The organism is Pseudoalteromonas sp. GB56 (assembly GCF_054923835.1).
Genome location: NZ_JBPCHK010000001.1, coordinates 2,193,700 through 2,251,370 on the forward strand (window position 1 = coordinate 2,193,700; position 57,671 = coordinate 2,251,370).

Sequence of the window (57,671 nt, forward strand, 5' to 3'; positions counted from 1 at the left end):
ATGAAACGCACAACATTGTTAAGTTCAGCTGCCATCCTTATGTTAGGTTCTTTATCAGTACCTGCATCAGCACAAACCGAGTTTGTGGCGACAAACAATTCAATTGGTACACAACTCTGTATGGCTGTGAGCACCAACAACCGCCATGAACTGTCAAAAGTCATGAATGAAAACGGCATAAGCGCAAAAGTCTTTCAACGTAAACTACAGTGTAATTCGTTGAGCGTGAGAGAATTTGCAAGCCTGTACGGTTTCGATCGCAGCTTACAAACTCTGCGAATGACCCCCCTAACTCAAACCTCAATTCATGACCTCGCGATGGTTCATGGAACAAAGTTGACGACGGTAACAGGGTCATAACTATTGTACATCCAAACAAAGAGCCCGCGCATGCGGGCTTTTTATTAAATAAAGTGTGCTAAAGCTCCAAATACCCCACCGAAAATGCCCCCCCAAACTACAAGCCAGCCTAAGTGCTTTCTGATCATGGTTTGGATGATTTCCTTTACTAATTTCGGTGTCAGTTCCGCTAATCGCTCATCAACAAGGGATAGCACCTGCTCCTGTAGAGATTCGCTTTGGCTTAGATGTTGAGCTAGCAAAGTTTGCGTATGTTCATTGGCGATAATGTCGTTCATGGCTAGACGCATTTTATGCGCAAAGGGTTCACGCATCGGCTCAAGTGCTGCGGAGCCACCAAACATTGCGAGCATCGAACCAAATTGAGACTGCTCGATGACATCGACTAAACGGTCAAATGCAGGCGACATGTCTAGTTGATCAATAACAGGCTCAAAATTGATATGCGCTTGGGCATTCCCTACTCTCGCTAAATTTTCCGGTGTTAAAAACTGACTCGTAATTAACTCCTTTATACCGTGTTTGAATGCTTCAAATTTTAACTGCACCACACCAGAACCATATAAAAAAGGTACCTTCTCAAATAACATATGGATGGCCAGCCAGTTCGTTAACGCACCTGAGAGCGCAAACAAACCCACGCTTGTAAGTAGAGGAAATTGTAAAAACCAGCCCACTAAGGTGCACACCATAGCTAAACTAGACGTAATACCACTCATATTCACTATGTAAAACTCCAGCTTTTCAATTAACTAAGCACATATTTTAGCGCTAATACCTGCTGCGACAATCAATATTTTGCAGTGATAAATAACTTTGCCATACTTGTTGTACCTATGAGTTATCTATGTATTGTTGTTATGTGGAATATCGTCGCACAATCTTTGAGCAATGCTCTCAATACGCCTTTCGAGATTAAAGATAAGCAACAACTCAGTAATTCATCCGCGGATCATCTCTTTAAGATATCTGACGGAGTGCAAAATTTCTTTGTCAAAGTTTCACCTATCGCCGCTTTAGAAAGGCTCGAATGTGAGGCGCACGATCTCGCATTGCTTACTAAAGAAAGCCTATTTATGGTGCCGGACTGCATATTAACGGGCACAACTTTGGACTACAGTTTCAATGTCTTGGAGTGGCTAGAGTTCGATGATAACGCTGAGAATGATTGGGCGAAGATGGGAGAGTACCTTGCTTTTATGCATCTTAAACATGAACAAGGCATGTTCGGAAACGAGCAAGATAACTTTATAGGGCTGACTGCACAACCCAATCAATGGCATAAAAAATGGGATGTATTTTTCAGTGAAGACAGGATTGGTTGGCAACTCCAACTTTTGCACGAAAAAGGATTTCATTTGTGCGATATTGATGCGTGTGTCGAGTTCGTTAAAGAAGCTTTACATCACCACCACTTAAAACCGAGCCTATTACATGGTGACTTATGGCGCGGTAATCTGGGATTTCATCAAGGCGTTCCCTGTGTATATGACCCGGCCTGTTATTATGGTGACCGTGAAGCTGACATCGCTATGACCAAACTCTTTGGCGCCCTTCCAACGCGGTTCTATGAAGCTTATGAAGCTCATTATCCTCTGCAGCATGGTTATGAAATTCGCGAATCAATCTATAATCTCTACCATGTTTTGAATCATGCCAACATTTTCGCTGGTCACTATCTTACCCAAGCGAAGGAGTCGATAGACATCATGATGCGTGAAATAGCTTAATTGCGTTGGCAGAGCCGTGACGAAATTTCACGCCCAAAAGAACCTAAAACAGAAACAAATTAATCGCTGAATCAGTTAAACGTAACTATACTCTAAGGGATGTCATTTGATTGTCATACGAGGTAGTTATGAAAGACTACAGTCTACAAAGAATTCTTTGCCCTCACTGCGGCCACCATACATTTGTTGATGTTGATACAAGTTCAGGCGACCAAGATTATTATGAGGACTGCTCAGCGTGTTGTAATCCTATCCACGTCAATATGCATATCGACCGAGCACTTAACACTGTACAATTGCGAATTGACGCAGACGACGAACAGATTTTTTAAACACGGCCATTTTGCTGCATGTAACGTTGTACAGTTTGCACTATGGTGTAGGTTTGTTGGTCTACTTCAATATTGAATTGAGAACCTAACTGAGCTTGTCCTATGTTCGTAATTGATAGGGTTTCTGGGATCAGGTGTAACCAAAACCCTTGTTCGGTCAACTCCCCAACAGTCAAACTGGCACCATTTACGCTCACAAAACCTTTGTACAAAACATAGTCTCGCCATTTTTCTGGTAAGCTTAGATGAATCCGACAATTGTCTTGTTCGTCAATTCGTTGCAACACTTGGCTCACGCAATGAATATGTCCAGAAACGATATGCCCCCCAATTCAGTACCAAAGGTAACTGAACGTTCAAAATTGACCGCATGACCGGCCTCTAACTGACCCAAATTGGTCAGGGCTAACGTTTCGTCGATTACATCAAAATGCACTTGCCCAACCACATCACTAACTGAACTCTCGACTTTCACAACAGTGAGACAACAGCCATTAATTGCAATGCTCGCTCCTAAGTCCAAATGCTGTAAATAGTCTTTGTTCACGGAGATAACCAAACGCTTGACCCCCTCAACCATTTTCATCGCCACCACATGCGCCTGACATTGGACAATACCTGTAAACATCGCATTTCCTTTTTATGTTGGAACCAACAAGATAGAATAGCTGTTTATCTTATCTGATGTTTTAGAGCATATGAAGTTTTGTTCTTGGGAAGCGAGTCGCCTTTTGCGTTTGGCTGCGCCCGTATTTTTTGCGCAAGTCACACTGGTATTGATGTCCGTTGTTGACACTATCATGGCTGGGCAAGTAAGCGCTGTCGATTTAGCCGCATTGTCTATCGCAACTGGCCTATGGAATCCAGTGGTGTTTGCATTACTCGGTATTCTCACAGCCGTCACCTCATTAGTTGCGCACAGTTTTGGCGCAAAACAAGAGCATGAAATTCGCAGCCACTTTCAACAAGGCTGCTACCTCGCTTTAATTCTATTGACCGCTGGATTTGTCCTGGCACAATTTGCGGACGTTGTAATTGATTATTTAGACACAACCAAACACGTCAAATCACTTGCCCTGGACTACATTGGATATGTCCAGTTTGGTCTTCCTGGCTTTATCATTTACACCCTACTGCGTAATGTCGCGGAGGGTAAAGCCTACACGACTCCCGCACTGTATATATCAGTGATAGGTTTATTAGTTAACATCCCTGCGAACTATATTTTCATTTACGGAAAGTTTGGCGTAGAACCTTTAGGTGGTGCCGGTTGTGGTGTTGCTACAGCATTAGTTATGAGCGCAATGGGGCTGTCACTGTTCATCTATAGTTGGTTTAGCAAGCGTTTAAATGGTAAAGACTTATTTAGCCGCTTTTCGCACCCACAAGTCAAAGCAATTGGGGTACAAATAAGACTCGGTGTGCCTATTTCATTGGCGATATTTTTTGAGGTTACCTTATTTGCCTGTATCCCGTTGTTTATCGCAACGCTCGGGCCCATAGCTGTTGCCGGGCACCAGGTAGCCGCTTCAGTGACCACGGTATTATTTATGTTGCCCTATAGCCTTTCAATGGCCGTAGCGATTCGCTTTGGTAATTTGTACGGGCAACAAGATTTTATCGCCTTGCGACGTTGCTTAGGTACCAGCTTCGTGCTTGCCATTGCAATTGCTGTGTTCGTCGCGATAATTACCTATTTATTTAGGTATCAAATAAGTGGCTTATACAGTGATAACCCAGAAGTTATCGCCCTCGCGACCAGTATTATGGTACTCGCATGTTTCTATCAATTACCTGATGCCTTGCAAGTAGTAAGCAGCGGCATGTTACGTGGCATAAAACATACGGCTCCTATTTCTTATATTACCTTTATCTCATACTGGCTTATTGGCTTTGCTTTGGGCTACGTTTTGGGCAGAACCAATCTCATAGTCGAGCCTATGGGCCCTCAGGGTTTTTGGCTTGGTATCATAGTTGGACTATCCTGTGCAGCAGTGATGTTAATTTTCACGCTACGGAGAAGACTTGCTCAAGCCCCTTTTAATTTTTAGCCTTGTGACTTTTGCAGTAGGTTGCGCTGAGCAACCTGCTGAGGTTCATCACGAGTATCGCTATAGACTGGCAAAATTTTTAGCTATCAATACATCTTCAAACATTCAACTCGAGCCTTGGCCGCAATTTGAATACGGAGAAATAGCGCCGGCGAGTACAATTAACCTTATTCAACTTGGCCAGCTCAATCACTGCCAACTCGCTGGACACATTGCATCGCATAACAACCAACTCGGTAAAGTAGCGACACCCAGTGAGCTATTTAAATATCAGATTCGCTTTATCCAACTTGTAGAGCCCTGTCTACAGCATCCAAAAACTCGCCATTTAAATGATGAATTAAAGCGCACTTTGTCCGCTGCAAAAAAGCAAAAAATGCGTATGGCACAGCATTATTTTAACAATATGCTTGCGCGCGAGGCTGAACTGGCAAGATTGACTACGCTCTCTGCAATTCAGTTAAATTTTGAAGATCAAACTGGAAAAGTACAAAGCAAAGAAGGACTAGCCACTTTAGCAAACATTGCTCAAGCTATCAGCGAACAAAGATTTAATGACATTAACCCCAGTGTAGTGACTGATGCCTTGTCTTTACTAAACAACAACGACTATGTGCGTAAATTAATCACCTCAAGTAGAGTCCAGATCGCGCTAAACAATGCGTTAACCAATGAATTAGACACAATAAATATTGGCGAGCAAATTTGTCCTCCGAAACGGGCCAGTAGTGAGACGACCATACTGCATAACATTTTTAATATGTTTTATATTGAACAGCTGCAACCTTATCAGGCCCATTTGGCTGGTGATTTACAAGAATTCACTCCGCTATTTGCTAAGATATGGCAATTTATGCCTGACTCGAATAATCCGAAAAGCTACTTGATTGGCACAGGCCATCATATGGCCCTGTTAGCGCAGTTGAAAGTCGCTAGCAAAAGCCACGTGCTTTGGTGGCAAAATTTCTACAAACAGTGCGATATAAAACCTGTGTGAGTAAAAAAAAAGCAAACAATCATGAAATTAGCTAATTGGGCTTGCTAAGGGTTTAGTCTCACTATATATTACACGGCGTTGTTAAGGAGCAATTTGCGCCTTGATAATTCAGTACGACCGTAGCTCAGTTGGTTAGAGCACCACCTTGACATGGTGGGGGTCGGTGGTTCGAATCCACTCGGTCGTACCAATTCTTAAAAATACATCTCGTATTCTGTACGACCGTAGCTCAGTTGGGCGAGGTTGAACCGAAGCAACGCTTCGCAGTCTACCGAGGTGGAGGCAGGACGCCGACAGGATATTGCTTCATGGATGAATTTAAGAAAAAGAAAAACTCAGTACGACCGTAGCTCAGTTGGTTAGAGCACCACCTTGACATGGTGGGGGTCGGTGGTTCGAATCCACTCGGTCGTACCAAACTTCTCCCAATAAAAAGGGCCCTTAGCGAGCCCGTATTAGTCTTTTAATATAGAAATTACTCTTCTTTTCTTCTTCGCATAAACATAAACATTGCGAGTAATAACGCAATGGCACCAGCGATACCCGCATAGTGGATATTCGATGCAGTTTTAGGCAAAGCAGGCTCTTCTTCCACTTCAACAATCGCAATCTCAACAACTTCTTCTGGCTCTTCAACACTCACAAAAGCCCAGCGATCGCTTGGAATATACACCGAAATATCTTGGTAAGGCGCCAATTCATTCCACGAAATTGTGTCACCACTGTTGGTTTTGACTGATAAATTGTCGCCGCCTTTAACATGGTGGATTGGCCCCAAACTGTCATCGCTCATACGCAATTGAAGGCGTACTGAATCAAGGGTGTCTTTTTTACCTATACGAGCAACAACTTCTGTATAGTACATCCCATTACGTTCAACAACAGCGCGACAGGCATCAGCAATTTCAGGGAAATTGTCTGTCACAGCTTCAGCGTAAACTACATCACTACAACCTTGCTCTGCTGCGTACGCAGCCCCTTGAGACATCAAAATCGCTGCGCCAAGCGCTGCGGCTTTCATATATTTTCTCATCTTACTCTCCTTGAGTATTAACTATGGTTTTTACGTGCGGTTACTACAAATCTGTATGGTGCATTACCCACAAAGTAAAATGGGTAACACGTAATGAGTGTCAGTTGCTTATCTCTGCTGTGTGCCAAAACTGAAGTGTCTTGTGGCTCAACGACTTGCATATTGGTTACGGTATATTGTTCAAGACCTGAGTTAGTAGTGACAGATACGATGTCACCCTTGCGGATATCTTTAAGCGGTCTAAACCATGAGTCTCGATGCGCTGCAATCGCGATATTCCCATTCGGGTCGGTGACTTCAGCAGTCGATGGTAACCAACCCGCGCCGATGTCTAACTGAGCTTCCGATGTACCAGTAAACACCGGCACCTCCAGTTGTAGTCTGGGGACTGCTATGAGCGCGAGAGGAATTTGTGTTTTTTCGGCGTTGTTGTAATCAGCCAATGCTTCTTTTGACCACAAAGTGACGGTGGATGGTAGCTCAGGAGTATATTCAATTTGTGCTGTTAATGAGTTAGCCTGAGACGTGATATTGCGTTGCTCAAATGACTTAATCGCGTTGTCTGCTCTAACGTTGTTAGCCCACAATGTCGATGAGTAATACAACAAACTAGAAACGGCGAAGAACCATAATAACCCCTCAATTAATGCATACGCATGCTTCTTCACGCTTGTCCTCGAAATAGTTAAAGTTTCTGATTTATATCCAGATTTAAATTTAGTACCAATGTAGGGAAAGTCAAACTAAACGAGGGGGTAATAAAATACATGGGAAATTGAGAAATAAGCCCCTCATATAGAGGGGCTGTAGGACTAAAGTTTGAACTGGCTCACCGTCGCATTCAGTGATGTTGCCAACGCGTTCAGATCGCTGGCTTCTTTAGCAAGCACATCTGCGTGATTGGCTGTGCTATTGACCAATTCATTGATTGCGTTAAGGCTGGTATTAATGTCCTCAGCAACAATGCTTTGTTGTTCTGTGCTAGTAGCAATTTGGTGACTTTGGTCAAGTACATTGGTCACTGAATCGCTGATCTGCTGCAATGATTCCATTACCGCTTCAGTTTGAGTTACTGAACTTTGAGCCTGCGATTGACCTTGCTGCATCATGTCTGATGCTTGCTCCGCAATTCTTTGCAGATTATCGATCATGGTGCGAATATCGTCTGTGGATTCTTGTGTTCTGCTTGCAAGCGACCTCACTTCATCGGCTACGACAGCAAATCCGCGGCCTTGCTCACCTGCCCTTGCAGCTTCAATTGCTGCATTGAGCGCCAATAAATTTGTTTGCTCAGCAATGCCATTAATTACATCAATTACCGCACCTATATTGTTTGTTTCTTGAGCCAACCCTGTTACTACCTGCGCCGCTTCACCGATATGTGCAGCAAGCTCACCCATCACGATTTGTGATTCGCTCGATTGCATCCTGCCCTGTTCACTGATTGTTTGTACAGAGCCTGCGGCATCATTGGTATGCTGTGCATTTCGTGAGATTTCAGTGACCGTTGAGGCCATTTCCGTAACGGCGGTGCTGACGCTATCAACTTGCATTTTTTCCTTTTGAATTTCGCTGTTCGTCTCGCTCGAAACTTGTTGTAAGTAACTCGCAGCTTCGCTTAATTGTTTCGCTTGTTCTGCAGTTTTCAACATCAAAGTGCGCAGCTTTTCGATAAAGGTATTAACGTGCTGGGCAAGCTGGCCGACTTCATCATTACTGTGAATCTCAATTCTGCGAGTCAAATCACCTTCACCAGAAGCAATGTCTCGCATTATATGCGTCAACGATGTGATAGGTTTGGCAACTAGATGCGTAACCCAAAAAATCATTGCAACAATAATGGCGAGAATAAGGATTACAGCCAAAGACGCACTCATCACAGCATCATTGACTGGTTGTTCAATTAGACTCACGGGAATGAGTACACCTAAGTGCCAGTCAATCATCGGTTTGTCTAAGTTAAGCGCATTGAATACCACATAGTAATCCTGGCCTTTTAAAGTCACTTTACTAATGCCTTCGGCCTGACTCGAGATAGCCTGATTTAATTCGCCAAATCCGGCAGTATCTTTGAACTGTTGTTCCAATGCACTGAGGTTATCTTTACCACCGCCTTCATCGGTAATAGATAAAGTATGACCAGTGGACTTAGATAGGTGGACAACATTCAAATCACTGTCAAGCAAAAAGCCGTAACCTTGGCCTTGGAAGGTAATATTCTCCACCATGTCCTTTATGGCGTTAATTTGTAGGTCTACGCCGCCAACACCGACAAGTTGGCGCTGGTCGTTGTACACTGGTTGCTGTACCACCGCAGAGACATCGCCTGTGCTGATATCAACTGAAATCGCACCAACATAAAGCTGACCTTTAGTCATGGCATCTTGCCACCAAGGACGCTCGTACGCGTAATATGGCTTGCCGTCAGCATAGGTAGATGTTCGTTCATTTTCTTTGAAATATTCACCGGTTTTAGCCGACGCAAAAAATGCCGACAAAATATTACTGTCTTTGGAACTGATGCGCTCAAAGTCTTTATTAATTAACCCGTAATCTGCTTGTGCGCTTAAGTTGGTGCCACGTTGGTCATAGTTTTCAAAGAAGGCAATGAGTGATGGGTTAGTAATGTATGTTTCGACCACGCGACCATATTGAGAAAAGAAAGATTGCATAGACAATCGTTCAGCTTCCAAATAGTTTTGCGCTTCTCTCTCTATACTGTTTCGAGATAAGTCTGCGATATTATTTATGAAAAATGCCGCTACTACGACCATTAAAAGACTAAGGGTACCGCCGATGAGAAGCAGTATCTTCTTACGTAAAGAGAGATTATTAAACATATTCAACCCATTGTTATTATTTTAACTTGTATCAAAACACATCCAAAACGCGGGTGCTACCGTTATGAGATACAAAACTGAACAAGCGAACACTATTTGAGCAAATATTTAGCAATGCGTTCACTAAGGGTTAATTGCCTTTTCGTACAATATGGCAAATCTTCTCCGCTAACCCTTAATGTTGTAATGAAAAGGCTTGTTTTCCTCACAGTATTAGCCGGTATTGCCGCTTGTCATACCCTTCCTGAACAACCAGAAAATCTGGTGATACAGGAGACAGCGGCAGCAATCGGTGACACTTGTTCAATCGCTTCACTCACTGAAATAGATAGGCAAGTATCAAGCCAAGATTCTCACGGTCATGGCCCAGATATAGGTTCTAGTGAGTGGGCATCCAGTATTGAACACCGACTTGGCATCAACGAACTCAATAACAAACCACCCATGCTCTCTTCGCAATGGTGTAATTTTATTGCCCAGCAACAAATCCATGCCCCTAGCTTTGCGTGTGTTGAACCGCTAAGCCAAGTTGAGTCAGCAATCTGCGCATCTCCTGAACTGGCAGCACTGGACAATCAATTAAACGATATTTATAAACGCGCATTAGAGCGTGTTGTTGACACTGACGCAGCAACGCTTAAAGCCGTCCAACGAGGGTGGGCAAAAGGGCGTGACGAGTGTTGGAAAGCCAGTAACTTAATGGCATGTACGCGAGACAGTTATCAGCAACGAATTGATGAAATCCAACTTGAATATTCCCTATTGAGCCCGACTTCGACTCAGACCTACCAATGCGGCGAAGACAGAGTCGACGTGCAGTTTTTCAGCACAACACCAGAAAAAATCCTGGTCAAAAAAGGTTCTCTACGCTGGTTGATGCACCGACTTGAGTCAGCAAGTGGTGCAAAATACCAAGGACGCAATGAAATGTTTTGGCTTAAAGGCAACACTGCGCTTGCTCAATGGCAATTTGAAGGCGAAACGGTATCTTGTACTCAGCGTTAACAATAGTTATTTGGATGGTCGGTTATTTATCCGACCAAACCGCGAATTCATTGCCACTGGGTTCGATAAAGTGAAAGCGACGCCCCCCAGGAAATGAAAATATAGCCTTGTTGATGACCCCACCACTTTGTTCGACCTTGTCTAATGTCTGTTCTAAGGTTTCGCTGTAAAACACCAACAAGGCCCCACCTTGCTCGGCAACACTGGCTTTATCATTGTAATAAAAACCTCCATCAAGCCCTACACCGCTAAAGGCTGTGTATTGGGGTCCATAGTCAGTGAATTTCCACGAAAAAGCCTTTTCGAAAAACGCTTTAGTGGAGGTAAGATCCTGTGCTGAAAACTCAACGTAATTGAGTTTGTTATGATGTTCATGCATGGCCATATTCCTATATTATTTTTATTGTTATAACCTAGCACAAAAAAAAAGAGCATCACTAGGATGCTCTTCATAAATAAAGTCAATTCAAGGATTAATCCTGATTTTCAATCTTCGCCCATGAATCACGAAGACCTACTGTTTGGTTGAATACCAAGTGCTCGAAATGGTCATCGCGACAGAAGTAACCCGTACGCTCGAATTGGTAACCCTCTAGTGCTTTTGCATCAGCTAAGCTTGGCTCCAACTTAGCGTTGGCTACAATCTTAAGCGAGTCAGGATTTAATGCATCGGCGATATCTTCGGCTGAGCCTGGGTTCGGGATGTTGAATAGACGGTCATATACGCGTACTTCTGCTTCAATGCAGTGAGTTGCACTTACCCAATGAATCACACCTTTTACTTTACGGCCGTCTTCTGGGTTTTTGCCAAGTGTATCTGCGTCATATGTACAGTAAATAGTCGTGATGTTACCATCAGCGTCTTCTTCAATACGCTCTGCTTTTATTACATACGCGTTACGTAGACGCACTTCTTTGCCAAGCACCAAGCGTTTAAATTTCTTATTCGCTTCAACACGGAAGTCATCGCGTTCGATGAACACTTCACGCGTAAATGGTAGTTGGCGTGAGCCCATTTCTTCCTTGTTAGGATGATTTGGCGCGTCTAACATTTCAACCTGATCTTGCGGGTAGTTTTCAATCACGATGCGAACCGGATCAAGCACTGCCATTGCACGAGCGGCGTTATCATTAAGGTCATCACGAATACAAGCTTCAAGCATCCCCATTTCAACAAGGTTGTCTTGCTTTGTCACGCCGATACGCTTACAGAATTCACGAACCGATGCTGGTGTGTAACCGCGACGACGTAAACCTGCAATAGTTGGCATGCGTGGGTCGTCCCAACCGTCAACATGACCATCAACAACCAATTGGTTAAGCTTTCGCTTACTCATCATGGTGTATTCAAGGTTTAGGCGAGAGAACTCGATTTGTTGCGGATGACACTCAATGCTGATGTTATCCAACACCCAGTCGTAAAGACGACGGTTGTCTTGGAATTCAAGGGTACACAATGAGTGCGTGATGCCCTCTAATGCATCACTGATACAGTGTGTGAAGTCGTACATTGGATAAATGCACCACTTGTCACCGGTTTGGTGATGGTGTGCGAAACGAATACGGTAAATGATCGGATCGCGAAGTACCATGAATGAGCTGGCCATGTCGATTTTGGCACGTAACACACACTCGCCTTCTTTAAACTCGCCGTTCTTCATTTTTTCAAATAACGCTAAGTTTTCTTCTACCGGTGTATCACGGTAAGGGCTGTTTTTACCTGGCTCTTTTAACGTACCACGGTACTCACGTGCTTGCTCTGGTGACAAGAAGCATACATAGGCGAGGCCCTTGTTGATTAGCTCAACAGCATAGTCGTACAGCGTATCGAAGTAGTTCGATGAATATTGGATTTCACCGTCCCATGAGAAACCTAACCACTGAACGTCTTCTTTTATAGAATTAACGTAGTTAATGTCTTCTTTTTCTGGGTTAGTATCGTCAAAACGCAGATTACATAAACCTTGGTAGTCTTGTGCGATACCAAAGTTCAAACAAATTGATTTTGCGTGGCCGATATGCAGAAAACCATTTGGCTCTGGCGGGAAACGTGTATGTGTTTGTTGGTGTTTACCCGACGCCAAGTCTGCATCAATAATATTTCGAATAAAGTTCGATGGGCGATTTTCAATCTCCGCCATTGGGATACTTTCCTCTGAATTCTACGTGGCTTTAAACCAAGCCATTATGACAAAATCTGCCGTTAACATACAGCTTTTAGTAGGGTCAAACCAGCTTTAATTCAAGGGTATTGCCATCTGGGTCAAGAATGTACACAGAACGACCAAATCCAGTGGCACCATAGCGAGTTTCAAACCTAATTGGCTGCGTCACTCCCTGTTTACGTAGATGGCGAAACACAGCTTGCTCATTCGCAGCCCGCACTTGCAAACATAAGTGCGCCAATGGGGAATGAGTTTGCCTTGGCTCTTTGCCATCGTCCAAGGAACCCTGAGTCGATATAATATCTATTAATGAGCTACCTGCACGCAACTGATACAACCCCTCATTTTCAAGCACTCGTTCTAGTTGCGCACCTAACACACCTTGATAAAACACCAATAACTGCTCTACGTTTGAAGTACGCAACACAATGTGATCTAACCCTTTTAATTCCATTAAATTGCCTTTGCTTGATTAAAAACAATACCTGATCAATTTTCAAAGGTTAGCGTAAATAACGAATTTACCCATAGTGAGATGACCTTATGCACCTAGCAACCGCGAAAGAAATAATGACAACCGACTTGGTTACGATTGCACCAGAGGCAACATTACATCAAGCTCATGAAGTAATGCGTGAGCACAACATTCGCCATATTCCAGTTGTGAGTGATGATAAGAAATTAGTTGGCATACTTACACAAAAGGTCATGATTGCGCAGGTCATGAAGATAATTTCTGTGTTTGGTGCTTCAGCATTAGAGCGAAAGGAAAAGCAAACCCTCGTGTCAGAGATTATGTCTACCGATTTCGCTTCTGTGATGTCCGACGAACCGCTTATCGATATCGCCAAATTCTTTTTATCCAATCGCCATGGTTGCATGCCCGTAGTGGACGATGGAAAGCTTCAAGGATTACTCACGTCTTCTGATTTTGTGAGATTGTGTGTTGCGCTAATGGAAAAGTCATAAAAGTTTAATCTAGCGCAACATAGTTGACATTTAACCACTCTAAAATTGCCGCCATAAATATACCAAGGAACAAGGAATAATTATGGCTTCTCAAACTCAACACCGTGTATACATCCCAACAAATGCACGCGCGAATCAATATATTCTCGCTGAATTCAACACTGACGACACCTTTTATGACTGCTTTAGCGACTGTATAAGCGCCCATGAACGCGTTGCTCGCCAACTCTTCGCGCTGTGTGACGAAGCGGACTTGTACAATGTGCACATGCTCATCAACGACAAACTGCCCATCGTGCGTTTTCACGAAGAATCTTACTGTTTGGAAACGAAACGTCAGCAATTGTTTTTCTACAATCCGCGATACCATGAAGCACACTCTGTCCACGGTGATGAAGAACAAAAAGCACGTAAAATTCGCTTTTTGTTCTTAGCGACGGGTGAAGACATTCGTGCAAATACTGCGGATTATCACTCTCGCGTAACTAAAGTCCTCAACACGCTCCAAGAGCAATTGCCAGTTAGGAGCTTGCAATTTAAAGTGCGAGACCACCAGCACCTCACCTATGACCTGTTCGCTCGCGCCAAAGGCCACAAAGAAAGTTATGGCTACAAATTACGTGCGTTAGACTCACGATATGAGGCCCGTGGTTGCCCGTTACCGGAGCACAAAGATTTGACGTATGCCCGTTTCACCCTGCCACTGACACGCCAAATCAAAACTCACTTGCTGGATAATCAATGTGAAGACTACTCAAAACTGTATGCCCGTATCGAGGACAGCTTCTTAAGCGCTTGCGAGGGTAAGAAACTACCGCGTCGCGCTATGGTAGCCAATGGCCGTACACCGCTTATCCGTCATCGTGATATTGATACCAGTGCCCACAACGAAGAACTGGAAAAACTCAGCTTCTTGCCGTGCATGGACTCAACGCAAAACTACGTCATCTATGACGGTTCAAAGTTGGTAGAAAGTATCGACTTTATAATCGTTGCAGGTAACGAAGACAAACATGACATGGGTTATGGGCGCTTTATGAATCAAGTGGAAAGTGTCATTAAGTCTTTATGTGCTTCACTGCATGTAAACCCTGAGCGCCAAGATATAAACACCCGCTTCTATCAACACCTGAGCTACACACGCTAATTAGCTAGCCCCTCCTTTCATTTTAGTTGGGCCACATTTGTGGCCCAACTATTTGCACTTACTCACCACTTTTTTCCTTCATAAAGCCCGATACCAGGTTTAATAAAATAATTATTTCAATCGTGATTACAGATAGTTACATGTAAACGATATTGTTTACCTTGCTTACATACACTCATGTATGTATATTGCTTCATTATTGATCTTTACGTCGTTCTTAAAAAGGTATGATATGAAAGCAAAATCGCTGATTGCATTAAGTCTTGTCGCTGCTTTTAGCTTAACTGGGTGTGACAGCGCACCCGCACAAGCTCAAGTAAGTGCTGCCCCGCAACCTATTCCCGTTGAGGCAATTACCCTCACCCCAAAAGCTGTGGATACACATACTGAGTTAGTGGGGCGCACGGTAGATTTTCGACAGGCAGAAATTCGCCCTCAAGTCAGTGGTATTTTGCAAACACGCCTTTTTGATGAAGGGCAAATGGTCGAAAAAGGCGAGTTACTTTATCGCATAGACCCAGCGCCTTTTGAAGCGGCGCTAGCCAGCGCAAAAGCATCATTAGCAAAAGCACAAGCATCTGTGAAAAATACAGAAAGTCGCGCTAAAAGAATTAAAAGCCTATTAGGCACCAACTCCGTTAGTAAACAAGATTACGACGACGCCCACGCCAATGCTTTGCAAGCACAAGCGGACTTAGCTGCAGCAAAGGCGGCGGTATTGAGCGCACAAATCAACCTAGATTACACAGCGATTCGCGCACCGATTAGCGGGCAAATTGGTCGCTCAGCGGTGACAGAAGGCGCATTGCTCACAGCCAATCAAACGAGCGCTTTGGCGACCATTCGCCAACTCGATCCTATTTATGTTGATATGACTAAAGCGGCATCTAAGTTAGCTTCATTACGAAAAACCATTACCACAAACAGTAAAGCCAACGCAGATGCGCCTGCGGTGCAACTGCAGCTTGACGATGATATGTGGTACCAACACACAGGTAAATTGCAATTTTCCGAAGTCAGTGTTGACCCATCAACCTCTATGGTGACCATGCGCGCCGTGTTCCCTAACCCAGATGGCGAACTTCTTCCTGGGATGTTTGTGCGCGCCAAGTTAGGCTTAGGTGTACAACAAAACGCCATAGCGGTGCCACAAAAGTCAATAGTGCGTACGCCAAAAGGTGAAGCAACTGTCATGGTTGTTGATGGTAATAACCAAATCCAAGTGCGTATCGTGGAGCTTGGTCAGCAAGTTGGTTCTGAATTCTTAGTTACTGCAGGACTCAATGCTGGCGACGTAGTGGTTACCTCCGGACTGCAGCGCATTCGCCCGGGCGCACTCGTTTCAATTGCTGCTAATTCTGAGGGAGCGTAAATATGGCGAATTTCTTTATTAATCGCCCCATATTCGCGTGGGTGATTGCCATTGTCATTATGCTAGCGGGGTTACTCTCGCTAAAACAATTACCCGTTGAACAATACCCACAGGTTGCGCCACCGGCGGTGACAATTACTGCAAATTACCCGGGGGCGACTGCGCAAACCGCTGAGAATGCGATTACTCAAGTTGTAGAACAAGCTATGAATGGTATTGATAACTTGATGTATATGTCGGCACAAAGTGATTCAAACGGTAACGTAACGCTGACGTTGACGTTTGAAACAGGCACGGATCCTGATATCGCCCAAGTGCAAGTACAAAATAAGCTGCAACGCGCTATTCCATTGCTACCTCAGGAAGTACAGCAACAAGGCGTTGCTGTCGCTAAATCAAGCGGCAGCTTCTTAATGGTAGTGGGCTTCATTTCTGAAGATGGTTCAATGAGCCGAGAAGACTTGGCCGACTATGTTGTGTCTAACGTGAAAGACCCGATTAGCCGCACCGCCGGTGTGGGCAACGTCACCGTGTTCGGTAGCCAATATGCGATGCGTATTTGGCTCGATGCCAATAAGTTAAACGAATATGGGTTAACTCCTACCGATGTTACTAATGCTATTCGCGTGCAGAACAATCAGGTAACCGCTGGCCAGCTTGGCGGTGCCCCTGCTCTACCTGGTCAACAATACAATGCGGCTATCACGGCACAAAGCCGCTTGAGCAGCACTGAAGAGTTCGGTCAGATATTACTGCGCGTCAACGCTGACGGTTCACGCGTACTGTTACACGACGTTGCACGCATCGAATTAGGTGGTGAAAACTATGCGGTTATGGGTCGTTATAACGGCATGCCAGCAACGGGGTTTGCCATTGAATTAGCAACAGGCGCCAACGCCTTAGATACTGCACAAGCGGTAAAAGATCGCCTTGATGAATTATCCGCTTATTTCCCAGAAGGTTTGAAAGTCACCATCCCTTACGACACCACACCATTTGTCGAAGTGTCGATTAATTCCGTGGTACAGACCTTATTTGAAGCGGTGTTACTTGTGTTCGTGGTGATGTATCTGTTTATGCAGAACTTCCGCGCAACACTAATCCCTACACTAGCGATTCCCGTGGTACTGCTGGGCACCTTTGGCATCATGGCCGCAATGGGTTTTTCGATAAACACCTTGACCATGTTCGGCATGGTGTTGGCCATCGGCTTACTTGTTGATGATGCCATTGTTGTGGTTGAAAACGTTGAGCGCGTAATGAGCGAAGAAGGCTTAGGCCCAGTGGAAGCTACACGTAAATCGATGACCCAGATCACCGGTGCACTGGTTGGTATTGGTCTCGTGCTTTCCGCAGTATTTGTGCCGATGGCATTCTTCGGTGGCGCAACGGGCGCTATCTACAAGCAGTTTTCAATCACGATTGTATCAGCAATGGCGCTGTCGGTATTGGTCGCCATTGTTTTCACACCGGCACTGTGTGCGACGATTTTAAAACCGGTTACGGGAAATCACCATCAAAAAGGAGGCTTCTTCGGTTGGTTTAACCGTAGCTTTGATAAAGGCAATACGCAATATGGTAAAGCCGTGGGTGGCCTACTCAAGCGCCCTGTGCGTTCGATGGCTTTGTATGGTGTTATTGTTGCGGTCATGGCGCTGATGTTTGCGCGCTTACCGTCCTCATTCTTGCCAGAAGAAGACCAAGGTATATTCCTCACCATGGTGCAATTGCCCAGTGGCGCCAGCCAAGAACGAACAGAGGAAATCATGACCCTAGTAGCCGATCATTACGGTTCTGAAGAAGCCGTAAGCTCTGTATTCACGGTCAGTGGTTTCAGTTTTGCAGGCCAAGGTCAAAACGTGGGGCTGGCGTTTACACGCTTAAAAGATTGGGGTGAGCGTGATGACAGTCAAAGTGTACAAGCTGTTATTGGTCGTGCCATGGGTAAATTCTCTACCATTAAAGAAGCGCAAATCTTTGCGTTTAATCTGCCGCCGATCGTGGAATTAGGCCAAGCTACGGGTTTCAATATGTTTCTACAAGACCGTGGCAGTCTTGGCCACGACGCATTATTGCAAGCTCGAAATCAATTCCTTGGCATGGCCGCCAGTCGCCCCGAGCTGATGGCAGTTCGCCCTAATGGCATGGAAGATGCCGCGCAGCTGCAAGTGGACATCGACCAGCTTAAAGCCCAAGCCTTGGGCGTTTCAATCAACGAAATTAATCAAGCCTTGTCCATTGGTTGGGGTTCGACCTACGTAAATGATTTCGTCGACCGCGGTCGTGTAAAGAAAGTGTTTGTGCAGGCTGATGCACAATTTCGTATGACCCCTGAAGACCTGAGTAAATGGTATGTGCGCAACAACCAAGGGCAAATGGTGTCATTCGATAGCTTTGCGAGCAGCCGTTGGGTCTTTGGCCCACAACGCTTGGAGCGCTACAACGGAATTTCGGCCATGGAGATCCTTGGCCAACCCGCCCCGGGTTATAGTTCTGGTGATGCCATGGCCGTAGTGGCAGAGTTGGTGTCACAACTGCCCGAAGGCATTGATTTCGAGTGGACCAGCACCTCGTATCAAGAGAAGATGTCTGGCTCGCAGGCGCCATTTTTGTATGCACTCTCAATCTTAGTGGTATTCCTGTGTTTGGCTGCCCTGTATGAGAGTTGGTCTATCCCGTTCTCGGTCATACTGGTGGTGCCATTGGGTATTGTTGGTGCATTGAGTGCAGCCTTCTTATTCGGCTTACAAAACGATGTCTATTTCCAAGTTGGTTTGCTTACCACCATGGGTTTAGCATCCAAAAATGCCATTTTGATTGTTGAATTTGCAAAAGATTTGCAACAGCAAGGCCTAGACGCTGATCAAAGCAACGCTCGAAGCGATTCGCCTGCGTTTGCGCCCAATCATCATGACCTCATTAGCCTTTTCTTTGGGGGTTCTGCCACTGGCGATAAGTTCCGGAGCCGGCTCAGCAAGTCGCAACGCTATCGGTATTGGTGTACTAGGCGGAATGGCTACGGCCACCTTCTTAGCGATTTTCTTGGTCCCAGTGTTTTACCTTGTGGTGCAAAAACTGTTTGTTAGGAAGTAATTGAGTAGCCACCTAAAGCCGAGTTCATCTCGGCTTTTTTATCTTGTTATTGCTTTTTCGCCAATCCAATAAATAAGGTATCAAGTAATGTGTCGAGTTGCTTGCTTAAGGAAATAAAGCCTGGGTGCTGCAAAAATTGACTCAATAAACCTCCAACCAAGGCATTCAGCGCAATGGCTGCGTCATAAGGCGTGATTGCATCATTCAGTTCACCGTTGGCTAACGCTCGTTTGAATGCCACAGTAAGATTGTCTACGACTTCTTGATTCAATTGATTCTGTTGAGCAACAACGGGGTTCAGCTCTTCCATGTATTCACAGCGGTGAAACACGATGGTGAGTACGCGATAATATTGCGGGTCTTGTTCAACCAAGATCATCGCCCGCTTCATCACATCTTTAATTTGCGCTAGTGCGCTTTGCTCGTTCGCTTGTTCGAGTTCCCCCAGCATTTGCCGAAATGGCAAGTGGATGCGCTCGAGCATGGCATTAAACAAATCGGTTTTGTTGGCAAAATGCCAATAAATAGCACCGCGTGTTACGCCAGCTCGTGATGCAATGTGAGATAAGGTGGTGCAGGATACGCCATTGTCGAAAAATTGGTGTTCCGCAGCATCTAAAATAGCTGCCCTCGTCTGCTCTGCTTCTGCTTTACTACGCCGTGCCATATAAAAACCTAAGTAGGGTTACTCGCTGATTATATTAACATAATTGTTACTAAAAGCAGCGGTACAGCATGGCTAAATAGCAACTGTACCGCTCAAAGAGGAGATTATTTCGGTTGCTTAAGAATTTTGTAAAGTAAGTCTATTCGCTTATCAACTCGCTGGCATTCGTTGATCATCGACCCACCCGTACTTAAAGCAAGGATCAATAGTACGTAGATAATGGGCTGTTCGATGGTCTGCGGATATTGCCAGTAGATAAAACCGAGCAATGCCATACAACTCAACAAATATGAAATCCATCGCCATTTGCTCGGTCGCAGTCGCGCAAACTCTTTTATCAACGCGTCTTCGCGTTGCATTTCTTGATAAACACTGTGTGCGTTTGTTTGATGTTCCTTCATAATCATCCCTTATCATTGTGTGCCAAACACCATTACTTGATGTGGCTAAGGTAATACTGATATCAAATCGCCTGCTGTATTGCGAGTATTTAGCCGCTTAAATTTACCCTAAATAAATACATCGCTTGAACCCGCTATCAATTTAAGTGGTATTCCTGCGTGATTCAGTCTGCGCGCACACATACACCCATGCATGATTTTTTGACAAAAATTCAGCCATAACTCGCGTATATTCGTCAACCTCGTAGGCGTCAGATTGCCTAAGCTCTTCATCGGTGATGTAAAACACCATGCCCTCGACACGGTCTTGGCAATTCCCTGAATACGTCAAAATGGGATGAATTTCTTTGCCGCTGGTTTTGATTACGTCAGCATCGGTGATTTTGACCTCATTGAGTACGTAACCTAGCAAGGTGTCTTTGTGCCCCTCTAACAATCGCCCAAAGGTCTCAAGTTGCACTTTGGGCAACTGCAAAGTGCCATATGAAAACAGTTTGTGCATGTTTTTCCTTAACGTACTTTTCCAGCAATTTCTTCAACATCATGTGCTAAGTCTTTGTATAAACCCAACATAAATAGTAACTCAACCACAACGAACAAAGGACCTATGATTAAGCCCATTAAGTCGTCAACAAATGCTGGCTTCTTACCTTCAAAATAATGGCCGATAAACTGAAACACCCAACCAACAACAAACAGACCCACACCCCACCCCAACCAAAATGGTGTATCCAATGAAGCAATTGGCGCCGCAGCGACTAAGCCAAACGTCATCAGCACGGTCATTATTAAACCCAAGGAAATGGATAAAAACAGATAATACACACAGACTATAGATACCACTATGAGTGCTGGAGTTAAGGTTATCGTATCGACGCTAAACGAAGGTTTAGAAAGTAAAACAATGAGTGCGTACACAATCATAGGAATACCCACAAAATGGGTGTAGATATTTCGCTTGTCGCGGTGGTATAGCGCGTAAGTACTCAATTGCGTGAGTAACGATTTCATAAGGACTCTCTCGATTTTTATTTTTATTGAATAAATCAGTCTAGAGTAATTCCTCTAACTTGGCTATCGTCATAAAACATCGTTAACGGTGAGCGCCTTGTAACCAAAGTAACTACGAATGACAAGCACTAACAAGGTGGCACCAATGACAGCGGCCATAAGGTGGTGAAACAGTAAATGCCCCGCGATGAATAGAGGGATATCCTCAAGCGATTCAATCATAATGAGTTTAGCGACTAAAAGGCCATACACCGAAATGTGCAACCACAAGGCTGTTTTATAAATACGCTTTGCTCGCTGAGTTATGTATGGATGAACACGTATAAGATTTAGATTAACGGCTAACAACGCCACTAAACTTAACCCTATACTGATCAATCCCAAACCCAATAATGATGTTTTAACCAATATCAACGCAAAAACTACATACAACCACATGGTTCTTAGTCCGCTCCTAAAAGTCGTTCATACAGGCCCGATGCCCTGCTAATAGGCTGACCAATCGCATAATTTAACGTACGCCAATCACAAATGATTTCAATGTGCTTTTTAGCTCGGGTAATACCCGTGTATACCAACTGTCGATTGAGATTGTGACCACCGCGTCCAAGCGGCGGCAACACCATAGCAGTGTGCGCAAACTCGGAGCCCTGTGATTTGTGAATAGTCATCGCATAGACTTTGTCAAACTGTGGCAATCGGCCTGGGTAAAACGCCCGTATATCTCCTTCACTGCCAACAAACATGGCTTTGAGTGCCCCTTGTTCATCAGCCATGATAATACCGATATCGCCATTAAACAGGCGTAATTGATAATCGTTCTGGGTCACCATAATCGGCATCCCCACATAGAACTTGTTAGCGATGTCAATCAAACTCATTTGCGCTAAGCGATATTCAATGCGTTGATTAAGCTGGTTTACACCAAATGGTCCCTCTCGTAAGGCTCCTAACAATTGGTATTGAGCGAACGCCTGATGCACAGTCATGACATCAGCGCCGCTGTGCACGAGCTCGAGATAATACCTGTACTGCTGCGCTGCTCGTTCAATTAACGCTGTGTAAAAACCTTCTTCGACATTGAAGTAACTGACATCTGCGAGCTTTTCATTCAGCAAAGCCTGCACCCGTGCATTTTCACCTCGGTTCACGGCAAACGCGAGTCGACCAATACCACTGCCCCCAGCAAAGCGATAACTGTGTTGTAAAAACGCCACGTTGTCTCGCAGTACATAGCTGTTATGCTGATCACTGTGATACTGCCCTTGAGAACACAGGCTGTTTAATCGCTGCGCCCACGCATCGCTGTAATGTGGCAGCTGCCCTAGTTCACATTGGCTGCATATGTCTGCCATGATGTTACCCGTGTCCACTGAGCTTAGTTGATCTTTGTCTCCCAAAAGCACCAAGCGGGTGTGCGGGGCCAAGGCATTCACTAGCTTCGCCATCAAACTAATGTCTATCATCGAGGCTTCATCAACCACTACAAGGTCGGCATGCACCGGATTACTGGCATCATGTTTGAATTTATTAGTGTAAGGAACCGTGCCCAGTAGGCGATGCACTGTTTGTGCTTGCTCCGGAATTAGCGCCACTATTTCTTGAGGCGTGTCGGGCAAACTTTGTTTCGCACCAATTATCGACTCACTCAAACGGGCTGCGGCTTTACCTGTGGGGGCGATAAGCTCTATGTGTAAAGGTGCATTGGCGTACAAAGATTGCAATATAGCCAGTAAACGCGTCACCGTAGTGGTTTTACCGGTACCGGGGCCTCCGGTGATCACACTGAATTTATGCGTCGCGGCAGTAGCACATGCCACCTTTTGCCAATTGGGTTGCTGTTCTTGCTCCAAACCTGTATCGAAATAATGGTGTAATAGTGATGCCAGCTTTTGCTCATCAATATGCAATGGTGCCTGCGTCAACTCAGTGAAACGTGTAGCCAATTGGGACTCGTAGTCATTGTAGCGCGCCAGATATAACCGATTATCAACCAAACGAACTGGATTGTTGTCACCAACACAAGATAAATGGGCGAGCGTGCTCGATAAGGAAAAAGACGAAGAAAACACCTCCACGTCACCTAATCGTGAGTCCAGCACAAAGGGGTTTTGCCAATCTACCGTATCGAAGTCTAAACATGTGTGCTGCGAATTCATCGCTTTCAACAATAAAAGAATAAGGTAAAAGCCATCACTGTTGCACTCGCCTACCAGCAATTTGGCTAGTTCTATATCCACGGTACGCACTTTACTTTGTGCTAATAACACATCAATCATGGCGAGGTGCTCCTTGAGCAAACAACCTATCAAGGGCTGTGATTTCAGCCAACGTAAAGGTTCGTTGGTACACCCCTTGATGCTCCCCCATTGCCCTTAAAAAGGTATAAACCATCGACCCTAAGTGCTGCTCTGGGTCATAATTTGGCAAACGTGATTGCAACAAACGGTGTAGCGCAACCATATAGATTGCCCCTTGTACGTGATAACTGTGTGAGTTCATGGCATGAGTGAGCGCCTCATGGCTGTAATCAGCAGCACTATCCCCCAAGAAGTTAGATTTGTAATCAAGCACGTAGTAACGCCCTTGATAACAGAAAATTAAATCAATAAAGCCTTTCAATACGCCTTTTACGCGCTCAAAATCAAGGCCGAAGTCATAACCAAAGAGACTGAGCATCGCATGGTTGAAGGTCGCAGCGTCCAACTCATCTAGCGGAACATGAAACTCCATTTCCACTAAACAGTCAGCATCATTCAATGCCCCAAGGCTCATGCCCGTGTCATCCAATGGGCAATTAACAATATCCTGCATCCAGTTTAGTAACAATGGATGCCATTTTTCATCCAGCGCATATTTATTTAGGCTGGCTGTAATGACGTCATCGAGTTGTGTTAATGCGTCCGGTACTCGCTGCGCAACGCCGCAAAACGATATTTGTTCCAAAATATCGTGCAAACAGCTTCCAGGTCCAGGGCCTTTTGGAAATTCATAACTGCTCAGCGTTGCTTCTTGCTCTGACATCGCCATACTGAGGTATTGCTCTACACGGTGATCTTCATCATCCGCACCACTTATATTGAAACTGGCGCTGTCGTGATGCTTGTAGCTGAGCGCACTGAAACTTGTCGCGCGCCAGTTGCGCTCAATATGCGCTTCATTGATCGCCACCACCCTAGATGGCTGTTCTGAGCTGGTCAGTATGATATCTGATTGCGGACATTGCTGCGCATCGTTGACACTGATCGCTGGGTGGGCGCTAAATTGTTGACGCAAGCGTGCATAAAACCCACTGCTAAGCACTTCATCAGTGCCACCAAATAACAAGTAGCCTAAAGCACATTGCTGCATGCTGGATTTACCGCGTTGCCCCACTGAATACAGGCCTAATGAGCAATGATACACAGCTCTGGTCAGGGCAACATACAGAAGACGCAGGTCTTCCGCGAGGCGTTCACGCTCGGCAGCAATCATGTTTTCATCACGTTGTTGCAAATCAAGGTAGAGCTTGCCGTCTTGATGGAAATAAGCCATCGAGGTTGCTCTAAAACTCAATGCAAAAGGCATAAAGACAATTGGGTATTCCAATCCTTTAGACGCATGCATCGTAACAATTTGAACCAGATGCGCATCGGTTTCTAAGCGCAGCTGGGCACTGTCTGAATCGCTGCTCTGTGATGCCAGTTGCTGGTGGAAGTAGGTTAATAGCCGCGTAGTTCCATCAAGTTCAATTTGTTTGTGTTGCAGTATTTCACATAAGTGGCGATAGTCTGTCAGCGCTCGCTCAACATCCCAACCAAGGTTACGCCACATTGTCGGTAGGTTATTTTGCCACATCAGTTGCTCTAGCATGGCAAGTGCACCGTCGCTGTACCAAAGCTTGCGTAACTGCGCGAAATCGTTGAGTAGCGCTTGCCATGCCTGCTGGTCGTCACCTAAAGACAGAATTTGCTGCGCCGAATAATTAAAAAATGGGCCACGGAGCATACCCCGTAATAGGCGTTCATCATACGGGCCATGCAATACACACAGTAAGCGATACAGATGCGCAGCAATGGGTTGCTTAAACACACTATCGCGAGCTAAATAGACACTGGCAACACCGGCTTCACTTAGAGCACGCTTCATCAACGCTGCTTCATTTCTATCTCGAACCAAGACACAAAAGTCGCCCGCACTTGGGGTTTTTACCCCGAGCGTCAGACGTCCTTGCTGCGCCATCGCCAGTAAATAGTGGATTTTAGTCGAAAATGCGTGAGCCAACCCTTGATGACCCTGCTCTTTTGACAACACCTCTTCTTCATCACCAAACCACATGAGTTCCATGGCGCAAAGTGGCTCACCATCGAGGCATAATTGTTCACTTTGCCCTTGAGCATCCACCTCGATAAACGGGATTTGTTCGTTAAAAATAAAGCTCTTCGGGTGCGCGCTAAAAAGCGTATTAACACTGTGCACCAACTCCTTGCTCGAGCGATAGTTTTTATCCAGGGTGTATAACTGTTCATTGGCAAGTTGGCGTTTAGCATCGATGTAGGTGAAAATATCTGCACCGCGAAAACCGTAAATCGCCTGTTTCGGGTCGCCAATCATGGTTAACCCTGAAAACTCGCCTAGTTTGTTGGCATACAAGGTGTTAAAAATACCGTACTGGATGGGATCGGTATCTTGAAATTCGTCAATCATAGCAACTGGAAATTGACTGCGAATTTGCGCACACAGTGTGCCTTGCTCATCCTCTTTCAGCGCGTGATACAGGCCTTTGAGTAAGTCATCCGGGCTAATGATTGCTTGGCGTTTTTTATTGCTTTGAATATGCAAGCGCACCCGTGACAGTGCGAGGTTCAAAATAACCTGAGCCAGTCTTTCACCTAACGAGGCATTCAGTGTTGCCATACGCTCAAAACTGGCCACCAGCGGATGGCTAAATACCGATCCATTTTTCTTGTAGATACTAGGGTCGTTTAGACTTTCTGTTGTCCAAAGCGAGAACGAGTGCCCCGCACTTCCAAGCTTCAATATTGGGTTATCAGACTCAGAAAACGCCTGTAATCCAGTGACGTTCGCTTTGTGCTTAGGTTTAGCGTTACCCTTGATATCACTCGCCATCAGCGCAGTGAAAAAATCACCCTCACGCAATTGACGCTTAAATTCAGGCAGGGCCTCAAGGTACTCTTGCTGATCTTGCCACAGTCTAGTTAATTCTGCTTCAGGGTCATTGATTGCTGGCTCAATGGCTAATTGTTCGCGGTTGATGAGTGGCGTTAAGGTTTTCAGTAAACTAAACGGCGTTGCATAGTGAGCAAGCACAGCTTGAGCCTGATGTGCTTGCAACGGATACACGAACTGACGCCAAAAATCGAACACCGCTTGCTCATGTAATTCGCGCTCATCGAGCATAAATTGCAAATTGAACGCCATATTAGACTCGAACGCATGTTGTTTAAGCATACGTTGGCAAAATCCATGAATGGTAAAAATGGCGCTGTCATCCAGAGATTTCGCTGCAACATCAAGTAAGTGATAAGCATGCTCAGGCTCACTTATGTTCCGCAGTATGTCATTAATCAACTGATCCTTGGTCAGCTCACCTAGTAAGCTATCTTTTGCTGTGGTAATACGCGCACGGACTCGGTCTTTGATTTCACTGGTAGCCGCTTCCGTGAAGGTGACGACCAATATTTGCTCAACCGTAAGAGGCTCACCTTGGCTGCCATCTAGGTGTTGATACAAACCAAGCAAGTAACGTAAATACAAACCGGTGATGGTGTAGGTTTTACCTGTACCCGCACTGGCTTCAATCAGTTGCTGGCCAGCCAACGGCAGTGATAAAGGCTCAAGAATCCGCATATTTTTGCTCCTGTCCCTGCTGGGCAATAGGCTGCAATAATTGCGTGGCCCAATCACAAAACGCGTGCTCACAAGCGTACAGCTCAGCGTGATCAGCGCTGATGTAGGGGTCTATTCGTTCAGGTACACCAACATAAGGGCTGCCCACAAATTTGAGGTTTGCTTTGTTCATGTCTTGCGTGTTTATCCATTCCCATGCACTTATAGGGAAAAAGGCCACACTGTGCTGGTGCGCCTCTTTAAAAAGGCGCAGCCAAGGCGCTAATAAGGCGTGCGCTGATGACTCGTCCAAAGGTGCAAAGCTCACATGCTCATCGAGACCCATCACATAGGTCGTCACTTGGTAACCCATCAACTGAGCAAAAAGATGCTTGATAAATCCTAAAATTCTATCTTTTGGCTTAATACTCGCACTGCGATAAAAGACCTGCTGGCCTGCGTATATATTCGTTAACCAACCTTGAATTTGGATGCCTTCAATAACTACGTCGACTTCAACAAGTGTGGGTGGTTCGTTGCCAATTCGCATCCCTACTTGGTGGGCCAAAGGCGATACCCGTGTTTTTAGCTGTGCTAGTGTCAACGGTGCCATCACACCTTGAGGCAGTACACCACGTTGAAACAACGCTTCGTCATCAACTTGGGTGTTGTGTATTTGCCGTTGTAATAATTCATCAAGCAACTGATATCGCGCGAGAGGTTCTACGTCAAAATGTTCGTTGTCATCGCTAAGCTCACCAACATCTTCAATTTTTACTGCTAGCACATGTTGATAAAAATAACGTTGCGCTCTGAGGGCACAACTGAGCAATGCATCCAACTCAACCATTTCAGGAACAATGGAGTCAAGGATTGTTGGTTCATTTTCTTGGGTTTGCGGTGTAGATTGTGCCAACGCCCAAATGGGGTTAAAACTTTGCCACTTCCCTCCATCCTCGTAGTACTGTGAATGAAAGGGTTGTAAGTGGTGTAAATCGCTAAAATGCTGACTTGGTGGAGCTTGCATGCCGTCGATGATAAAACAACGGTCGATGTATTCGCACAATTCACTCACCAGCACAGACGGCACCCGCTCACTATTGTCACGGCTTGAACGCCCGATGTAACTGAGATATACGCTGTCTCTGGCACTGAGTATGGCTTCTAAAAATAGGTAGCGGTCGTCCAATCGGCGCGAGCGATCGCCTTTACGGCGCTGGCTGTAAGGCACTAAGTCAAAACCTATAGGTTGTACATTACGTGGATAGTCAGCGTCGTTTAGGCCAAGAATGCAGACCTTTTTAAACGGCACGGCCCGCATTGGCATGAGCGTACAAAAGTTTATTTGTCCCATCAGGAAACGTTGGCCTACGCCTTTATCCTCAACCCCTTGTTGTAATAAATTGGCAAAGATACGTTGAGATACCTTGCCTTGAAAGTCACCGTTGTCGTAGTGCTTTTCGATGTTGCTGAGTAAGCGGTCGATAGTCGATAAATCGTTGGTATTGAGTGCAGTACTGGCAAATACCGATTCCACCACGTGGCGCATCACCTCAACTTTATGAGCAAGCGTGGCATCGTCTGCGAGCAACGCTCTGGCGCTCATTAATGCCTGAACGAAGGTTAATAGTTTACTTAAAATATCTGACGCCATGCCTTCAACAGCATCCGCAGGATAGACCCCTGCATATGCGTGCTCTGTCGTGGCTATCCCGAGAAGCAGCCGCTTTAATCCCAACTCCCAGGTATTTAGTTCAAGTGTTGGCAGATTAAATTGCGCTTTGTGGTTGCCATCTATCCCCCATTTTACGCCTACATGCTCTAACCACACTCGGCATTGTTCAAGCTCATGCTCTGAAAGTGCGAACTTGTCGCTGATGGCCTCGATGTGCAATAGATCCATTAATTCACTCATACCAAAGCGGCTGAAAGGTAAATGCGACAATGACAACAAAGCGTTCAATAATGGCCGTTCCTGAGCGATAGATAAATCGGCAATGGCGTAAGGAATATGACGCGCCCCTTTGGCACCACCGAACACCGCTTCGATGAAGGCGCTGTATTGACCCACATCTGGCATCATAACGATGACATCTTTTGGCGTGAGGCTGGGATCTTTGGCAAATTCACGCAATAGGTGGTCGTGTAAACATTCCACTTCCCTAAGTTGCGTATGGCAATTGGCAATACGCAGTGAATTATCATCTTCTGATAACGCGATTTTTCCTTCGTCGCTAACAAACCAATTCGGGTCTTGCGCTAGACTTTGGCCTTTGAATGCCAAGTCATACACCTCTTGTTGCAAATGACCTAACAAATTCGCGCTGAAGTCTGCATCGAAACTATCAAGCCACTTTCCATCAAGTTCAATGAGCTGCTCAAGGTAATCACGCCCAAGCTTACCCCAAGATGCCAGCAGCGGATTACCAACGATATAGTAATGTTCGCCACTGAGCGCGGCGTCGAGTTGGGGTTTTATTTTGTACCGGCTGTTAATCTTAGCCAATGTTTTTTCATCCACTAAATCCCCCCAATAATGTTCACTAGGGTTAAATAAAAAGATGATGACTTGGGTATGCTCAGCAAGCGCATTGATTATCTCTAACTGCGTTTGCGCCAGCGCGGATATGCCAAAGAGACAAATCCGCGGCGGCAGCGTCACCGTCCCTTCTGCTAATGCATCTAACAACGCTTGGTGCATATTCGCGCGGTGATAAGGGCTTTGTTGCAGCGCGTCTACCCGCGCAACTAAAGCGCGCCATAAATCAGGCTGCCACGGCGCGTGATTGATGTCGACTTCATCGAGAAAATCTTGGCCTTGCTGCCACGTCGCCAGCCATTGCGGGCGATACATTAAATAATGGTCAAATACGTCAGCTATTTTTTCACATAGTGCGAAGCGCTTGGCGCCATCTTCATCATCTTCTAAATAAGTGGCCAGTGCACGATAGTGTTCATCATTCAATTTTGACGGTAACAATTCATAAAGTTTCCATGCCATATTGGGTTTGTTAAACGCCGATTCGTCAGGCACATTCGGTAACGACTGCTGATATAAAGACCAAATGAAACTGGAAGGTAGCGGAAAATCGATTTGCGCACACACACCCAGTGTTTTGGTTAGCTCTAACTTTAACCACTGTGACATACCCGGCGAGTGCACTAACACCAACTCTTTGGAAAAAATATCATCGCTACTAGGGGTTGCGAGCAAGGCACACAATTGTGCACTTAAGAATTCCATGCGATTTGATTGAATGATATGCAGCATGCAGAAATTGCGACTTGAATGATAAAAACCCAGTGTACGCAATTTTTATTCTTTACTCTAGGTCACTGTTTACTAAGGCAGAACAAAGAATTACTTAATGCATAAAAGCTGTACAATTACTTCAGTACACAGCGCATTTAACCTCGCTTTAGGGTGCTAAATTTAGGCGTTCTTTTTTACAGCATTTATTTGCAAAAACCCCATAACTGACGTAACTTTCAACCTTTCATGGATGAAAAATCACAAGGCCACAAAGGATGCGACCCACTGTTATTAGTCTATTTACTGCTGCTGTACTCACGACGCTCGTTTTATTTTTTAGTCGTTCTGATCCACACCGCCCAATGTTCTCGGACCTGTTAATTCAAGGACAAACATTAAGCCCCGCCATTAACGGCCGTATCGTTATCGGTGATATTAGTCTCGCTAATGTAAAAATCACGCGTACGCTGTCCATCGGTCAGCAAAAATTTGTGTCACAAGTCATCACAGACGCTAATGGACAATTTAGTTTCAAAGAAATGACTTCTCACGAACCGCTTTTGGGGAGTAACACTAATAGGCTTTGGCAAGATATTAGCTTGTCGTACAAGGGCACTGACTATGTACTCTGGTATACGGCGATAGACCATGAAATGGATAACTATATCGTCAGAGATGCACTGTCATCTTTAGCATGCGACCTAGAATCGAACGAAAATGAGTTTAACATCAGCGACAAACGCCGACCGGGATTGCCCGTGAGTGTGTATTCAATCTGCGACATTGCACTGACACAAAAAAAAGCCACTCAATTGAGTGGCTAAAATCAGGGTTGTCTAATCAGAAATAAAAGCAACAAGTCTTTATTACTTGCGACAATATTAGCCAGCTTGCATTGCAATTTAATGACAGTCGTCATTAAAATCACATTGATGCAATGATTATTTTAGAGTCACTTGCCAAACACTGACCGAGCCGGAGATTTCGTTACCGACGATGAGCAAAGGTTGACCATTGGGGCTCTTATCTGCTGCGACGAACTTCATCCCTTCAGGTGCCAAGTCGCCTGTAATATCTGCACCTTCAATCAAACCGCGATTGTACGCATAGTTTTTAAACTGCACATCGAATGGATTGGTAATGTCGTACACCATAATGCCGCCCATACGCTCTAATCCAACAAACGCATAGGTACGACCTTTTATTTGTCCAATAGCCAACGCTTCTGGCTCAGCACCTTTGGCATCAGAGCGTGTATCCCCCTCATTTTCGTCTTCGTTATTATTAAATGCTTGACCATGGACTGCGGCGGTAATGCGACCGACATCATCACCCGAGTCGAACACCAAGTCGGTGTTTGCATCCCAAATTGAAAATGAACGTGCGCCGTAAGCATAAAGTGCTTCATAGCGACCATCATCATTCGTATCACCGCGCTCAGTACTTACAATCAGGCGACCAATGTCGTCATCATCGTTATTCACATACGAAAAGTTGTCGGCTAAATCTAAATCTTCAGCACGTGACTCATCAATGTACGCCAAGCAGCCATCATCTTCATCGTAATCCAGTCCACCTTCAGCGAGGCAACTTGCTTCGTCTGCACTGTCGAAAAAGTATTCACGACCATCACCTTCGTTTGCAGAAACGACGAAGTCCGCACCTTGCCATTGGTATGTAGCGATGGTGTCGGGTTGATACATGCCATATAAACCAGGGTATTTTTTAAAATTAATGCCACCATCTTTATCCGACGCGTCTATCATCAAATCTGACCAATCCTTGAAACCTAACGCGCGAATTTCAACGCTTAAATCGGCCAAATTCACTACTGCTAGGGCATTGTTTTCTTGTAGTGATACATACGCTGTGCTGCTGTCGGCGCTAATAGCGACATATTCTGGCTCTAAATCCATGGCGACAGTGGTATCAATCAGTTTGCCCTTAATCGTGCGCCCCTTCGGGTTAGCAAACATCACACCTTGCTCAGCAAGCGCAGCAGCCTCGCCATTAAATTGGCTAAAACTGACAAGTGATGAGGTCGTTGCGGGCTCTGAATCGAGGATATCAATCACAGCAATAGAGCCTTCTGGGTCTACACTGTAATCGCCAGCCGGTTCACCTTCATTGGCTACGACGACCTTGCTACCGTCAGGTGTAAATGCCACCATATCGGGCAAATAACCTACCTCAACATTGTGCTTGAACACAGGCTCTGCGCCGCTGATATCATAAAAAGCGATATGCCCTTTAACACCCGTGTCGCCCGCCATAGCAACAGCAAGCAGTTGATTTGTTTCATCAATTGCAATGCTATTAGCATCACCTTGTGTGTTTGCTGATACATCGAGTGTCAATTCAATAGCTAAGTTCGAGCCGGTGATAACCCCTTCGTTGTTGGCAGCCAGTGCTGCGCTGTCAAATTGCGAAGCTGCGATAATCTCCACCGTTGCCTTATCGCCTGAGCTGTTTATCGCGTAGATTTGGTTAGTGCGGTTGTGAAAGGCGACAATTTCTGCTGCTCCTTCAGGTGATTCCACGTTCAGAACTGTGCGGCCAATAAGCGTTAGCTCAACATCACCTGTGACTACTTCACCTTGTTGACCTTGCTCACCTTGAGGCCCTTGTTCACCTTGCGGTCCTTGTGCGCCTGTGGCCCCGTCATCACCATCAAGTGAACAACCGCCAATTACACCGGCTAGTGCGAGCGCTAACATTGTCTTTTTCATAACCTTTCTCATCATTTTTGTAGTAGAAAGGCATTAGTTAAGCGTCAATAAATGACACCAGTATTGCGTAGAGGTTAAGGGAACGTGACGTTTATATGGCAAAAAGCCCAACAAAAGTGTTGGGCTATGGTGTGTTTAGTAAAGCTCTTGTAGCATCTCATCACTGTAGGGAGTGAGTGCTTCGCCGTGTTTCACTTTCGCAACTAAGTCAGGGTTGGCGATAAACGGTCGACCTATGGCAATAAGATCAAACGATTCTTTAGCTATTTCACTCGCACCTTGCTCTGGGGTATAGCTGCCTACGCCCACTAAATTACCTTGGTAACGCTGACGCAGATACGTTGATGCCTTACCACCGAGGTAATCGAATTCCATTGAATCATCAAAAATGCCTAGGTGTACATAGGCAAGTGTGCGCTTGTTAAATTCCGAAATGAGGTAATCAAACGTTTGCGTGTCTTGTTCATCACCTGCATCCAATAAAAAATAGGCTCCTGGAGATACACGTATAGCAGTGCGCCCTGCACCAATGCGATTAGACACAGCATCTACGACTTCCAGAGCAAAGCGTGCACGATTTTGCGCCGAGCCGCCATAGTTATCGCCACGTTGATTAGCACTGTGGTGTAAAAACTGGTCAATTAAGTAACCGTTTGCACCGTGGATTTCGACACCATCAAAACCCGCTTCAATTGCATTTTCGGCAGCTTTTGCATAGTCCTCAACAAGCTGAGCAATTTCCTCAACTGTTAATGCCCGTGGTACTTGATACGTTAATTCACGCATGCGAGGGACAGTGCCCTCAATACCAATAGCGCTTGCACCAATCACTTCACCACCAAAGAAGTGTGGATGCGCAACACGACCTACGTGCCACAACTGACAAAAAATCTTGCCGCCATTTTCATGCACTGCATCAGTAACCCTACGCCATCCTTGGATTTGCTCTGTAGTAAAAATCCCAGGTACATTTGGGTATCCTTGTGCATCAGGGCGGATGATTGTTGCTTCACTGATAATAAGCCCCGCTCGTGCACGACGAGCATAGTAGTCAACCATCGCTTGTGTCGGGACCAAATCCTCTGCCGCCATACAGCGTGTTAACGGTGCCATTAGGATTCGATTGCTTAATTCAATGTCCGCAGACAAAGCGTACGGTTGGAACAGAATATCTTGCATTTTGACTCACTCTTTTATGTGTATCATCGTTGTATGCAGCCAAATTAAATCTTTTTGAACAACCATTCAAGTAAAACCAAAAAATTAATGATACTATCTTATGCATCTTTATTATCAGCTGTATTCTTTTTGTCATGCGTAGTGCCGAATTCGACCGTTCTGAAGTTCTCCAAAATGCAATGCAAACCTTTATGGAACAAGGTTATGCAAAAGCCAGTATGCAAAAACTCACTAAAGCAACCGGTCTTCACCCAGGGTCAATCTATTGTGCCTTCGGCAGTAAAAAGGGTTTGTTTCTAGAAGCCGTGAGTCACTACCATGAGCAAAAGCGGATCGCCTTTGCGCAGTTATTTGCTGCTGATAAACCCGTACTGGATAGTTTGGCGATATTTGTCGACAACACCGTTGAAGAATGTATGCAAAACACCTGTGTAAAGGTGTGCTTGTTAACACGTTCACTGAACGAAATTGAAGGGCAAGATCCTGAAATTGTTGGTGTGCTCGCAGACAATCTAAAACAAGTAGAGAATGCGTTAGCCGTTCAAATTGAAAAGGCGCAAAACCAGGGTGAAGCCATTCGCGATGACAATGCTTTATCCCTCGCGCGGTTCTTCACCATGGGTATTTACGGCATGCGAACCTATGCGTTTACACATCCTAATAAGACTATTTTGCACGAGATGGGCAATCAATTACTTAGCGCGATAACTACCGACTAACTTGTGTTTTTGCTACCAGTCCCCATTGTTAATAGTATTGAGGTGCTGGTTTGATTCGCCATATATGGTTTAAGACTCGATTAGAACCTCTTGATTTAGCGTCTATTCACTTGCGCTATGTCACTCTTCATTACAACAATATTGAGAAGAGGTATACATGGAACGACTCGAAAACTCTGCGCTAATTGCTGAAGGTGGTGGTCAAAAAGGGATCTTTACCGCAGGGGTATTAGATGCTTTCCTAGCACAAAAATTTACCCCATTTAATCTCAAGGTTGGAGTCTCCGCTGGCGCTCAAAATCTTGCAGCATATTGTGCTCGCGCTCAGCAATACGCGCAAACTGCTATTTCAGAATTAACTACAGAACAACAATTTTTTCGCCCTGCGCGATTTTTTACGGGCGGTAACGTCATCGATCTTGACTGGTATTTCCACCAAGTTGAACACAATGGTAAGGTTCGCTTTCCTACGGAGCCTAGATTGTTAACGCCCGATACCAACTTTTTTGCTGTCGCAAGCCATTATGATTCATTTGAAGCTCGTTACCTTCATACTTGGCACGATAATATGTTTACGCATTTAAAAGCCTCAAGCGCCATCCCATTTCTCTATAAGCCGGGTGTTGATATTGATGGAGATGGTATGATGGATGGTGGCGTCGCAGACCCAATTCCAGTGAAATGGGCGCATCAACGAGGTGCAAACACTATTTGGGTAATTCGCACTGCGCCACAAGACGATGATGGAAAAATGCCGGTTCTTGAGCGATTAAAGCCTATCATGAACCGCATAAATCAGTCGCCGCGGATGTTTAGTATGTATCATCACTATCAAGAGCGTTACGCTGACGCGTTGGCGTTTATGAACACGCCACCTGAGGGGGTTAACATCATTCAAATTGCCCCTAATAGACCCTTGGAGTCCATGGTGCTGGGCTCTACTGCACAAAACTTAAATCAGGATTATGAGCTTGGTTATCAACTCGGCACCCGCGCAGTTGAGCGGTGGCGCAAAGAGCACTCTCAATGCAACACAGCCACATTAAATTAAGAAGACACAGCGCCCTCAGTTAGGGCGCTTTTACGTTTTATTGCAACCCTGCCAACAACTGCTCTTCATCGACTTCATCCCATTGATTGGGCGCGAGAAATTCTTGTGCGTACTGTTGATACACACCTTCACGAATGAAAAGTTTGAATAAATCTTTATCTAGATGTTTATCGAGCACCATGAAACGCATTATTTTCAAAGACTCTGACAAGGTTTTGGCGCTTTTATAAGGTCTATCTGAAGCAGTTAGCGCTTCAAACACATCCGCCAATGCCATGATGCGCGCAGGCATCGATAATTGAGATTCATCTAGCCCGCGAGGATAGCCAGTTCCATCAAGTTTTTCATGATGTGCGCCAGCGTATTCTGGAACACGCGACAATTCTTGGGGCAGCGGTAATGTCTCTAGCATTTTTATGGTTGAAGATATGTGCTCTTGAATGATGTATCTGTCTTCTGCGGTCAGCGTGCCTCTGCCAATGGATAAGTTATAAATCTCGCCGAGATTTTGCTCCACCTCGGGGGCTACCATGGTAAAACCGTACCCTTCAAATCGGTTAGTGCTATTTTCTCGCAAACGAACATGCTCAGCCTTGTCTGCTAGCACATACTCCATTCGCGGACTATTAGAATCAGCGGACATACCCACATTCCCAAGCTTTTGATGCTCCATAGGTGAAAGGCCAAGCTTGTCATCGAGATAACGTATCCACGTTTGCTCTGCAATTGACTTTAACCGCGCCAAATGCGTGTCTGACATAAATTCGCCGCCTACATTGCACGCCGCCACGAAGGCGAAATCATCTCGAATTTGAGCATGCTCTTGCGTTAACATTTGCTGTAATTCTTGCTGTTTATGAGGCGCATCCAAACACCCTTGCAAGCAGCGAATCTCTGCATCACGCCACAATACTTCGAAGCGCATACGTATCTCATGGATACGATTGTAAATTGCTTCTAACTTGGTGCCTTTATCAACAATATGCTCTGGCGTGGTAATTTTGCCACAATCGTGTAACCACGCCGCTATTTTAAACTCACGCCACTGCTCTTCATTATTGAAGTTGATGCTACGGAAAATTGGGTCTTTACTGGCTTGAGCAGACTCGGCCAAGGCTATGGCGATTTTTGGCACACGCTCACAATGCCCACCCGTGTACGGCGATTTATCATCAATTGCCTGCGCAATAAGTTTGATAAAGGCGTCCAATAAATCCTTTTGCGATTTCTGATACTCGCAGATAGATGCTGACATATCTACGAGTGACGCCGATAAATCATTTATTTCAACGATACGACTCTTAATATGTTTAACAGATTGATATTGACGATTTTGTACCCGATTGTTCTGCTTCGCCAACTCGCGAATGGGGTTGACGATTAAACGCCCTCCCATCAGTACAATAGGCAACATAAAAAATGCAACCAATGTGCTTGCAAGTACCGCGACGGTAAATCGTTTAGTATAAGGTGCTAATACTTCGGAGTGAGAAACGGCTAAGCCAATATATTCATTACTGTTACTGCTGGCAGTCATGTTAAGTGGCTCGATATAAGCAAAGAATTCTTGCCCGTCAATGCTGATTTCAAGCAGTGATTGAAACTTACTCGGGTCATTCGCTAAATCAACCAACACTTGATGTGGATGCATGCGTCGGTGATCCTTCCCTCCACTTTGCGCTAACAATAGTCCTTTGCTGTTAAAAATTATTGCTCGCGACGTTAACGGATAATGTGTATTCGCTAATAGCTTATCCAATGACGACAGCAACATACTTGCCCCTACTACAACATCATCATCTAGCCCTAATGTAAAACTGAATCCAGTCAACTTTACCATAGCTAACTCATAGGGCGGTGACGAAGTAACCTCATCTCGCTTTGAGGCGTTGAACCATGGCCTTGTTATGACGTCAAAACCAGTGCCGTTAACTTGAGAGCGCGTAATATTCAATGCACTATCCAAATAATCTCTCTTTTGAATACGACCTCCGTCGTGCACTGTGACGTAATTGACCACCCAACGTTCATCAGGTTTGGCCTGCCATGCCTCTCGCACCCCATCAGTGGCATCTAGATTAGACACTTCGATATAAGCGCCATCACGATGGCCTGCAAACAAAGAGAAGATATGATCGCCTTTTTTCATGCGTTCGGTGAAGTGCGATACGACAACATCGTGCGGTTGGTCATTGATAGCACTGGTGATTGTGGTGTCGTACTTTAAGCTTTTGACCAAGCTGGTACCCATTCGCTCCAAATGTTCGATTTTTTCTTTGCTGCGATGGGCTATATGAATGAATTGATCGTTTGCCGCTTGGCGGGCGTGTTTTACATCAAAATAATAACCCGTTGCGATAGTTGTGAACGCCACAAACAGAACGACAAAAATGAACAAAGAAACGATGGTAAAACGTATGCTAAATCGTTCTGGCACTAGGTTGGATTGCATCCCTTGAAGTCCCTCTTTTCCACTTTATTGTTAGCAAGACTATTATCTGGCTCATTTAAAGTATGCCAATTAACCTACATCAATCTAAAACACAGCGATGAGTTGATTGATGTTTTCCCTGGTACTGAACGAACTGCAACACCACTTCTCGCATCAGTATCACGACTACTAACTTACCAGTATTCATATCGGAACATCAACTTTGTTTAATACCGAGTTTGAACCAAGAAAGAAAGTTAAACACCCACTACTTCTGGTCGCAAATTATAGAAAATATAAAGCACTTCTGCCTTTTCTGCGTCACCTATCCCATTATTGCTTAGCGCTTGCATAACATCATCTACAGCCGCCATGTATTCATTGTCCGCGATGTTCATACTTTGATGCGCACTGCGCATATCAGGGCCGGTGTATAATTGCGGCCCGCCGCTGCCAGCTATAAAAAAGGTGGCAACCGATTCTTTCAAAGCAGCCACATCGCTTTGAGCAAAGCGCGCACTGATAACTGGGTTTTTTCTGTGTAGTTCAACTACATCATCTGCAATATTGCGAATGCCCTGCTCACCACCTAGGCGTTCAAATAAACTGGAGCCCATAGGAATACCCCCCTTCGCTGTTCGTTCATTAAGAATAGACCAAATATGCTGGTACGCAGGATATAGCAAATATGATAAGTGACGGGGCTCAGCGTGTTGTTGAGCCTTATGACAATACAAAGTTGGTTGGGGCAAACGAGTCGTTAAATTCAGTTGGGAGTATCAAATGGCCAAAGCGAAATCAACCGCAGCTTGCGCGTGAATGTAGGTGGTATCGAACAGTTTCACATCCGTATCTGCTTGTTGCACCAATAGACCAATTTCTGTGCAACCTAGAATAATGCCTTGCGCACCATCAAACATCAGGTCATTGATAATACGCAGATAAGCCGCTTTTGAATCTGGGTGAACATGACCATGACATAACTGGGTATATATGACTTCGTGTACGAATTGACGATGAGCTGGATCTGGAATGAGTACATTAATACCATGCTTGTCGATAAGACGCTGACGATAAAAATCCTGCTCCATTGTAAACGCAGTGCCTAACAACCCCACTGTATCAATCTCTTGCTTTTTGAGCTCTTGGGCAAGTGCATCGGCAATATGAATAAATGGGATATTCAGTTGGGCTTGAACTTGTGCAGCGACTTTGTGCATTGTGTTAGTGGCTAAGATGATGCAGTCTGCCCCAGCGCGCTCCAAACTTTGGCCTGCTTCAGCAAGTTGTTGACCTAGTAATTCCCATTGGTTGTCATGCTGGAGCCGCTCTATGGGAGCAAAGTCGACGCTATAAAGCAGCATTTGTGCACTGTGTAACCCCCCCAGTTTCGCATTTACCCCTTCATTGATTGCACGGTAATAAGTTTGTGTGCTCTGCCAGCTCATACCACCTATCACGCCGATTTTTTTCATGATGTTCCCTTATCTAAATAAATCAGGTCATTCGCGCTAATACAAAGCGAACAACGCTACTCAATTAATGTGTCACGAATCAATACAGGTTAAACGCGAAACGCCCTTGCTTAGGTAAATAATAATTGTCGTAATCCAGCGAAAATGCCACTCGATTCGCTTTGCCTCGCAATTCGGTGCGCGGTACCAAGCCATACACTCTCGAGTCTGCGCTATTTCTTCGGTTATCACCCATCACGAGATAATAGTCGTCCGGAATTGTTACAGAAGGTAGGTTGCCATACGCGCTCGGTCTAGATTTATCTATTCTGATGGTATGTTGTAAGTCACCCAAATGCTCAGTAACAAACGCTTCAGCGAGGGTCTCTTGTTCTACTTCGTATTTTTGCTGCTCACCATTGATAAACAACTTTTCATTGCGCATCGCGACCGTGTCACCAGGTAAGCCAATAACACGTTTGATTAATCGTTCTTCTGCGGCTGTTGACTCAAACACGACAATATCACCACGGCTAGGGTCATCAAGACGCACTAAAACAATGTCGCTAAACGGTACTCGCAGGTCGTAGGCCATTTTATTAACTGTGACCCGGTCACCTATTTCAATGGTTGGCAGCATAGAGCCCGATGGCACGGTATACCAGTCAGCAAATGAACTTCTGATAGTGACAATACTCACTATAGTTAAAATCAGTCCCCAGTTATTTTTGAGAAGTGTGTTAACGCTGTGCGCTATTTTTGGTTGTGTCATAAACCCTCCTTTAGCTTTTAAGAGCCCAAAAATTTGGAAAAGTTTACGTTTAAATGTAACCAGTTATGTGTTCATTCACGCAAACCGCGAGAAACCCACCACGTCGCTATTTGCATACACAATGCACACATCAAACATGCGAGGATCCCACTTTGCTGATATAGCCAACCTGAGAGCATTGTGCCTATCAGTCGCCCACTCGCATTGGCCATATAATAGAAGCCCACGTCCATAGAGACACTCTCTCTGTGTGCTAATTTGACGACGAGGTAACTGTGTAAAGACGAGTTAACTGCGAATACAGCCCCAAACATTAATAAGCCAACAACCAAAATGACAGTCTGTTTTGGCACTGAAGTACCCAATGTCCAAAACACTGTGATCAAGATGGCCGTGGTAATTGCTAATAGCGCACTTAGACGAACGGCATGGTTAAATACGTTGTCATTTTTTAATCCTAAACGCGGCGCTAAACTTTGCACCACGCCGTAACCAATGATCCACACCGCCATAAAGGTGCCAACTTGCTCGTGCTGCCAACCAAGTTGAGAAATAAAAAACACAGGCAGCGCAACAACAAACCATACATCACGAGAAGCAAATAATAGTAACCTTGCCATCGACAGGCGATTTAATGCGGCACTTTTTGAGAAGACATCTTTAAACTTGGGTTTGTATTTCGCACGTCCCAAATCTTCTTGTAACAACCAAGCACTCAGTAAAAATCCTAAACCAACTAGCAATATCAATGCGACTATAGCCCCTTTGAAGGCAAACATCGTAAGCAGTGCACCGCCAAGAAAATAGCCGATTCCCTTGAGGGCGTTTTTTGAGCCAGTGAGCATCGCTATCCAAGAGTACAAGCGGCCTTGATGCTGCTCAGCAACGACCATTTTAATGGCGCTTTTTGCGCTCATCTTGTTAAGATCTTTTGCTATACCGCTAAAAGCTTGAGCCGCCATTACCCAAGCCACATTCAACATGCTTTCATCCACTAACAGCATGGACAAAGCAAGCAATTGCAACACCATCCCCAACTGCATAGTTCGATTAAGCCCTAAACGCGCGCCCAACCAACCGCCTACAAGATTGGTCACCACACCGAAAAACTCATAAAATAAGAACAGCATAGCGATGGATAACGGTGTGTATCCTAACTGATAAAAATACAGTACGACTAACATACGTAGCGCACCATCGCTCAGGGTAAATGCCCAATAGTTACCAGTAATTACGGCATACTGCTGCATTGGGGATGATGTCATTGATATTCCTTAAAGTCCCAAGGCCACTTTGCGTACAAGCTCTGCACTGCGATTTGCATAGCCCCACTCGTTGTCGTACCACAAGTACATTTTTGCTTGAGTGCCATTTACCACCATGGTGGACAGTGCATCAACGACGCTTGAACGCGGGTCTGTCCGGTAGTCAATTGAAACCAAAGGCTTTTCTTCATATCCCAAAATACCTTTTAATTCACCTTCTGCCGCTTCCTTAAACCACGCGTTGAGCTCAACTTCAGAAGTAGCTCGATTTAATTCAAAGACACAATCTGTGATTGAAGCATTCGCCAAGGGAACGCGCACAGCGTGGCCATTTAATTTACCTTTTAGCTCTGGAAAAATATGGGTAATTGCAGTGGCTGAGCCCGTTGTTGTCGGGATAAGACTCATGCCACAGGCACGCGCTCGGCGTAAGTCTTTGTGGGGGGCGTCTAGGATTGTTTGAGTATTGGTGATGTCATGGATAGTTGTCATTGAACCATGTTTAATGCCAATTTTATCCTGTAACACTTTAACAACGGGTGCTAAGCAGTTTGTGGTACACGAAGCTGCAGTCACGATATGATGCTGCTGAGCATCATAAAGCGCATCGTTCACCCCCATGACAATATTCAACACCCCCTCTTCTTTAACCGGTGCGGTGACAACAACTTTTTTTACACCCTGCACCAAATATTGTTCCAGCAATGAACGTTGCTTCATCACCCCTGACGCTTCAATGACGATATCGCATGCTGACCAGTCCGTATCATTGATCTCTTTGTTTTGAGTACATCGAATGGCTTTACCATTTATCGTCATGTCTTGTTCATTTGTGCTTGGTACGTGGTGCCAACGACCGTGTACTGAATCAAATTCCAGAAGATGAGCAAGTGTCTTTGCATCGCCTGCCGGCTCGTTTATATGCACGACTTCAAACTCTGACCAATCAAACGCTGCGCGCATAATTAAGCGCCCCATACGGCCAAAGCCATTGATACCGACTTTAATTGTCATTGTCTATCTCCTTAGTTACAGCATGACGCTTGTCGGCTTGGCCGCGCGCCCATGGCATTTAATCGAGTCAACGCCAAATCTAACAATGGTGCGTTGTACTTGAATGTGGTGGAAATAATGGTCATTTGCCACTGTGGCAATTGCTCATTAAGTGAATAAAAAACCCATTGTTTATGTTTGCGCGTGCTAAGTAAGCCATAGTCTTTTAATAAGGCTAGGTGCCTCGAGATTTTAGGTTGGCTTAAGTCAAGTGCGTTTACGAGCTCGCAGACACACAGCTCGTGCTCTTGCATGATCAATAAACATATTTGTAGGCGAGTGTCATCGCTCAACGCTTTGAAAATATCCATAATCTATATATATGGAAAAACAGATGTAAGGATATTAGCGATCAATAAGTATATATGCAATTACATATATACTTATTTGAGCTTACTTGGCATGAAAGTAATGTGTACGCTTAAGCCACGCGGACGTAAATTCTGCAGTGTAACTTGTCCTTTGAGGGTCGTTCTTACGAGATTATAAACAATGGCAAGCCCTATACCTGTTCCCCCTTCGTTACGCTTGGTCGTTATGAATGGCTCGAATGCTTTCGCTTTTAGCGCGTCATACATGCCTGGTCCATTATCATCAATATAAAGATGTACCACGCCATTCTCAGCGGTGACGCGAATTACCACTTCCAAACGATTGTCTTCTTTAGAGGCATGCAGTAAGCAATTTCTAACACAGCAAGTAATAATCTGGGTGAAGGCACTAACGGATGATGTCATACTAAGTTGCTCATCCGCATCAACAATAAATGAGGCTTGAGCAGCCTCGACTTCACTTTGTAAACTGGCCAATACATTTTCGATAGTCGATTTGACCGCGAAGTTCACTTCAAGATTACTGTCATTGTGCGCTGACATCAGTTTGAACGTGTCAATGAGTTGCGCACTTCGATAAAGGTTATTTTCCAATAACGCCAATGAGCGTTCAGCATTTTTTATCAAGTTAGTCAGGGTATGTTTCTTTAATTGACCCGACTGAAAATCCGATTTGAGTAGTAAAAACTGGTCTTTGAGTACCGATTGGCTGGTAATAGCAACGCCAATCGGCGTATTGAGTTCGTGAGCAAATCCGCTCACCATACTTCCCAAACTTGCCATTTTTGCTTCTTCAATCAACTTGTCTTGGGCTTCGCCTAAGCGCTGCAGCAAGTCCTCGATAAAAGCAAATAGCTGGTCAATATCACGCCCCAGTAAGGCAATTTCATCTTTTCCGTGCAAAGCTGTTCGAAATGAAAAATCTTCCTCATTCATAACTCGCGCAATTTGCTCATGTAATTTTGCCAACGAATGCGAAACGCGCGCGCTCAAAATGTGCAAAAACACGAGCAGGAGTATCGCTATTATGGCAACCAACGTCAACACGCCAGCGTTGGCCATCAACGCATCGTTAATCCGATTTTGGGTATAACCCAAGGCAAGCTTTTGCGACGCTCTTTCAGTTTTCAATTCTTGCAGCGTCATTTGCAGCCTTAACCCCTCATCTTGGTGAACTCCCAAAAAGTTGTAGGCCGCCACAACATCGGCAAACAGTTGACCATATTGTTGGGTCAAGCCTAACTGCTCTTGGTCATCTGATTCTTGTAGGTGGGCGATGATGTTATCGTAATGGCTGCGATGTAAGTCTAAGTATTGATCATCAAAGCGCAGCAAAAAGTCTTTCTCACGACGGCGCATTTCAAGGATCTGCGTGTTGAGGTAGGTATCTTCTTCTCTATTGGCAATGGATTGAAGCTTGTGTATTTGCTTTCTAAACTCCCCACTAAGCCCTTGGTTTTCATTAAGGCCTAAACGGCGCAACAAGGCCATTAACTCATTCAGTTGATCAATATAGGCTTGAACACTGCTCGTCACCTCTTCAACTAACAGTTTTTCAGTGTCATTAACAGCGTCTTGGCTGAGCATAATCTGATGTTGCCAATAATAGGCAATATGCTCTTCGAGTGATTTAAGTGAGGTTACATCTTGATTCAGTAAGAATTCGTTTTTAGCGATACGTAAATAATCGATCGCACGTTGGTGATCATGCAGTTGCGCCTGCATTTTGGTCACACTCCCTAGGCTCACATAAACATAAGAAGTTGCGGCAATAAGGCTTGTGACGATGACGACAGATGTTCCAGTTATCCAGTAAACAAAACGGCGTAATTTCAATGTGCTAGCATCATATTTTAATTATATCTAAAGCATAGCTAGAATTAGGAACAACGCAAAAACTTAGATGTATAAAATAAAAAAAGCCGCATAAGCGGCTTTTGATTTAACAACAATGGAATTATAAGAACTTAGCTAAGTTCTTAACTTGGTCTAGCATACGGTTTGAGAAACCCCACTCGTTATCATACCAAGCCATCACTTTAACCAGCTTACCATCAACTTTTGTTTGAGTAGAATCAAATACTGACGATGCTGGATTATGATTAAAGTCGATAGAAACAAGCGGTAACTCGTTGTATGCCAATACTTCTGACATCGCGCCTTGCGCAGCAGCTTTAACCACTTCATTGACTTCCTGAGCCGTGGTGTCGCGCTTAGCGATAAAGGTTAAGTCAACGAGCGATACATTAATAGTCGGCACTCGAACAGCCATACCATCAAGCTTACCTGCTAGCTCAGGTAGCACGAGACCTACTGCTTTAGCGGCACCGGTTTTTGTTGGGATCATAGACTGCGTTGCACTACGAGCACGATACAAATCTGGGTGATAAACGTCAGATAAGTTTTGGTCGTTCGTGTACGCGTGAATTGTCGTCATGCTACCCTGTTCGATACCAATAGCATCATTCAACGCCTTAGCAACCGGCGCTAAACAGTTAGTTGTACATGATGCGTTTGAAATAATGGTGCTTTGCGCATTAAGTACATCGTCGTTAACGCCGTGTACAACGGTTGCATCCATGTCTGTGCCAGGTGCAGAGACAATGACTTTCTTCGCGCCAGCTTCAATGTGCTTTGCTGCCGCTTCTCGTGAAGTGAATAAACCTGTACATTCCAGCACGATATCGACGTTTAATTCAGCCCAAGGCAAGTTCGCCGGGTCACGCTCTTGAACGAGTTTAATTTCGTCGTTGCCGACAACCATGACGTCATCTTGCAAGCTCACTTTTTGTGAAAATTGACCGTGTACCGAGTCGAATTGTGTAAGATGGGCATTCACATTTGCCGGCGCTAAGTCATTGATAGCAACGATTTGGATGTCGGCATTTTGACCAGATTCATATAACGCACGTAATGTATTGCGACCAATACGACCATACCCATTAATAGCTACTTTAATCATTTTAACTGTCCCCTATCACTATTTAAGTTGGCTGGCTTGACGTGCGAGTTGCTCAATAGCTTGCCAGTCCTGTTTTTCAATTAATGTTTTATCAAGCATCCACGTACCACCCACACAAACGACGTTGTCTAGAGATAGGTATTGAGGTGCTGTTTCTAAACTGATGCCACCTGTTGGGCAAAACTTAACCCCTGGAAGTGGACCACCAATCGATTTCAACATCGCTGGACCACCCGCTGCTGCCGCTGGGAAAAACTTCAAAAAAGAGAAGCCACGCTCCGCGAGCCTCATTACTTCGCTTGGCGTGGCCGCTCCGGGCAAGAAAGGGGTATCGCTTTGGCTTGCCAAAGCGAGTAATTCGTCATTAACACCAGGGCTCACCATAAAATCTGCGCCAGCGTCGATTGACGCTTCAAATGTGACCTTGTCGATTACCGTACCTGTGCCCACATACGCTTCTGGCACAGCTTGCTTCATGACCTTTACCGCCTCTGCAGCGATTGGCGTACGAAGGGTGATTTCTAATGCGCGTAATCCGCCGTTAAACAAAGCCTTAGCTAATGGCTCTGCATCTTCCAATCGGTCAATGACAACGACAGGAACAACAGGTGCTGATGTTAAAATTTGTTCAATAGACATGGTGTTATCCTCATTCCCAGCGCATTTTATTGTTCGTAGGCTGGCGCAAATGCGCTAGCACCTAAATCAGCACTGCTTACTATGTTTCTAAATCCAGCAAACAACTCTCGACCTGTGCCGAATGTCGCGCCTGTATGGACGATTTCAATTTCACGCTGCGCAAGCTCTTCATCGCTTACATGCAGCTTTAATACACCTTTTGGTGCATCCAATGTGATCAGGTTGCCATCTTTGATCTTGGCGATAATGCCGCCTTCCACTGCTTCTGGTGCCAAATGGATTGCTGCAGGTACCTTGCCTGATGCACCCGACATACGACCATCAGTAACGATCGCTACCTTGTAGCCTTGATCCTGAAGGGTTGCCATCACAGGGGTTAGCTTGTGAAGCTCAGGCATGCCTTTGGCTTTTGGCCCCTGCTCTTTAATTACGGCAATAAAATCTTGGTTCAATTCGCCTCGACCAAACGCAGCTTGCAAGCTTGCTTGGTCTGAGAATACTTTCGCCGGCGCACTGACAACTTGATGCTGCTCTTGCACAGCGGAAACTTTAATAACAGCCTTACCTAGGTTGCCGCTCAGTAGTTGCAAACCACCACTGCGGTTAAATGGGTTATCCGCAGGACGCAGTACTTCTTCATCGTGTGATGTTTCAGCGCAAGCGACCCACTTCACTTTACTTGGGCCAGTGCTATCTGAAACGATCAGATTCACGTCTTTGTCTAGACGAGGCTCTGTGGTGTAAGGTTCAAGGCCTTCGCCGAGAATGGTTTTCACGTCAGCGTGCAACAACCCTTTTTCAATAAGTTGCTTCATTAAGAAACCCATACCACCGGCAGCTTGGAAGTGATTGACGTCAGCAGAGCCATTTGGATAGATGCGAGTCAACAGTGGCACCACTTCAGACAAATCAGACATGTCTTTCCACGTAAGCTCTACACCCGCGGCTTTTGCCATCGCTACAAGGTGGATCGCATGGTTTGTTGAACCACCCGTTGCAAGAAGGCCAATCAAACCATTAATAATGGTTTTTTCACTGACTACTTCACACATCGGCACTGCGTTTTTAGTATCGATTAGCTGTTTCAGCATATTTTCAACAGCCTGCGCAGTTAGACCATCACGTAGTTCTGTATAAGGATTTACAAATGAGCTACCTGGCAGATGTAGCCCCATAATTTCCATCAACATTTGGTTTGAGTTTGCTGTGCCGTAGAAGGTGCAGGTACCGGCGCTGTGGTATGATTCACTTTCCGCCTTTAATAGCTCTTCACGGCTAACCAAACCTTGAGCAAACTTTTGACGCACACGTGCTTTTTCTTTGTTCGGAATACCAGAAGGCATTGGGCCGGCTGGTAAGAAGTAAACGGGTAGGTGACCAAATGATAACGCGCCAATCACAAGACCTGGGACGATTTTGTCGCATACACCCAAGCAAAACACGCCATCGAAAACGTCGTGTGACAACGCAATTGCTGTCGACATTGCGATAACATCGCGAGAAAACAAAGACAAATCCATGCCATCACGACCTTGTGTAACACCGTCACACATTGCCGGTACACCGCCTGCTACTTGAGCGGTGGCATCGAATTTCTTGGCAATTTGTTTAATTAAATCTGGGTATTCTTTGTAAGGCACATGCGCTGAAAGCATGTCATTGTATGAATTGATGATGGCTAGGTTTGGTTTTTCGTCGCCACTTAGGCGCGCTTTATCATCACTGCTACACGCTGCCATAACGTGTGCTAGGTTGCCGCATCCGATCCCTGCGCGAACACGCTCTTGTGACTTCGCTTCTTCCATGCGTGCCAGATAAGCTTGGCGGCTCGCTTTACTGCGTTCTATAACTCGTTCGGTCACTTCTTTAATACGCGGATGCAACATAATTCTGCTCTTTTCTTGCCATTAGGGGATAAAAGGCTCAGCACTTCAGTACAGACTCCGGCGTACTGAAGTACCGAGCAGCTTTGATTTACCCGTTCAAAGGTACGCTGCCAACTTGTCTCTCACAACCAAGCTGACACCGGTGTCAAGGCTATTTACTCACACCTCTGACACCGGTGTCAAGCCTTGTATTAAATTTAGCTTAAAAAATTTATGTTGCGAGTTATTTACCGAATAAAAACAAAAAACCAACACCTAGGTGTTGGTTTTTAATTCCGTGCAATTGGGATGTTTAGATTAGTTTTTGGGCGCTGCTGTAGATTCTCGACATATAAGTTCAGCTTCTAAAGTAATCTGAAGGGGCCCAGTCTCTTGTTCATTTTCCTCGGCATCCGACGTGTTGATTTGTTCGATTAAATGGCTCACTGCCAAGCGCGTCATTTCTTCAACAGGTTGTGCAATGGTGGTTAAGCCTGGCCAAATATGGCGTGCGATAGGCGCATTATCAAAACCAGCAATGGAAATATCATCAGGAACCTTTAAATCCATTTGCGTTGCTGCTTTTAAAACTGCTGCTGCCATGTAGTCGTTAGACGCAAATACAGCAGTCGGTCTAGGTTCTAAATGGAGGATTGTTTGTGCACTGTCAGCGCCAGAGTGATAAGAGAAGTTACCCTCTTCCACCAAACGTTCTTGATAGGCAATATGGTGTTGTTCTAATGCGCGACGATAACCATTAAAGCGTTGTTCGGTTGCACTGTGATCTGGGTGACCTTTGATGAAAGCAATGTCTTTGTGACCCAGCTCAATAAGTAACTCAGTAATTTCATATGCGCCCTGCTCGTCGTTACTACGCACCGAGATTGACTCATCGTCCAATTTCACAGACGCTACGCGGGCAAACGGCACATTTTTTCTGCGCAAAAATGCGACGAGATCGGCATGGTCTGAAAACGGTGGTGTTAGCACTAGGCCGTCCAGACGAGACGTTTGCAATAGTTGCTCAATATTCTCAAGTAACGCTTCGCCGCGCAGTTCACAAGGGTGAATCAATAAGTTGAAACCGTGCTCGTGACACGCTGCTAAAGCACCGCTTTGCAAACGCGTGATATAGCTCTTTGAAGGGTTGTCGTACAAACAGGCAATGATGAAACTGCGATTACGCGCCAAACCACGTGCAATAGGATTGGGTGTGTAATCAAGTTCTTTAAACGCCTTGAGTACTTTTTCTCGGGTTGTATCACTGACATTCGGCTCATTATTTAGCACACGTGATACTGTCTTTTTCGACACACCAGCATAAGCAGCAACACTGTTTATAGTTATCTTTTTCATGTTTAGCTGGTCTTTCCTCAATTCTGCCCTTGATGGATACAAGCAGCAGCACCAATAAAGGGTATGTGTTCTTGTCGCACTAAGGTGACAGGGATCTGATTGTTATACTGCGACATGACGCCTTTGGCAATAAATCGTTCAGTAAATCGGCTATTTAGCAAACGTTCCTGCATACGCGGTAAAATACCACCGCCGATGTACACGCCGCCAAGCGCACCAAAGCTGAGTGCGATATCGCCCGCCACACTGCCAAGCCAATCACAGAAGTGATTTAACGTTTGTTCAGCAATAATGCACTGATTATTTTGTGCAAGCTCAGCGATTTGCGCCGCATCAATATCGTTTACGACCTTGCCTTGCACCTTGGCCATGGCACGATATAAACGCGCAATGCCTGGACCCGCAAAGACATTTTCAACAGAAACGTGCTGCAATTCATCACGCAATACTGCGTGTAATTGACGGTCTAATTCAGTCACAGGCGCTAGACTGATATGGCCGGCTTCGCAGCTCATTACGGCTTGATTACCTTGCGAACGAACTAAACATGCCGCGCCAAAGCCCGTTCCTGGACCAAACACCGCGATATTGGCGTTAGCTTGTGCAATGCCCTGCTTGACACAGACATTGTCTTTTTCATTGAGATAAGGGGCGGCGTAGGCAAATGCCGCAAAGTCATTAATGACTTGTAAGTTTTCAAAACCGAAACGTTGCTTCAGTGCAGTGACATTGAACTGCCAACCTAAGTTAGTCAGCATCACTTCTTCACCTTTTACCGGACCTGCAACTGCAAGGCACGCTCGGAGAATTTGAGGAGAATTGATATGAGCTAAATACGCGTCGACTGCATCTTCGAAAGATCGAAAGTCACAGCTTGGAAAGGTGTGCTGATGGTCAATAACGAATGCGTTGTCGTTATCGTTGTAGTCGGTAATTAGCGCAAAGCGCGCGTTCGTGCCGCCAATATCAGCGACTAAGATAGGTGAAAAAGCCACCTTGTTACCTGCCTGTGTACGTGATGAGCTCATTGTCTTTTCTCTTCTTGCTTACACCTAGGTCAATATTCGAGAAAGCATTTATTCGCTTACATGCACCATTGACTTACTAGGCATAAACTTATTAAGTTTATGTTAGCAGTTATTTTTTTCGCGCTACTGAAAAAAAATGCTGCCCGGGCAGCGGGCAGCCAAACCGTTTTGTGACAACAAAATGATAAAACATCGACATTATGACACCGGTGTCAGGGTTCGATCAATAAAAATTTTCAGTTCGCCACAATTTTATTGCTTCGGATCCATTTAAAACTGCCCTATCCTCTCAAAAATAAAGGATAATGCGCTTATCGCAGAGCTTTGCTCGCAATTTTGAGGAAACATATGAAAGGTAAAGCGACCTCTTTTGACATTGCCCATTACGCAGGTGTGTCTCAGTCTACAGTGTCTCGTGCTTTGCGCGGCAGTCCACTGGTGAATGAAGAAACACGACGTAAAGTTGTCGAAGTTGCACGTAAGCTCAATTACAAAGTAGATAAAAATGCTAGCAACCTACGTGCACAACAAAGCTCTACACTTGCCGTGCTGTTGTTTGAAGACCCTACTTCTGATGAGTCGCAAATTAACCCGTTTTTCCTGTCAATGCTTGGGTCAATTACGCGCGCGTGCGCTAAATCCGGCTATGATTTGCTCGTTTCCTTTCAATCCACCAGTAATGATTGGCATGCCGACTACGCAGAAAGTCATCGTGCCGATGGTATTATCCTACTCGGTTACGGCGACTATGTTGATTATCAATCCAAGTTTGACCGATTGATTGAGAGCGATACTAAATTTGTATGTTGGGGGGCTAATGTTGAAGGCCGACCAGAATTGACCGTAAGTTGTGACAACGCAGCTGGCGGTGCTCTCGTAGCCCAACATTTAATAGAACTGGGACGCACAGATTGTGCGTTTATCGGCGACGCCTCACATCATAGCCCTGAGTTCAGTGCTCGTTTTAATGGCTTTGAAGCACGTTTGCAGCAACATGGTGCCCATGTAAGCGAACGCAAAATGGCGACGGCCATCTCAACTGAAGAGTCAGGCTACCAGGCCACCAAATCATTGCTTGCCAACAATATTAAATTTAATGCCTTGTTTGGTGCCAGCGACTTAATCGCCATCGGGGCGATTCGTGCTTTACAAGAGGCTGGGTTGCGAGTGCCACACGATGTATCCGTAGTTGGGTTTGATGACCTTGCAGTGGCACGCTTTTGCACCCCGCCATTGTCCACGGTACAGCAAAACACCACCCTAGCAGGGCAAATGCTCGTTGCTAACTTGTTGAATCTGATCGCAGACAAAGAGGTTGATGTGGCGAGCAGTGTTTTGCCACCACAATTGATTGTGCGTCAATCAAGCAAATAACTATGTTCGTTATTAAAAAGCCGCTCTATCTAAGGAGCGGCTTTTGTATTTTTGCGCAGTTATTTAAGCTTTTGCTCAACCAATGGGTAATGGTCCCACACCGCTTTATCATTGAACGAGCGTAATAGTTTGACGTATTCCGCGTGCGTCCAAGCCAAAGGCGTCGCTGAGTTAGTGCCTTGGCCCATCTCATATCCAAATGGATTCACACCCACACCATCCCATACTTGCTCCGGCAGCATCATGCCTTTGTTAGCAAAGCCTTCCATACCGCGAACATAATTGTATTTAATGTCTGCAAACTTCTGCTCTGCTGCTTGGCCATCGAGTAGATTCGCTGCTGCAATCTCATAGTGGCCACGCTCACCAGTAAAGAAAGGCCACACTCGACCACGCTGACCATCGGTGTTTGTACCGTCTTCAGCATAATTAGTGCCGCGTTTTTCATCTTCGCCGTAGCCATCATTACCGTAACGACGCCAGCCTGAGAATGCGTCACCTTGCGCGTCTGTGAAAGTGTATTTCACGCGTAAGTTTTCCTCTAAAGTTTGGTCATCATATTCGGGTAAGGTTGCTGTAATAGCAGCATTATCCGCAGCGCGCACGCCGTAACGCACAAGCTCTAAGAATCCGCCATCGAGAATCTGTTTCTTATCCATGCCAGCACGACCATTGTTCGACGCAAGTTGCGTATCGGCATTGGCGTTCTCATCTTGGGCTATGCGTACAAAGTAACGGCCATCAACATTTTGCCCTTTAAGCGTGCCTTTGGTTGTGAACATCAGCTTTTCAACGTCGCTGTTATAGCTTTTTGCACTCGCCAAATAACGTTCTGCATTTTGCATATCACCGCTGAGTGACGCGATTTCTGAGGCTGATACCAAGCCAGCGATCACCGCTGCAGTCGTAGAAGGTGAGAAGCCCGCTTGTTCTTCCCAACGTTCTTGTTGTGTGAAAGGCGGCGTGATTTGCGTGTCATTCCACAAAATCTTGGCCAGACCACCCTCTACAAGAAAATCCGCTGCAGGCTTGAGCATGTCACCATACCATTTGCTCAACTCTTCTTTGCTGAGCACGTCTGCTTGATAAAGTTTCCAAGCTAGCATGATAGGCATAGCCGTTTGATCGAGCTGAACGCCCACCCACTCTAGTTCACCATCAACATGCGTTTTTTGCAAAAACCAACCACTGTCACCTTGGTTTCCTGGGTGCTTTTGTGAACTTGTACTTTTGGCAAATAGTTAAATGCGGCTTTAGCTGTATCACTATCCCCCATGGCTAAGAACGCCATAGCGACTTGATAAAAATCACGCACCCACACCGCTTTGTATCCGGTGTGGCCCTGCTCAGCTTTTACCGTATCACCCCAAGGGTTAGACAGAGATGCAATCAAGGCACCCGCATAAGTTTTGTCTTCTTGCGCTTTAAGCACCATGGCGCTGGTGTTCAATAATTTGCCACCATCCGCTGTCGCTGCATATAAATCACCTACCGATAAACTCGCTAGGTAATCTTGCCAGCCCACTTGCTCACCGTCACCGTTGAAATGCGCAAGTACCGCGTCATAACCACGGCTCAACGTCTTGTGCCCTTCTTCTAGCGCCGCTTGCTCTGTTGCGCCATAGCTCAACACCAAGTCAAACTTAGCGTCACCATCTATTTCGCCTAATGTAGCACTCATGGTCACGTTACCCGATTGCTCACCTGTACTGGCATAGGGTGTCATCGCTGCGTCACTGTTTAACTGCGTCAGGCGGTCACTTTTTCCAAAGAAGCCAACAGACGGGTCAGCGAACGTTTGTGTGCTTTGTAAGCTCAAGAAGTGGGCACCTTCGCTTGAAGCAATAAGCGCATTACCTACGACCTTCGCGCTGTCATTCAGGCCATCGTTATTGATATAAGGGTTAACTTGAACATGCGCTGTCAACCCAGGCTGGTTGGCTTCAAAACGCGCTCTCACCATCAGGGTTTGCGCATCTGGGTCAGTAAAAATGTCTTTAATGATGCGAAAACGACCCTGAGGATCTTCACTTGTTACGCGATAAGCTAAGGACAACGGGCGACCTTTCTCATCCGTACTCAAATACTCGACGGTATTTTTTAGGCCCTGCTGCTCAGCCACCACGAAGTCCTTACCCGTAACGATAAATTGCATATCACGGATTTGTGCTTGATGAATGAGTCCGAACATGGTCTCTGTAATCATACCTTTTGCAAGCGAAAACCATACTTTAGATACAGTACCTGTTGCACTTGAATCTGAATATTCACCGTTGGCGTATGCTTCGAAGGACGTTCCTATCCCTGTTTTACCTGAGTATGCCCAAAAAGGCGTATCGCCCGGTGCACCTGGCGCGGTTTGCGCACTCGCTTGTGGCTCGGCACTATTACACCCACTTAAACCTGCAGCCAACATGGCTGCGACAATAGAATTAAATACTTTCACTGCGTTCCCCTTATTATTTTACTAACTTCACGCGACTGACTGCGACGGCGCCTAAAACAAACGAAATGCCGCCTATCACTAATGCAAAAATCGGTTGGTTATCGAATCCATATTTCAGAATTAAACCCAACACGCTCGCGGCAAGTAGCTGTGGAATGACGATAAAGAAATTAAAAATGCCCATGTATACGCCCATTTTCGCGCTCGGTAGCGTGCTAGAAAGCATGGCGTATGGAAGAGATAAAATAGACGCCCACGCAAAGCCAATACCGACCATAGGCAGCATTAACCAGCTCGGGTCTTTAATGAATAGGAAACTAACCAGTGCAACCGCACCCAGCACTAAATTCAGTGCATGCGCAATACGAATACCAAAACGCTTAACCATCAGTGGAATGATCAACGCTGCTACGGCTGCAAAACCGTTGTAGGCAGCGAACAAAACACCCACCCAATCAGCGCCATCGTTATAGGCTTTCGAGGTCACATCCAACGTATCATAGTGATAGCTGGTCACAGCCGCTGTGGTATATATCCACATCGCGAATAATGAGAACCAGCTAAAAAACTGTACCCACGCCAATTGGCGCATTGCATTTGGCATAGTGAATACATCATATACCACTGTGTAGAAGCCATTTTTAGTATGCTGGTTGCTCTGCTGCCACAGCGCAACGCCCTGTAACAGTGCAAAGGCGACAAGACCCGCTCCTAAAAGATACAGTTCTTTTTCAAGCGACATGCCAGTGACGATAGCAATGATGGCAATGCCCACCGCACCGCTAATGATCATAGTGCGGGTAAAGTTAATGGCAGTCTTTGTTTCTTCTGTTTCGCTTTGCGCTGACTCGCCGTCAAAGGATGCTAATTCTTCTGGCGTGTATTCTTTGGTGGTGAAGACTGTCCACATCACGCACGCAAGTAAGAACACACCACCGATATAGAATGCATATTGCACTGATTCAGGTATTACACCCGCAGCAGCGGTGTTGCTTACATCAAACCAATTCGCTAATACCCAAGGCAGGCTTGACGCCACAACCGCGCCAACGCCAATGAAGAAGCTTTGTAGCGAATAACCTAGGGCGCGTTGCTTGTTTGGCAAATTATCACCTACAAGTGCGCGAAATGGTTCCATGGTGACATTGATAGAGGCATCCATAATCCACAACATGCCCGCAGCCACCCATAACGTCGGAGAATTTGGCATTACAAATAATGCGGCTGTAGTGACAATCGCACCATAGAAGAAATATGGACGACGTCGTCCTAGTCGGCCCCACGTTTTGTCACTCATGTAACCGATGATCGGTTGCACAATTAAACCTGTGAGTGGTGCTGCGACCCATAAAATAGGAATGTCATCGATGTTTGCACCCAAGGTTTGGAAAATACGGCTGACATTGGCATTTTGCAATGCAAAGCCAAATTGAATGCCCATAAAACCCAAACACATATTCCAAATTTGCCAAAAGCTGAGATTCGGCCTTTCGATATTATTCATGGCTATTGCCTCCCAGAGCAATCACACTGACGCCCTGATAAGGCAAGTTAAGTGACATTTTTTGTTGTAAGAATTCTGGCTGTGCACCCAATAACGTTCGGCCTGATTTAGCGCCTTCTACATCGACTTCCACTGCTAAAGGTAGCTGGGCAAAGTTTGCAACGACCAAAATGCGCTGCTCACCGAGCACACGTTCGAAACTGATCACATTGTCTGCTTGAGAGTTAGGTAATTCTTTCAAATCACCACCGACGATTGCTGGCAAGGCATTGAGTTTCATTAAATCAACATAGAATTGACGCAACTGGCGCTGCTCATCGGTTAAACCGCCACCGTCAAATTTGCCATTATTCATCCACGCTTGGTGCGCAGGCACACCGATATAGTCGAAGATACTGGTACGTGTTGGTGCGCCAAATCCGGCGTTTTCGGAACCGTCTTCACCGACCGTTTGGCCGAAATAAATCATACTTGGTGAGCGACCAACTAAGGTCGAGACTGTCATCGCCGGTTTACCCCAGTTCATGTCTCCAGCAAAATCAGGGCTAGCGATACGCTGTTCATCATGATTTTCGAGAAAGTGCAGTAAATGCTGCTCGATATCTAACACCTGTTTATGGCTTTCTAATACCGCTGTCGCGGGTTGCTTACCTTGGATCACCCATTTTAATGAGTCATAAAAGCCTACTTTGTCGTACAAGTAGTCCATTTTCCCTTGGTAAATATAATCACGGTAAAGATCTGGGTTATAAACCTCAGCCAGCAAAAATGCGTCAGGGTTGGTCATCTTAATAGCTGAGTTTAAAAAACTCCAAAACTCCACAGGCACCATTTCTGCCATGTCATAACGAAATCCGTCAACGCCTTTACTCAACCAATACTGGGTAATGTCACGGAACTTGTACCAGCTATCAGGGAGTTCTTTATCCTGCCAAAAGGCATAATGCGCGCGGTAGTCTAGGTTTGCGTATTCTTGTGGTAATTTTGGAAAGTCGTGACTGCCATCCGGTTTAACGCCATAATTTACTTTAACCGTTTCATACCAATCATTAATATCAGGCTGCGCTTTACGCGCGCCATTGCCGGTCCATTTAGCAGGGCTTTCACTAAATTGTCCGTCGGCTTTGGGGTGTGACTCCCCTCCTAATACTTGATAATTCTCATCTTGAGGCACAACAAAGTCTTGGCCGACCACATAATAGAAGTTGTTATCACGCTTATACTCTACTGACGTATCGTCATTGGCACCAAAATCTG

Annotated in this window: 45 protein-coding genes, 2 tRNA genes and 3 pseudogenes (1 of these 50 running past the window's edge); 16 read left to right on the forward strand and 34 right to left on the reverse strand. The window is 45.3% G+C overall.

The window, feature by feature from the left end; translation table 11 throughout:
- Positions 1-360, forward strand: coding sequence for a DUF3718 domain-containing protein (locus ACH19P_RS10380; RefSeq protein WP_462158483.1), 360 nt, complete (start codon positions 1-3; stop codon positions 358-360).
- A 44-nt stretch (positions 361-404) separates the two neighbouring features.
- Here the strand turns inward: ACH19P_RS10380 and ACH19P_RS10385 are convergent, their stop codons facing one another.
- Positions 405-1,085, reverse strand: coding sequence for a DUF445 domain-containing protein (locus ACH19P_RS10385; RefSeq protein ID WP_462158484.1), 681 nt, complete (start codon positions 1,083-1,085; stop codon positions 405-407).
- Positions 1,086-1,220: 135 nt separating this feature from the next.
- Between ACH19P_RS10385 and ACH19P_RS10390 the strand changes: the two genes are divergently transcribed.
- Both ACH19P_RS10390 and ACH19P_RS10395 read left to right on the forward strand, forming a co-directional pair.
- Positions 1,221-2,090 (forward strand): fructosamine kinase family protein, encoded by an 870-nt coding sequence (locus ACH19P_RS10390; protein ID WP_462159343.1) that lies wholly within the window; start codon positions 1,221-1,223, stop codon positions 2,088-2,090.
- A gap of 128 nt (positions 2,091-2,218) precedes the next feature.
- Positions 2,219-2,422, forward strand: a complete 204-nt coding sequence (locus ACH19P_RS10395; RefSeq protein ID WP_347389257.1) for a CPXCG motif-containing cysteine-rich protein — start codon at positions 2,219-2,221, stop codon at positions 2,420-2,422.
- Here ACH19P_RS10395 and ACH19P_RS10400 read toward each other — a convergent pair.
- Positions 2,419-3,050 (reverse strand): annotated as a pseudogene (locus ACH19P_RS10400) (riboflavin synthase subunit alpha). The gene ACH19P_RS10395 and the pseudogene ACH19P_RS10400 sit on opposite strands and share 4 nt — an antisense overlap.
- A 70-nt stretch (positions 3,051-3,120) precedes the next feature.
- On the opposite strand from ACH19P_RS10400, the gene ACH19P_RS10405 reads away from it, so the two are divergent.
- The 4 genes from ACH19P_RS10405 to ACH19P_RS10420 all read left to right on the forward strand — a co-directional run bounded on the left by ACH19P_RS10405 (position 3,121) and on the right by ACH19P_RS10420 (position 5,887).
- A complete protein-coding gene (locus ACH19P_RS10405; RefSeq protein ID WP_462158485.1) occupies positions 3,121-4,473 on the forward strand; it encodes an MATE family efflux transporter in 1,353 nt (450 codons plus the stop codon).
- Positions 4,448-5,470, forward strand: a complete 1,023-nt coding sequence (locus ACH19P_RS10410) for a DUF3080 family protein (protein ID WP_462158486.1) — start codon at positions 4,448-4,450, stop codon at positions 5,468-5,470. The genes ACH19P_RS10405 and ACH19P_RS10410 overlap by 26 nt, the downstream gene beginning before the upstream one ends.
- A gap of 113 nt (positions 5,471-5,583) precedes the next feature.
- Positions 5,584-5,660, forward strand: a tRNA-Val gene (locus tag ACH19P_RS10415).
- Between the two features lie 150 nt (positions 5,661-5,810).
- A tRNA-Val gene (locus tag ACH19P_RS10420) sits at positions 5,811-5,887 on the forward strand.
- Positions 5,888-5,945: 58 nt separating this feature from the next.
- Here the strand turns inward: ACH19P_RS10420 and ACH19P_RS10425 are convergent.
- The 3 genes from ACH19P_RS10425 to ACH19P_RS10435 all read right to left on the reverse strand — a co-directional run bounded on the left by ACH19P_RS10425 (position 5,946) and on the right by ACH19P_RS10435 (position 9,343).
- Positions 5,946-6,503 (reverse strand): LPXTG cell wall anchor domain-containing protein, encoded by a 558-nt coding sequence (locus ACH19P_RS10425; RefSeq protein ID WP_462158487.1) that lies wholly within the window; start codon positions 6,501-6,503, stop codon positions 5,946-5,948.
- A 17-nt stretch (positions 6,504-6,520) separates the two neighbouring features.
- Positions 6,521-7,171: a class D sortase gene (locus tag ACH19P_RS10430; RefSeq protein WP_462158488.1), complete on the reverse strand. Its 651-nt coding sequence runs from the start codon at positions 7,169-7,171 to the stop codon at positions 6,521-6,523.
- 144 nt (positions 7,172-7,315) lie between these two features.
- Complete coding sequence (locus ACH19P_RS10435; protein ID WP_462158489.1) at positions 7,316-9,343, reverse strand: methyl-accepting chemotaxis protein; 2,028 nt, start codon at positions 9,341-9,343, stop codon at positions 7,316-7,318.
- A 186-nt stretch (positions 9,344-9,529) separates the two neighbouring features.
- Here ACH19P_RS10435 and ACH19P_RS10440 point away from each other — a divergent pair, with 186 nt between their 5' ends.
- Positions 9,530-10,348 (forward strand): MliC family protein, encoded by an 819-nt coding sequence (locus ACH19P_RS10440; RefSeq protein ID WP_462158490.1) that lies wholly within the window; start codon positions 9,530-9,532, stop codon positions 10,346-10,348.
- A gap of 22 nt (positions 10,349-10,370) precedes the next feature.
- On the opposite strand, the gene ACH19P_RS10445 is transcribed toward ACH19P_RS10440, so the two are convergent.
- The 3 genes from ACH19P_RS10445 to ACH19P_RS10455 all read right to left on the reverse strand — a co-directional run bounded on the left by ACH19P_RS10445 (position 10,371) and on the right by ACH19P_RS10455 (position 12,967).
- Complete coding sequence (locus ACH19P_RS10445; protein ID WP_462158491.1) at positions 10,371-10,733, reverse strand: VOC family protein; 363 nt, start codon at positions 10,731-10,733, stop codon at positions 10,371-10,373.
- A gap of 88 nt (positions 10,734-10,821) precedes the next feature.
- Entirely contained in the window at positions 10,822-12,489 is a 1,668-nt protein-coding gene (glnS, locus tag ACH19P_RS10450) for a glutamine--tRNA ligase (RefSeq protein WP_462158492.1), read from the reverse strand.
- Between the two features lie 85 nt (positions 12,490-12,574).
- Complete coding sequence (locus ACH19P_RS10455; RefSeq protein WP_462158493.1) at positions 12,575-12,967, reverse strand: VOC family protein; 393 nt, start codon at positions 12,965-12,967, stop codon at positions 12,575-12,577.
- Between the two features lie 89 nt (positions 12,968-13,056).
- Between ACH19P_RS10455 and ACH19P_RS10460 the strand changes: the two genes are divergently transcribed.
- From ACH19P_RS10460 to ACH19P_RS10475, 4 genes and pseudogenes are all read left to right on the forward strand, one after another.
- A complete protein-coding gene (locus ACH19P_RS10460; RefSeq protein ID WP_462158494.1) occupies positions 13,057-13,482 on the forward strand; it encodes a CBS domain-containing protein in 426 nt (141 codons plus the stop codon).
- A gap of 82 nt (positions 13,483-13,564) precedes the next feature.
- Positions 13,565-14,629, forward strand: coding sequence for a DUF3083 family protein (locus tag ACH19P_RS10465; protein ID WP_462158495.1), 1,065 nt, complete (start codon positions 13,565-13,567; stop codon positions 14,627-14,629).
- A gap of 232 nt (positions 14,630-14,861) precedes the next feature.
- A complete protein-coding gene (locus ACH19P_RS10470; protein ID WP_462158496.1) occupies positions 14,862-16,001 on the forward strand; it encodes an efflux RND transporter periplasmic adaptor subunit in 1,140 nt (379 codons plus the stop codon).
- Positions 16,002-16,003: 2 nt separating this feature from the next.
- Positions 16,004-19,094 (forward strand): annotated as a pseudogene (locus ACH19P_RS10475) (efflux RND transporter permease subunit).
- Positions 19,095-19,140: 46 nt separating this feature from the next.
- Here ACH19P_RS10475 and ACH19P_RS10480 read toward each other — a convergent pair.
- From ACH19P_RS10480 to recC, 8 genes are all read right to left on the reverse strand, one after another.
- Complete coding sequence (locus ACH19P_RS10480; RefSeq protein ID WP_462158497.1) at positions 19,141-19,761, reverse strand: TetR family transcriptional regulator; 621 nt, start codon at positions 19,759-19,761, stop codon at positions 19,141-19,143.
- 104 nt (positions 19,762-19,865) lie between these two features.
- Positions 19,866-20,162 carry a hypothetical protein gene (locus ACH19P_RS10485; RefSeq protein ID WP_462158498.1) on the reverse strand — a complete coding sequence of 99 codons (297 nt, stop codon included), beginning with the start codon at positions 20,160-20,162 and terminating at the stop codon, positions 19,866-19,868.
- Positions 20,163-20,304: 142 nt separating this feature from the next.
- Positions 20,305-20,664: a gamma-glutamylcyclotransferase family protein gene (locus ACH19P_RS10490; RefSeq protein ID WP_462158499.1), complete on the reverse strand. Its 360-nt coding sequence runs from the start codon at positions 20,662-20,664 to the stop codon at positions 20,305-20,307.
- Between the two features lie 8 nt (positions 20,665-20,672).
- Positions 20,673-21,173 (reverse strand): Mpo1 family 2-hydroxy fatty acid dioxygenase, encoded by a 501-nt coding sequence (locus ACH19P_RS10495; RefSeq protein WP_462158500.1) that lies wholly within the window; start codon positions 21,171-21,173, stop codon positions 20,673-20,675.
- A 69-nt stretch (positions 21,174-21,242) separates the two neighbouring features.
- Positions 21,243-21,611 carry a hypothetical protein gene (locus tag ACH19P_RS10500; protein ID WP_462158501.1) on the reverse strand — a complete coding sequence of 123 codons (369 nt, stop codon included), beginning with the start codon at positions 21,609-21,611 and terminating at the stop codon, positions 21,243-21,245.
- Positions 21,612-21,616: 5 nt separating this feature from the next.
- A complete protein-coding gene (gene recD, locus ACH19P_RS10505; protein WP_462158502.1) occupies positions 21,617-23,452 on the reverse strand; it encodes an exodeoxyribonuclease V subunit alpha in 1,836 nt (611 codons plus the stop codon).
- Positions 23,445-27,023, reverse strand: a complete 3,579-nt coding sequence (recB, locus tag ACH19P_RS10510; protein ID WP_462158503.1) for an exodeoxyribonuclease V subunit beta — start codon at positions 27,021-27,023, stop codon at positions 23,445-23,447. Before recB ends, recD begins: the two co-directional genes overlap by 8 nt.
- Entirely contained in the window at positions 27,010-30,273 is a 3,264-nt protein-coding gene (recC, locus tag ACH19P_RS10515) for an exodeoxyribonuclease V subunit gamma (RefSeq protein ID WP_462158504.1), read from the reverse strand. The genes recB and recC overlap by 14 nt, the downstream gene beginning before the upstream one ends.
- Positions 30,274-30,530: 257 nt before the next feature.
- Here recC and ACH19P_RS10520 point away from each other — a divergent pair, with 257 nt between their 5' ends.
- Positions 30,531-31,079 carry a DUF6795 domain-containing protein gene (locus ACH19P_RS10520; RefSeq protein WP_462158505.1) on the forward strand — a complete coding sequence of 183 codons (549 nt, stop codon included), beginning with the start codon at positions 30,531-30,533 and terminating at the stop codon, positions 31,077-31,079.
- A gap of 117 nt (positions 31,080-31,196) precedes the next feature.
- On the opposite strand, the gene ACH19P_RS10525 is transcribed toward ACH19P_RS10520, so the two are convergent.
- Together ACH19P_RS10525 and ACH19P_RS10530 are read right to left on the reverse strand one after the other, a co-directional pair.
- Entirely contained in the window at positions 31,197-32,984 is a 1,788-nt protein-coding gene (locus tag ACH19P_RS10525) for a choice-of-anchor I family protein (RefSeq protein WP_462158506.1), read from the reverse strand.
- A gap of 135 nt (positions 32,985-33,119) precedes the next feature.
- Positions 33,120-34,163 carry an alkene reductase gene (locus tag ACH19P_RS10530; protein WP_462158507.1) on the reverse strand — a complete coding sequence of 348 codons (1,044 nt, stop codon included), beginning with the start codon at positions 34,161-34,163 and terminating at the stop codon, positions 33,120-33,122.
- Positions 34,164-34,297: 134 nt separating this feature from the next.
- Here ACH19P_RS10530 and ACH19P_RS10535 point away from each other — a divergent pair, with 134 nt between their 5' ends.
- Positions 34,298-34,882: a TetR/AcrR family transcriptional regulator gene (locus ACH19P_RS10535; protein WP_462158508.1), complete on the forward strand. Its 585-nt coding sequence runs from the start codon at positions 34,298-34,300 to the stop codon at positions 34,880-34,882.
- A 157-nt stretch (positions 34,883-35,039) separates the two neighbouring features.
- The gene (locus tag ACH19P_RS10540; protein ID WP_462158509.1) at positions 35,040-35,933 is read left to right on the forward strand and encodes a patatin-like phospholipase family protein; all 894 of its coding nucleotides are present in this window, start codon (positions 35,040-35,042) and stop codon (positions 35,931-35,933) included.
- 37 nt (positions 35,934-35,970) lie between these two features.
- Here the strand turns inward: ACH19P_RS10540 and ACH19P_RS10545 are convergent, their stop codons facing one another.
- From ACH19P_RS10545 to glk, 13 genes are all read right to left on the reverse strand, one after another.
- Positions 35,971-38,385, reverse strand: a complete 2,415-nt coding sequence (locus tag ACH19P_RS10545) for an HD domain-containing phosphohydrolase (protein WP_462158510.1) — start codon at positions 38,383-38,385, stop codon at positions 35,971-35,973.
- Positions 38,386-38,621: 236 nt separating this feature from the next.
- A complete protein-coding gene (locus ACH19P_RS10550; protein ID WP_462158511.1) occupies positions 38,622-38,981 on the reverse strand; it encodes a group I truncated hemoglobin in 360 nt (119 codons plus the stop codon).
- Between the two features lie 162 nt (positions 38,982-39,143).
- Positions 39,144-39,839: an aspartate/glutamate racemase family protein gene (locus ACH19P_RS10555; protein WP_462158512.1), complete on the reverse strand. Its 696-nt coding sequence runs from the start codon at positions 39,837-39,839 to the stop codon at positions 39,144-39,146.
- 79 nt (positions 39,840-39,918) lie between these two features.
- On the reverse strand, positions 39,919-40,590 hold the full coding sequence (lepB, locus tag ACH19P_RS10560) for a signal peptidase I (RefSeq protein ID WP_462158513.1): 672 nt from the start codon (positions 40,588-40,590) through the stop codon (positions 39,919-39,921).
- 71 nt (positions 40,591-40,661) lie between these two features.
- Positions 40,662-41,855 (reverse strand): organoarsenical effux MFS transporter ArsJ, encoded by a 1,194-nt coding sequence (gene arsJ / locus ACH19P_RS10565; RefSeq protein ID WP_462158514.1) that lies wholly within the window; start codon positions 41,853-41,855, stop codon positions 40,662-40,664.
- Positions 41,856-41,864: 9 nt separating this feature from the next.
- Complete coding sequence (locus ACH19P_RS10570; RefSeq protein WP_462158515.1) at positions 41,865-42,869, reverse strand: ArsJ-associated glyceraldehyde-3-phosphate dehydrogenase; 1,005 nt, start codon at positions 42,867-42,869, stop codon at positions 41,865-41,867.
- Positions 42,870-42,880: 11 nt separating this feature from the next.
- Complete coding sequence (locus tag ACH19P_RS10575) at positions 42,881-43,219, reverse strand: ArsR/SmtB family transcription factor (protein ID WP_462158516.1); 339 nt, start codon at positions 43,217-43,219, stop codon at positions 42,881-42,883.
- A 72-nt stretch (positions 43,220-43,291) separates the two neighbouring features.
- Positions 43,292-45,076 (reverse strand): sensor histidine kinase, encoded by a 1,785-nt coding sequence (locus tag ACH19P_RS10580; protein ID WP_462158517.1) that lies wholly within the window; start codon positions 45,074-45,076, stop codon positions 43,292-43,294.
- Between the two features lie 121 nt (positions 45,077-45,197).
- Positions 45,198-46,202 (reverse strand): type I glyceraldehyde-3-phosphate dehydrogenase, encoded by a 1,005-nt coding sequence (gene gap, locus ACH19P_RS10585; RefSeq protein ID WP_462158518.1) that lies wholly within the window; start codon positions 46,200-46,202, stop codon positions 45,198-45,200.
- Between the two features lie 18 nt (positions 46,203-46,220).
- On the reverse strand, positions 46,221-46,841 hold the full coding sequence (eda, locus tag ACH19P_RS10590) for a bifunctional 4-hydroxy-2-oxoglutarate aldolase/2-dehydro-3-deoxy-phosphogluconate aldolase (RefSeq protein WP_462158519.1): 621 nt from the start codon (positions 46,839-46,841) through the stop codon (positions 46,221-46,223).
- Between the two features lie 26 nt (positions 46,842-46,867).
- Complete coding sequence (gene edd, locus ACH19P_RS10595; RefSeq protein ID WP_462158520.1) at positions 46,868-48,727, reverse strand: phosphogluconate dehydratase; 1,860 nt, start codon at positions 48,725-48,727, stop codon at positions 46,868-46,870.
- Positions 48,728-49,024: 297 nt separating this feature from the next.
- Positions 49,025-50,062, reverse strand: coding sequence for a LacI family DNA-binding transcriptional regulator (locus ACH19P_RS10600; RefSeq protein ID WP_462158521.1), 1,038 nt, complete (start codon positions 50,060-50,062; stop codon positions 49,025-49,027).
- Positions 50,063-50,079: 17 nt separating this feature from the next.
- The gene (gene glk / locus ACH19P_RS10605) at positions 50,080-51,090 is read right to left on the reverse strand and encodes a glucokinase (protein WP_462158522.1); all 1,011 of its coding nucleotides are present in this window, start codon (positions 51,088-51,090) and stop codon (positions 50,080-50,082) included.
- A 348-nt stretch (positions 51,091-51,438) separates the two neighbouring features.
- On the opposite strand from glk, the gene ACH19P_RS10610 reads away from it, so the two are divergent.
- Positions 51,439-52,464 (forward strand): LacI family DNA-binding transcriptional regulator, encoded by a 1,026-nt coding sequence (locus tag ACH19P_RS10610; RefSeq protein ID WP_462158523.1) that lies wholly within the window; start codon positions 51,439-51,441, stop codon positions 52,462-52,464.
- Between the two features lie 59 nt (positions 52,465-52,523).
- On the opposite strand, the pseudogene ACH19P_RS10615 reads toward ACH19P_RS10610, so the two are convergent.
- From ACH19P_RS10615 to ACH19P_RS10625, 3 genes and pseudogenes are all read right to left on the reverse strand, one after another.
- Positions 52,524-54,910: pseudogene (locus tag ACH19P_RS10615) on the reverse strand (glycoside hydrolase family 15 protein).
- A 13-nt stretch (positions 54,911-54,923) separates the two neighbouring features.
- Positions 54,924-56,414 (reverse strand): MFS transporter, encoded by a 1,491-nt coding sequence (locus tag ACH19P_RS10620; RefSeq protein ID WP_462158524.1) that lies wholly within the window; start codon positions 56,412-56,414, stop codon positions 54,924-54,926.
- Positions 56,407-57,671: the 3' portion of an alpha-amylase family glycosyl hydrolase gene (locus ACH19P_RS10625; RefSeq protein WP_462158525.1), read on the reverse strand. 574 nt of this gene lie beyond the right edge of the window; only the last 1,265 of its 1,839 coding nucleotides appear in the window; the start codon falls outside the window, past its right edge — the gene reads right to left on this strand; its stop codon occupies positions 56,407-56,409. Before ACH19P_RS10625 ends, ACH19P_RS10620 begins: the two co-directional genes overlap by 8 nt.

Coding starts and splice junctions, on each gene's coding strand:
- recD (WP_462158502.1), bottom strand. CDS start 23,452: ATGATTGATGTGTTATTAGCACAAAGTAAAGTGCGTACCGTGGATATA.
- ACH19P_RS10545 (WP_462158510.1), bottom strand. CDS start 38,385: ATGCAATCCAACCTAGTGCCAGAACGATTTAGCATACGTTTTACCATC.
- ACH19P_RS10620 (WP_462158524.1), bottom strand. CDS start 56,414: ATGAATAATATCGAAAGGCCGAATCTCAGCTTTTGGCAAATTTGGAAT.
- ACH19P_RS10380 (WP_462158483.1), top strand. CDS start 1: ATGAAACGCACAACATTGTTAAGTTCAGCTGCCATCCTTATGTTAGGT.
- ACH19P_RS10600 (WP_462158521.1), bottom strand. CDS start 50,062: ATGAAAAAGATAACTATAAACAGTGTTGCTGCTTATGCTGGTGTGTCG.
- glk (WP_462158522.1), bottom strand. CDS start 51,090: ATGAGCTCATCACGTACACAGGCAGGTAACAAGGTGGCTTTTTCACCT.
- ACH19P_RS10480 (WP_462158497.1), bottom strand. CDS start 19,761: ATGGCACGGCGTAGTAAAGCAGAAGCAGAGCAGACGAGGGCAGCTATT.
- ACH19P_RS10470 (WP_462158496.1), top strand. CDS start 14,862: ATGAAAGCAAAATCGCTGATTGCATTAAGTCTTGTCGCTGCTTTTAGC.
- ACH19P_RS10530 (WP_462158507.1), bottom strand. CDS start 34,163: ATGCAAGATATTCTGTTCCAACCGTACGCTTTGTCTGCGGACATTGAA.
- ACH19P_RS10485 (WP_462158498.1), bottom strand. CDS start 20,162: ATGAAGGAACATCAAACAAACGCACACAGTGTTTATCAAGAAATGCAA.
- ACH19P_RS10500 (WP_462158501.1), bottom strand. CDS start 21,611: ATGTGGTTGTATGTAGTTTTTGCGTTGATATTGGTTAAAACATCATTA.
- ACH19P_RS10525 (WP_462158506.1), bottom strand. CDS start 32,984: ATGAAAAAGACAATGTTAGCGCTCGCACTAGCCGGTGTAATTGGCGGT.
- ACH19P_RS10425 (WP_462158487.1), bottom strand. CDS start 6,503: ATGAGAAAATATATGAAAGCCGCAGCGCTTGGCGCAGCGATTTTGATG.
- ACH19P_RS10455 (WP_462158493.1), bottom strand. CDS start 12,967: ATGGAATTAAAAGGGTTAGATCACATTGTGTTGCGTACTTCAAACGTA.
- ACH19P_RS10405 (WP_462158485.1), top strand. CDS start 3,121: ATGAAGTTTTGTTCTTGGGAAGCGAGTCGCCTTTTGCGTTTGGCTGCG.
- ACH19P_RS10520 (WP_462158505.1), top strand. CDS start 30,531: ATGCGACCCACTGTTATTAGTCTATTTACTGCTGCTGTACTCACGACG.
- arsJ (WP_462158514.1), bottom strand. CDS start 41,855: ATGACATCATCCCCAATGCAGCAGTATGCCGTAATTACTGGTAACTAT.
- recB (WP_462158503.1), bottom strand. CDS start 27,023: ATGCGGATTCTTGAGCCTTTATCACTGCCGTTGGCTGGCCAGCAACTG.
- ACH19P_RS10535 (WP_462158508.1), top strand. CDS start 34,298: ATGCGTAGTGCCGAATTCGACCGTTCTGAAGTTCTCCAAAATGCAATG.
- gap (WP_462158518.1), bottom strand. CDS start 46,202: ATGATTAAAGTAGCTATTAATGGGTATGGTCGTATTGGTCGCAATACA.
- lepB (WP_462158513.1), bottom strand. CDS start 40,590: ATGACACAACCAAAAATAGCGCACAGCGTTAACACACTTCTCAAAAAT.
- ACH19P_RS10460 (WP_462158494.1), top strand. CDS start 13,057: ATGCACCTAGCAACCGCGAAAGAAATAATGACAACCGACTTGGTTACG.
- ACH19P_RS10390 (WP_462159343.1), top strand. CDS start 1,221: ATGTGGAATATCGTCGCACAATCTTTGAGCAATGCTCTCAATACGCCT.
- ACH19P_RS10540 (WP_462158509.1), top strand. CDS start 35,040: ATGGAACGACTCGAAAACTCTGCGCTAATTGCTGAAGGTGGTGGTCAA.
- ACH19P_RS10440 (WP_462158490.1), top strand. CDS start 9,530: ATGAAAAGGCTTGTTTTCCTCACAGTATTAGCCGGTATTGCCGCTTGT.
- glnS (WP_462158492.1), bottom strand. CDS start 12,489: ATGGCGGAGATTGAAAATCGCCCATCGAACTTTATTCGAAATATTATT.
- ACH19P_RS10610 (WP_462158523.1), top strand. CDS start 51,439: ATGAAAGGTAAAGCGACCTCTTTTGACATTGCCCATTACGCAGGTGTG.
- ACH19P_RS10555 (WP_462158512.1), bottom strand. CDS start 39,839: ATGAAAAAAATCGGCGTGATAGGTGGTATGAGCTGGCAGAGCACACAA.
- ACH19P_RS10445 (WP_462158491.1), bottom strand. CDS start 10,733: ATGGCCATGCATGAACATCATAACAAACTCAATTACGTTGAGTTTTCA.
- ACH19P_RS10465 (WP_462158495.1), top strand. CDS start 13,565: ATGGCTTCTCAAACTCAACACCGTGTATACATCCCAACAAATGCACGC.
- edd (WP_462158520.1), bottom strand. CDS start 48,727: ATGTTGCATCCGCGTATTAAAGAAGTGACCGAACGAGTTATAGAACGC.
- eda (WP_462158519.1), bottom strand. CDS start 46,841: ATGTCTATTGAACAAATTTTAACATCAGCACCTGTTGTTCCTGTCGTT.
- ACH19P_RS10395 (WP_347389257.1), top strand. CDS start 2,219: ATGAAAGACTACAGTCTACAAAGAATTCTTTGCCCTCACTGCGGCCAC.
- ACH19P_RS10435 (WP_462158489.1), bottom strand. CDS start 9,343: ATGTTTAATAATCTCTCTTTACGTAAGAAGATACTGCTTCTCATCGGC.
- ACH19P_RS10550 (WP_462158511.1), bottom strand. CDS start 38,981: ATGGGCTCCAGTTTATTTGAACGCCTAGGTGGTGAGCAGGGCATTCGC.
- ACH19P_RS10575 (WP_462158516.1), bottom strand. CDS start 43,219: ATGGATATTTTCAAAGCGTTGAGCGATGACACTCGCCTACAAATATGT.
- ACH19P_RS10570 (WP_462158515.1), bottom strand. CDS start 42,869: ATGACAATTAAAGTCGGTATCAATGGCTTTGGCCGTATGGGGCGCTTA.
- ACH19P_RS10495 (WP_462158500.1), bottom strand. CDS start 21,173: ATGAAATCGTTACTCACGCAATTGAGTACTTACGCGCTATACCACCGC.
- ACH19P_RS10490 (WP_462158499.1), bottom strand. CDS start 20,664: ATGCACAAACTGTTTTCATATGGCACTTTGCAGTTGCCCAAAGTGCAA.
- recC (WP_462158504.1), bottom strand. CDS start 30,273: ATGCTGCATATCATTCAATCAAATCGCATGGAATTCTTAAGTGCACAA.